Below are 57,671 nucleotides of genomic sequence, written 5' to 3' on the forward strand. Positions count from 1 at the left end.
AACGGCACAAAATACGGTGTAAAAATCAAAGCGCAGGTGCCGTCCGTCAATATGATCAAGACGAACATCAGTGTGGAAATTGCACCGATTGTCGGTACGAAAAACCAGGCAGATGACCTGATTGCATACATAAAAGAAAATGCCGGGGACAATGCGCAGGGAATCTGGGAAACAAATATTTTCGGAAAGACGATTGAACAGATTGTAGATGATGGCATTTATGAAAAAACACACAACATGACACCGGAAAGCATGGAAAAGATTTCTTCTACATTGGAAAAAGTCATGAATGAAAATTCGGGACTGGTCTGCCTGATTGTATAAATCAGGCTGTATGCAAAAATGCTTTATAATGTAAAAAAACTGTGGTATACTAATGAAAGAGTGTTGTATCACGGCATTATCTGATATGCCGTGGTATAACACTTCTGTATTGAAAAAACGAATTCAAGAAATATATGCTGCAATGCGGCGGAATGGAGAACAACATGAAAAAAGTAGAAGATTATGTACGCAGTATTCCGGATTTCCCGGAAAAGGGAATTATTTTCAGAGATATTACAAGCGTGATTCAGGATCCGGAAGGATTAAAGCTTGCAATTGACGGCATACAGAATTTATTAAAAGACGTAGATTTTGATGTGGTAGTCGGACCGGAATCCAGAGGTTTTATCTTTGGTGTGCCAATTGCTTACAATAATCATACGGGCTTTGTACCGGTCAGAAAAAAGGGAAAGCTTCCGTGCGAAACCATTTCAGAAGAATATGCCCTTGAATACGGTACGGCAACAATTGAAATACATAAGGATGCCATTCAGCCGGGTCAGAAGGTTGTTATTGTCGATGATTTAATTGCAACCGGCGGAACGACAGAAGCTGCCATTCATATGATTGAGCGTCTGGGCGGTGAGGTTGTAAAGGTTGTATTTCTTATGGAGCTGGAAGGCTTAAAGGGCAGAGAACGTCTAAAAGATTACGATGTGGATGCAGTGATTAAGTATCCGGGTAAATAAAGAACGGACTGTACGGCAGAAAGGAGAGAGCATATGGCAACACCACATAATCAGGCAGAAAAGGGACAGATTGCAAAGACGGTGCTGATGCCGGGAGATCCGTTGCGTGCAAAGTATATTGCAGAGAATTTTCTCACAGAGGTACAGCAGTTTAACGAAGTGCGCAATATGTATGGCTATACCGGAAAGTATCAAGGCAGGGAAGTTTCTGTCATGGGAAGCGGTATGGGAATGCCGTCCATGGGCATTTACAGCTATGAATTGTATACAAAATACGATGTAGAACGGATTATCCGTATCGGTTCTGCCGGGGCGCTCTCCGATGATATTGCATTGATGGATATTGTTGCGGCAATCGGTACCTGTACGGATTCTAATTATGCTTCCCAGTATGGGCTGCCGGGTACATTTGCACCGACAGCGGATTTTGGTCTGTTAAAGATTACAGACCGCATTGCACAAGAAAAAAATCTTTCCTTAAAGGTTGGAAATATTGTGTCTTCGGACATTTTTTATAATGAAGACAACAGTGTCAATGACCGTTGGAAGAAGATGAACGTACTGGCAGTGGACATGGAGGCAGCGGCACTGTATATGAATGCGGCAAGATGCGGTAAAAAAGCACTCTGCCTGCTGACAATCAGTGACCATTTGTACCGTCATGAAAGCCTGACGGCAATGCAGCGGCAGAATTCATTTCAGGAGATGATGACACTGGCGCTGGATACGGCAGCAGCATGTGAAGCATAAAACGAAAAGCGGAGGAAAGAAAGACAGAGTATGACATTTTTAAACAGTGCGCCGTTCTGGCTGATTGTATGTTTTCTCGTGATTGCGGTTTATGTTTCCGCGGACGGTAAAAGAAAACACCGGGCAAAGGTTTTAAAGCAGCTTAAAAGCAGCTTTGGGAAACCGTCTGGGCGCAGATACGGGGAAGATGAATATGAGCGCCTGACACATTATTACAGAGAGTGTGCAGAGCAGTCCGGGGAAGGCATTGACGATATTACATGGAATGACCTGAATATGGACGACATTTTTAAGCAGATGAATATTGCCAATTCTTCGGCAGGACAAGAGTATCTGTACAGGCTTTTGCGGACACCGGCGGAAAGTCCGGACAGGCTTCGTGAAATTGACAGTCTGGCAGAGTATTTTGCAGCACATGAGAAAGAGCGGATTGCATTACAGCAGGAATTTGTAAAGCTTGGCTTTGTGAAATATTTATCACTTAGCGACTATATCGGCCTGATGGTTGGCATGGAACCCGGTGGCAACAGTGTGCATATTGCGGCGCTCATTGCGTTGGCGGCAGCTTTTGTGGTCTGCTTTGCGGTAAATCCGGTTATCGGAATCGGACTGATTGTGGCGGCGGTTACATTTTCGATTCTGACATATTATAAAATGAAGGCAAAGGTTGAACATTACTTTGTCTGCATTGCGCAGATTGTACGCATGACAGCGGCGGCACAGGCGATTGCACAGCAAAAAAACGCAGGGCTGGAAGAATATAACAAAAAGCTGGAGGAACTCTGCAAAAAATTCCAGTCGGTCACAAAAAATGCGTGGCTGCTGGAATCCGGTAATGTCAACGGCTCGCTGTCTGAAATGGCAATGGAGTATATGCGTATGCTTACCCATGTGGATTTAATGAAATTTAACAGCATGGTACGCCATATCGGAAACTGTCAGGCAGAGGTCTATGAACTGTTTGATACGTTAGGACTGCTGGAAGCCTGCATTTCGGTGGCATCATACAGACAGATGCTTCCGTACTGGTCGAAGCCGCAGCTTTTAACCGGCAGCAGAAGAAAGCTTGTGATTGAGGAAGGGTATCACCCATTAATTGAAAAGCCGGTTGCCAATTCCATGCATACAGAAAAAAATGTACTGCTGACAGGCTCCAACGCTTCCGGTAAATCCACATTTTTACGGACGATAGCCGTCAATGCGGTGCTGTCACAGACCATTTTTACGAGTGTGTCAAAAAATTATCAGGCACCGTATTTCAGAATCTATTCTTCAATGTCTTTAAAGGACGATTTAGGCGGCAAAAACAGCTACTATATTGTGGAGATTAAAGCACTTAAAAGGATTCTTACCGCCGCAGAGCAGACGGGCTGCCCGGTGCTTTGCTTTGTCGATGAGGTGCTGCGCGGAACCAATACGGTAGAGCGTATCGCGGCATCTTCTGAGATTTTAAAATATTTAAAGGATAAGAATGTATTGTGTTTTGCGGCAACGCATGATATTGAACTGACCGCGATTTTAAGCGGCTGTTATGATAATTATCATTTTCAGGAAGAAGTCACGGACAGCGATGTTTCCTTTAATTTTAAGCTGTTTAAAGGACCGGCGACGACAAGAAACGCGATTAAGCTGCTTAAAATGATAGGTTATGATGCATCTATTATCAAAGGTGCAGAGTGTCAGGCAGGTTATTTTATAGAAAATGGTGTCTGGAAAATTTAAGTACCGTTATTTGTTTGCATCAAATGGGTTGAGAATACAATAAAAATATGATAAAATATAATATCAGTTTGGATAGGGAGGTACAGGTATGACAGGATTAGCAGGTGAAGTTATTTACGAAGCAGTGAAGTTTATTATTATGCTGTTATTGCTGGCAGGCGGTGTAGTTATCGGAGGAAAGCTCCGTACACGTTCAGACGCAAAAAAAGAGGCAAAAAACAAGGAAATCTAGGAGGATAAAGAAGTGCAGTACAGAGGTGTTAACGAGTTAAGAAGAATGTTTCTTGACTTTTTCGAGAGCAAGGGTCATTTAAAGATGAAAAGCTTTTCACTTGTTCCACACAATGACAACAGTTTATTGATTATTAATTCCGGTATGGCGCCGTTAAAGCCATATTTCACAGGACAGGAGATTCCACCGAGAAGAAGGGTGACAACCTGTCAGAAGTGTATCAGAACCGGAGATATCGAAAACGTAGGAAAGACAGCAAGACATGGTACATTCTTTGAAATGCTCGGTAACTTTTCTTTTGGTGATTATTTTAAGAGAGAGGCAATTCACTGGTCATGGGAATTTTTAACAGAAGTTGTAGGACTGGATAAGGATAGACTGTATCCGTCTATTTATTTAGATGACGATGAAGCCTTTGATATCTGGAATAAAGAAATCGGTATTGCACCGGAACGTATTTTCCGTTTTGGCAAGGAAGACAATTTCTGGGAACACGGCGCAGGACCTTGCGGACCATGTTCGGAAATTTATTATGACCGCGGAGAAAAGTACGGTTGCGGCAAGCCGGGCTGTACGGTAGGCTGTGACTGCGACCGTTACATGGAAGTATGGAATAACGTATTTTCACAGTTTAACAATGACGGCAAGGGCAATTATTCAGAACTGGAACAGAAAAATATCGATACCGGTATGGGTCTTGAAAGACTTGCGGTTGTTGTTCAGGATGTTGATTCTATTTTCGATGTGGACACTTTACAGGCACTGCGCAACAAGGTCTGTGAAATGGCCGGTGTGAAGTATCACGAAGATGAAAAGCAGGACGTATCAATCCGTGTTATCACAGACCATATCCGTTCAGTTACATTTATGGTAAGCGACGGAATTATGCCGTCTAACGAAGGCAGAGGTTATGTGCTTAGAAGACTGTTAAGACGTGCCGCAAGACACGGAAGACTGCTTGGCATTGAAGGCAAGTTCTTATCAAAGCTTTGTGAAACGGTTATTGAAGGTTCTAAGGACGGATATCCTGAATTGGATGAAAAGAGAGATTTCATTATTAAAGTTATCGCAGAAGAAGAAGATAAGTTTAATAAGACCATTGACCAGGGCTTAAGCATTCTTGCTGATATGGAACAGGAACTTGAAAAGAGCGGTAAAAAGGTACTCGGCGGCGCAGATGCATTTAAGCTGTATGACACATACGGTTTCCCAATGGATTTAACAAAGGAAATCCTTGAAGAAAAGAATATTACAATTGATGAAGAAGGCTTTACGGTAGCGATGAATGAACAGCGGGAAAAGGCACGTAAGGCAAGAAAGACCACAAATTACATGGGTGCGGATGCAACCGTTTATGATGAAATCGACCCGGCAGTTACAAGTAAGTTTACAGGTTATGATAAGCTGGTGAATGAATCGGAGATTACCGTACTGACAACGGAATCAGAGATTACAGAAGCACTTTCAGAAGGCGATAAAGGAACCGTTATCGTAGATGAATCCGTGTTTTATGCAACCATGGGTGGTCAGGAAGGTGACTGCGGTGTGATTACAGGACCGGAAGGTGAATTTACCGTAGAAACAACCATTAAGTTAAAGGGCGGCAAGATTGGACATGTCGGTGTGATGACAAAGGGCATGTTAAAGAAAGGCGATAAAGTAACACTTTCTGTAAATGCCGCAAAGAGAGCCGATTCATGCAAGAATCACAGTGCAACACATCTGCTTCAGGGAGCATTAAAGGAGGTACTCGGAAGCCACGTACAGCAGTCCGGTTCTTATGTAGACCCTGACAGATTAAGATTTGACTTTGCACATTTCCAGAGCATGACAGCCGAGGAACTTGAAAAGGTTGAAAAGATTGTCAATGAAAAGATTGCAGAAGCCATTCCTGTTGTGACACAGGTCATGACGATTGATGAAGCCAAAAAGACAGGCGCAACCGCACTGTTTGGTGAAAAGTACGGCGAAACGGTACGTGTTGTCTGCATGGGCGAATTTTCAAAAGAGTTCTGCGGTGGTACACATGTAGCCAATACATCAAACATCGGACTGTTTAAGATTATTTCAGAATCCGGTGTTGCTGCAGGTACAAGAAGAATCGAAGCACTCACAGGCAACGGTGTATTAAAGTATTACGCACAGCTTGAAGAAACCTTAAAAGAAGCCGCAAAAGCAGCTAAGGCAGAACCGGTACAGCTTGTTAAGAAGATTCATTCCATGAATGATGAAATCAAGACATTAATGAGCGAGAACGAAAAGTTAAAGGCAGAGCTTGCAAACAACGCTTTAGGGGATGTAACAAAAGACATTACCGAAGTAAAGGGCGTGAAGTTCCTTGCAACAAAGGTTGACAATGTTGATATGAATGAACTCAGAAATCTTGGTGATAAATTAAAGTCACAGATTGGTTCAGGCGTTGTACTGATTGTCAGTGCACAGGGCGCAGATAAGGTCAATATGATTGCCATGGCAACCGATGATGTAATCGGAAAGGGCGCTCATGCCGGTAATCTGATTAAAGCGGTTGCTTCCTGCGTAGGCGGTGGCGGCGGCGGCCGTCCGAATATGGCACAGGCAGGTGGTAAGAATCCGGCGGGCATTGACGAACTGCTTGCAAAGGCGCCGCAGGTTCTGGAACAGCAGTTATAAAAATATCTGCAAAAATTTACCGTAAAAGGTTGACGAATAGAAAATCTATGGTATAATATTTTTTGTGCAATTAATTAATACCCTATTTATGTATTGTTGTGCACAATTTGCAACAGAAGGGTGGTTAGGAAAAGATATGTCAAATGTCATCGTTAAAGAAAACGAGTCTTTAGATAGCGCATTACGCAGATTCAAGAGAAACTGTGCAAAGGCTGGCATTCAGCAGGAAATTCGTAAAAGAGAACATTACGAAAAGCCAAGCGTTAGACGTAAGAAGAAGTCTGAAGCTGCTAGAAAACGTAAGTTCAACTAATTAGAGTTTAATTAATTTATCAGCCGGTGTGGGAGCAATCCTGCACCGGCTTTTTCGTGGTGCGCCTAGTGATGCACATTTCGTTTAAATAAAAGGCATAAAGTTTTGGTTGTAACATACAATATATAAATGGATTGAAAGGTGTCTTTAGCGGACGTATGCGCAGAAAAGAAACTATTGTGGAGGCATTGGACGTAACCAAAGATGCGGCACTCGGTATGCCGGTGGTTACGGCAGTCGGCAATTGTGAAGTTTATGTGGAAAATTTCAAATCCATTGCAGAATATGACTGTAATACCGTAAAACTTTTAACAAAAAAAGGATTTTTATCCATTAAAGGGGAACGGCTGGAAATTCTTTATTATGATGAAGAAGAAATCGCCGTCAGGGGCAGGATTATCAGCATTGAAGTATAAAAGAGGGGCATGCCGGTGATATGTGGAAACAGCAAAAAATAATGTCTGCATACATAACAGTGACAGTAATGACAGATTCCATAGAGCGGTTTTTAAATATGTGCCGTCATAAAAATATCGGTTTTTGGAAAATTTCGGAAACGGAGCAGGGATTTACCGCGAATATTACGAGAGAGGATTTTTTTCAGCTAAAGGACATCTGCCGGAAGACAAAGACAACGGTGCGGATTAGCAAACGGCACGGAATCCGTTTTTTACTGTTCCGGTACCGTAGGCATTCTTCTTTTTTTATCGGCATTGCCGCGGCATGTATTATTTTATACAGCTGCAGCCTGTATGTCTGGAATATTTCATTTACGGGTAATTACAGATATACCCACAGCAGTCTTTGCAAATATCTTGCGGGACAGGGTGTTTATTCAGGGATGCAGATACGGTCAGTGGATTGTGACAGTATTGAAACGGCACTTAGAAATGATTATCCCGATATTACGTGGGTATCGGCTGAAATCAGCGGCACACGGCTGATCGTCCATATTAAGGAAAATGACGGAATCAAAGAAGATATACAGACAGACAGCACACCAAGAGATATCGTGGCAACCTGTTCCGGTGTGGTGACATCGATGATTACACGGGCAGGAACACCCAAGGTCAAACCGGGAGATGAAGTTGAAAAAGGGCAGATTCTGGTGTCAGGTATTGTTAATGTATACAATGATGCCAAAGAAGTTGTGAATCAGCGGCCGGTAAGTGCCGATGCGGATATTTTTGTACGTGTGGACATTCCTTATGAGGAACATCTGCCGTATCTGTATGAATATAAGGAATACACCGGCAGAAAAAAGACAAGGTGGCTGTTTGGCATTGCAGACAGGGAGATTGAAGCAGGTGTTTCATGGTCTTCGCTGAAGCAGGCGGACATTGTGACGGACAGCAGAGTATTAAAGCTTACGGACAGTTTTTATCTGCCGCTTCGTACCGGCAGAAAGCAGTACCTGGAATATGATATAAAAGAAAGCCGCTATACGCAGGAGGAAGCCGAAGATGTACTAAATCAGAAATTGAAAATATATTTACTTGATTTGATTGAAAATAAAGTGCAAATCCTGCATAATGGTGTTACAATAAATGACAGCGGGACAGACTATGTAATGGCAGGCACGATTACGGCGGATATGCCGGCAGTCGGTTATGCGGTGGTTACAATGCCTGAAATTGAAGGAAATGAGGAAACGAAAGCAGTACAATGAGTGTGAAAGAATCGTTGATTGAATTACCGGCACAGTACAGCAGTGCCGTATTTGGACAGTTAGATGAATATGCTAAAAAGATTGAAAGAACATTAAAAGTAACAATTATTGCACGGGATTCCGATGTAAAGGTAATCGGTGCAGAAGGTGCCGTAAAAAAGGCGGCAGGTGTGTTAAACAATCTGATAGAACTGGCTAGAAGGGGCAATCAGATTACAGAGCAGAATGTGGATTATGCACTGTCTTTGGCTTTTGAAGAAAAAGAAGATGCCATTTTGGAAATTGATACGGACATTATCTGCCGGACGATTACAGGTAAGCCGATTAAGCCGAAAACCCTCGGACAAAAGACATATGTTGATGAAATCCGTGATAAAATGATTGTATTCGGCTTAGGACCTGCGGGAACGGGAAAGACCTATCTTGCAATGGCGATGGCAATTACAGCATTTAAAAATAATGAAGTCGGACGGATTATTCTGACCCGTCCGGCAATTGAAGCAGGAGAAAAGCTGGGCTTTCTTCCGGGCGATTTACAGAGCAAGGTAGACCCGTATCTGCGGCCGTTATACGATGCGCTGTATCAGATTATGGGTGCGGAGAGTTTTACCGCTAATATGGAAAAAGGACTGATTGAAGTTGCGCCGCTTGCTTATATGAGAGGACGTACCTTGGACAATGCCTATATCATTCTTGATGAAGCACAGAATACAACACCGGCGCAGATGAAAATGTTCCTGACACGTATCGGATTTGGTTCAAAGGTCGTGATTACCGGCGATTTAACACAGAAGGATTTGCCAAAGGATACAACATCGGGACTTGATGTGGCAATGAAGGTTTTGTCAAAAGTTGATGAAATCGGCATGGTCAAGCTGACCAGCCAGGACGTTGTTCGTCATCCGCTTGTACAAAAGATTGTCAAAGCGTATGAGGAGTATGAAAGCCGTATGGCAAAAAAACAGACCCGCAGCAAGCAGGCACGCACACGGAATGGAGAGAAAAATGACAATAAACATTGAATATGAAACCGAAAAAAAACTGGATTTAGACTATGAAACTATTATCAGACAGGTTGTTGAAAAGGCGATGGATTATGAAAAGTGTCCATATGAAGCGGAAGTGAATGTAACACTCACGGACAATGCTGCAATTCATGAAATCAACCGCGAATACCGCGAAATCGACCGCGCAACGGATGTGTTATCATTTCCGATGATTGAATATGAAACGCCGGCGGATTTTGATGCGCTGGAAGATGTTATGGATCAGTTTCCGGAGGATTATTTTAACCCGGATACGGGAGAACTGATGCTGGGTGACATTGTCATTTCAGTAGAAAAAGTTGAAGAACAGGCAGAAAAATACGGTCATTCCAAGGAACGCGAACTGGCATTCTTAACAGCACACAGCATGATGCATCTGTTCGGCTATGACCATATGGAAGAAGACGAAGCAAAGGTTATGGAAGCCAAACAGCGTGAAGTGCTGGAACTTTTAGGTATTACAAGATAATTTACAGTAATTTACGGAAACTGTCCGGTTATGGACGGAAGCAGGCAGTTTAAAATGATATTAAAAGCCGTCCGGGAAATGAGGATTTATGAAAAAGAAAAAAAGTATTATTATTGTGGTTGTCTGTGTGCTTGCAGCAGCAGGAATTGCGGCGGGTATTTATGGGATGACACGTAAAAAAGGCAGTCCGGAAGCGGTAAATGACAGTACGGCTCAGACTGTTCAGGAACAGACCACACAGGAAGTGAAAAATCCACATGCGGGACAGGCGCAGAGTGTGATCAGCGGAAAGTGGGAAAGCAGCGAACTGGCACAGCAGAAGGCTGTGGCAGTGATGTACAGTAATATCAAGCAGGCGATGCCGCAGTCGAATATCAGCAAAGCAGATATTGTGTTTGAGTCACTTGTGGAAGGCGGCATTACAAGATTGTGCTGTTTTTTTGAAAATCAGACGGAGCTGGAAAAGATCGGACCTGTCAGAAGCTGCCGTACCTATTATCTGTTATTTGCAAAAGAATTTGAAGCCAACTATGTACATTTCGGCTATTCGGAATATGCGGCGGATTATCTGGCACAGCCGTCCTTTTACGCATTAGACGGCATGGCATACTGTTCTTTTTACAGAACCGCTGACCGTGTAGCACCGCACAATGCTTATACTTCATGGAATGGTATTATGGACAGTGTGGCAAAGAAAGGGTATGATACAGTTTATCCGCAGAATTTTGTAAAACCGTTTAGTTTTAATGAAGAGGATGACAAACAGATACAGATTGCAGGCGGTGAAACGTGTAATACCTTTTATCCGGGGTATCCGTACAATAAGCCGTGGTTTGAATATGATGAAAGCACCGGGGAATATTTAAGGTTCCAGTTTGATGATGCACAGATTGATGCGGAAACCGGAGAGCAGCTTTCTTATAAAAACATTCTTGTCAAATATGTTGAACCGGACTATTATGAAAACGGAACACCGAATTATAAGGTGGACGGAACAGGCGCGGGACTGTTTATTACCAACGGAAAAGCCGTGCAGGTGACGTGGAAAAAGGATTCCGAAACCAGCGGCCCGACAAAATATTATTATGAAGACGGAACAGAAATTGTGTTAAATCAGGGAAAGACCTATATCTGTCAGGTTGAAACGACACAGAATATTACGGTTGAGTAAGGCTGGATAACTGAATACAATGCGGTTTGTGAGCTTGAAAAAAGACAGGAGAGAAAAATGGATTGCAGTAGTGATGAAATGAATCAGAAGCTGGTAGAAGAAGCATATGCGGCAATGAAGCATGCGTATGCGCCATATTCCCACTTCCGCGTGGGTGCGGCACTGCTCACCAAAGAAGGAAAAATTTTTACGGGCTGTAATATTGAAAATGCTTCGTACGGTGCAACCAACTGTGCGGAGCGTACGGCAGTTTTTAAAGCGGTATCGGAAGGGTATACGCAGATTGAGCGGATTGCCATCGTATCATCGTCCCATCAGAAAACGCCGCCATGCGGCATCTGCAGACAGGTACTGGCAGAGTTTATGACGGAAAATGCACAGATTCTGCTGGCAGATAAAGACGGCATTGAAAGTTATACGATAAAAGATTTGCTGCCGGAGAGCTTTAAGCTCTAAATGAATTCCAATCCGGGCAGAATGTTCTATCTGGAAAGCAGAAAACCATTGCTTTTTAAAGCAGCGGCAACATCATCTAAAATTTCATCAGAATAAGCCAGTACGGTGTGGTAATGTACACCAGAGGTAATATCGCAGAGCGGCACAGCGTTACCGCTCTGCATTTTTTCTTTAAATTTTACAATATCATTTCTGGAATAAATCTCAAGCGGCGCGGAAATTTTACCGTATACAGGGTGTTCGATGATAATATCCTGTATTTTGCCGCCTGCATCAATAATGGTCTGCATTTCACGTTCAAAATCCTCCGTGGCATGGCAGACCTTAAAAACACGAGTTGAAGAAACCGGTGCGGAAAGCAGATACCCCTTGTTCGTTGAAAGAATATCAACATTTGCCGCTCTTAACAGGGCAATGTCATTGACAATGACCTGACGGCTTACGTGCAGTAAGCGTGAAAGCCGTGTGCCGGAGAGCGGTGATTCTGTATTTTTAAGAAGTTCAACAAGTTTTCCTCTGCGTTCTTCGCCGTTCATAATAATCCCCATTCCGCAGACATTTCTCTGCAATTTTTCACCCGACGTCAGGTTTTCTGCCCTCGCTAAAAAACAGAGAACCATAGTTATTTGACTTCGTCAGAATTTTATTTTATTTCCTCGGACAAAGATTTGCAATACTTTATTTAGAAAATGTGTGCAGAAATGATTCTTATTAATAAGCACAGATAACGCCGCAGCCGTTTTTTTATGCCGGAATTGCCGGCAGGATGAGGTGTAAAATCATCGGAGCTTTCATGAATTATGACGGAACGTCCGATAATATCAGTAATGGGAAAATAAAAAAGGCTTTTTAATTTGAAACTTTTCAGGTTTTACAATCGTATTATGAGTGACGGGAGGTATAAGATACACGGGTGTCTGAAGAGAGAATGGGAGAAACAAAAGAAAGACTGGAGCAGATATTCCGGGATTATTATCAGCTGATATACAGAGTAGCATTTTCACAGGTGAAAAACCATGCAGATGCAGAGGACATTACACAGGAAGTATTTTTAAAGATTATCCGGCATGATATGCGTTATCAGAGCATGGAGCATGAGCGGGCATGGATTGTGCGTGTGACAATCAATCTGTGCAGGGATTTGTTAAAAAGTAAATGGCACAAAACGAGTGTCAGCATGGAAGAGGTCAGCGAAGCGCAGAGAGGAAGCTGTGAGAATTTTACGGAAATACAGGATGATATGATGTGGGCGGTATTACAGCTGCCGGAAAAATACAGAAACTGCCTGTATTTGTTTTATTATGAAGATTATTCGATTAAAGAAATTGCACAGAGTCTGGAAATGCCCGAAAATACGGTGAAGACCAATTTAAAACGCGGCAGGCAGGCGCTGAAAGAATTTTTGGAAAAGTAGACAGGATTTGACAGAAATTTTAGAACGGAGGAACAAATGGAAGTCAGTAGGATTGGCAGCCGGTTTTATGAAAATGCGGCACAAAGTGGAAAGAAAGTAAAAGGAAAGCAGCAGGATGGCTTTGCTTATGAATTGCAGAAAAGTTATGATGAAAAATACCGCAGTGAAGACACGGATGAAACGGGTATGACAGCCGCAGACGGAGCGCAGGCATCAGGAATTGCAGAGTTTGGCAGCATGGGTGGACTGCGGGCAAAGGAAGTGGTGGCAGAAGGCGTTTTATCCAAAGCGGTGTCAGCCTGTGAAGTGAAAAATCTTACGGCAGAAGATGCGGATTATGTTGAAAAACATCTGGCAGAAGGGTATGTGTTAAAGGCAAAGCAGTCGGATGATGGCAAAGAAGTATATGTCGAACAGAAGTTTGATGATGGGACAGTAAAGGCATATTCTGTTGATTTGGATAAAATTGACGAAGAAACCGGCAATCTCATAGAACAGGCGGCAAAAGCCTGCGTACAAAAGAATGGCAAAGAGCAGCAGACAGACAAAGACTGGCATGAGGCGCTTGAAGAATTTGCAGCATACGTAAAGAACAGAATCAAAAACGGTCCGCCTAAATTTGCAACAGGGGCAACGCAGATGAGCGTGGAGGAATGGGACAAGCTTGTAAAAAATTTAGACGATACGATTGATGATGTGAAAAAAGAACAGGAACAGGAGCTTAAGAAGCGGCTTGAAAAAGAAGAACAAAAGGAACTGGATAACGAGCAGAAAGAACATGAGGAGGATATAAAAAAATGGGAATTGGAATCAATATAGCAGGAACGGGAATCGGACTGACACAGACGATTATGAACCGGAAAAACAAGCAGGCAGGACAGTATGATGATGTGAGTGGACGAGTAACTCACTGCACTCTGCACTGGTTTGACGATACGCAGGGAAATGAGGCTGTGATGTCCACATCACTGGCAGGCGGCGGAAGCCTGACAGTTTACAAACCGGCGGATTTTAATCCAAAAGACCCGAAATATCTTGTGAAAACGTGGGATAGTGATGGCAATGTAACAGAGGAAGAAGTTTCATTAAACAAGGTAGACCCGTCCAATGCCACGTATGTTCAAATGGCGGCATATTCAGCTTATGCGGCAAAACAAAAGCTTGTACAGAATGCAGACGGACTGTTTTTGGCTGCAACGGAAAAGCTTTGTTTCGGCATGGATAATCTTCATGATAAAATGGATTTTACACAGATTGTAAAGAGTACGGCACAGGAACAGATGGAGGCAAAGAACTGGCATGGTTATATGCAGATGAATTCGCTGGCGGATTTCTTGGAAAAAACACACGACAAAGTGAAAAATCAGCCGGACAGCCAGACAGAAGATGTTACAACGACAGAGCGTACAAAGGAAACAGCCGTACATACGCCGTTTGATAAATTTGACGGAAAAAAGCATGCGCCGTATTATGAGCTGGCAGATGAAAGCGGTATTATCGAATATAAAGGCACGGTTTTTATCTGTGATGATGAACACGGCGCGTTATGTCTCGGCGATATGAGTGATGAAAGCAATGTCCTTAGTATTCCGCTTGCGGGGGGCGGCACGTTAAAGGTCAACCGCGATAACAAAGCGGAGCTGGCAAGAGCCATCGGGATGTTTAAGCCGGAAGATGTCCGCAGAATCATGGCTGCCCTTGCACAGGACAATAAAGTACAGGAAATGGAAAATGAAATCGAGGATGAAAAAAACAGCATCGGAACGGGACAGGAGAACCTGAGAAAGCAGGAGTAAAAGAGTGTTGTCTTTAAGACTTGGATATGTTAAAATCAAAAAGTAATACGGTATATTTGTATTAAGGCATTGATTGATGATTGCAAAATCAAAAGGGGACGACATATGAAGGATACTGCAAGAACGGTATTGACAGAAGCCGGGATTAATGTAGATACGGCGTTAAAACGTTTTTTGGACGATGAAGAAATGTATTTTGAATTTTTAAATTCATTTGTAGAAGATACATTGATGAGCCGGTTAAAACAGGCGGTGCAAAACGGCAGTGTAGATGATGCATTTGAGGCGGCACACGCGCTGAAAGGCTTATGCGCCAATTTAAGCATTGATTCCATGAGCAAAATGATTGTTCCCATGGTGGAGATTTTAAGAGGCAGAAGCATGGAGGGCATACCGGAAGATTTTAAGGGACTGTCACAGACCTATGAAAACGTCTGCGCGGCAATCACAAAAGTATGTACAGTGCAGTAATACGGCAGAATATAATGAATTGCAAAAATAAACAGACAATAAAGGGAAGACTGGTCAAAGACCGCCTTCCCTTGTATTTGTGTAAAGATAATGGAGATGAATGAATGAAAGTAATGTTTGTTTCACTCGGCTGTGATAAAAATCTGGTTGACACGGAAAATATGCTTGGAATCTTAAATGACAGAGGATTTACCTTTACAGATGATGAAATGGAAGCGGAAGTCATTGCGGTCAATACCTGTTGTTTTATCCACGATGCAAAGCAGGAAAGTATTAACACGATTCTGGAAATGGCAGAACACAAAAAAGACGGCAAGTGTAAAATTCTGATTGTTACAGGCTGTCTTGCACACCGCTATCAGGACGAAATCACAAAAGAAATCCCGGAAGTCGATGCATTTATCGGAACATCTTCCTATGATAAAATTGCAGATGTTATTGAAGCCGTTTTAGACGGAAGAACGTATAATTCGATTGAAGATACTGACAGACTGCCGCTTGTACGCTCTAAGAGAGTGGTGACGACCGGCGGGTATTATGAATATTTAAAGATTGCGGAAGGGTGCGACAAGCACTGTACCTACTGCATTATTCCAAAAATCCGCGGAAATTACAGAAGCTACCCAATGGATTATCTGGTGGAGCAGGCAGAAGCCCTTGTGGCAAACGGCGCAAAGGAACTGATTCTGGTAGCACAGGAAACGACCGTTTACGGTACGGATATATATGGAAAAAAGGCACTGCCGGAGCTGCTTCATAAGCTGGGACAGATTGAAGATTTAAAATGGATACGCATTTTATACTGCTATCCGGAAGAAATCAATGACGAACTGATTCAGGCAATTAAAAATGAGCCGAAGGTCTGTCACTATCTGGATATGCCGATTCAGCATGCCAGCGATGCCATTTTAAAGCGCATGGGCAGAAGAACAAGCAGACAGGAATTAATTGACATTATCACAAAGCTTCGTAAGGAAATTCCGGATATTGCCCTTCGTACAACGTTGATTACGGGCTTTCCGGGAGAAACGAAGCAAGACCATGAGCAGATGATGGAATTTGTGGACAGCATGGAATTTGACCGTCTGGGCGTCTTTACATATTCACCGGAAGAAGGCACACCGGCAGCAGAAATGGATAATCAGATTGATGAAGAAGTCAAAGAACAGTGGCGCGATGAAGTCATGGAGTTACAGCAGGAGGTTTCACTGGATAAATCAGCGGATATGGTCGGAAAGACGATTGAAGTCATGATTGAAGGAAAAATTTCCGATGATGAAGCGTATGTCGGACGTTCTTATAAGGATGCGCCGAATGTTGACGGGTTTGTTTTTGTCAACACCACGGTAAATTTGATGTCCGGTGCGATTGTCCGCGTTGAAATTACAGGTGCAATGGAGTATGATTTGATAGGAAGCCTTGTTGAGGACTAGAAATGCGGCATTAAAATGCCTGCGGAATGGAGTATGGTATGAAAATGAATTTACCGAATAAACTGACGATTTTAAGAACGGTGATGATTCCGTTTTTTATTCTGTTTTTGTATACAGACTGGTTTCACGGTTATGATAAAATTATTGCGGCAGTGATTTTTATTGCGGCAAGTCTTACGGATATGCTGGACGGAAAGATTGCAAGAAAGTACAATCTTGTAACGAATTTCGGAAAGTTTATGGATCCGCTGGCAGATAAGCTGCTGGTGTGTTCGGCGCTCATTGCGCTGGTGGATTTGAATAAAATCGCCGCGTGGGTTGTTATTATCATCATCGCAAGAGAATTTATTATCAGCGGATTCCGTCTGGTGGCATCGGATAACGGGGTCGTGATTGCCGCAAGCTACTGGGGCAAATTTAAGACAACATTCCAGATGCTTATGATTATTTATCTTGTGGTCGATTTGCAGTTTGCTTATGCAAATGTTGTCGGCATGGTGCTGGTTTATGTGGCACTGGCGCTGACGGTGATTTCACTGGTAGACTATATTGCAAAGAATTATAAGGTATTTTTAGAAGGGTCGTCAAAATAATGGAACAGTCAGAAACAGCAGAAAAGCTGGTAAAACTTTTAAAAAAGAAAAACTTGACGGTGACAACGGCGGAGTCCTGTACCGGCGGCATGATTGCATCGGCAATCGTCAGTGTTGCCGGTGCCTCTGCCTGTTTTAAAGAAGGCTATATTACTTATTCCAACGAAGCCAAAAAGAAGCTTCTGGGAGTCCGTGAGGATACCTTGAAGCAGTATACGGTTGTCAGCGCACAGGTAGCGCAGGAAATGGCGGCAGGAGCTGCGGCAGCGGCACAGAGCAGTCTGGCAGTTTCGGTTACGGGAGTTGCGGGACCCGACCCGGATGAAGGCAATCCGGTGGGGCTGGTTTATATCGGCATTGCATTTGAAGGAAGTGTATATGCGGCACGTTTTCAATTTACGGGCAGCCGTGAAGAAATCCGAAGACAGGCAGCCTGCGAGGCACTGGCACTGGCACTTGGGGTCGTTTCAGAATAAATGTACAGGAATCTGTAATATAGTTTCAAAATAAAAATAAAATAAAAACTTTACATACTGGGATAGATTGTGATAAAATGTGATTATGCAAATATTCCAGTATTTTTTATGCAATACACGAATATTTGTTCGTTTTTTGCTTGACAGCCTGAGTGAAATAGTGTATATTAATCACAACGAACAGATGTTCAATTACGGCAGGACAGGAAATTATCAGAAGGAAGGAAGAATGCAAACAACCTGTTCCGTAGAGTTTGCGCTGTAGAAGTTCTACAGCAGGTATGAATTTATGGCAAGTGATGAGAAGTTAAAAGCGCTGGATGCAGCGATATCTAATATTGAGAAGCAGTTTGGTAAAGGTTCTATTATGAAGCTGGGCGAATCGAATGTGAATCTGAATGTAGAATCCATTCCGACAGGTTCTTTAAGCCTTGATATTGCTTTGGGACTGGGGGGCGTTCCGAGAGGCAGAGTTGTTGAGATTTACGGACCGGAATCAAGTGGTAAGACAACGGTAGCATTACATATGGTAGCCGAAGTTCAGAAGCGCGGCGGTATTGCGGGCTTTATTGATGCTGAACACGCTCTGGACCCGGTTTATGCAAAGAATATCGGTGTCGACATTGACAATTTATATATTTCACAGCCGGATAGCGGTGAGCAGGCACTTGAGATTACCGAAACGATGGTGCGTTCCGGTGCGGTAGATATTATTATCGTGGACTCCGTTGCGGCACTCGTTCCGAAAGCGGAAATTGACGGCGATATGGGAGATTCCCATGTCGGTCTTCAGGCGCGTCTGATGTCACAGGCATTAAGAAAGCTGACACCGGTTGTCAGCAAGAATAACTGCGTGGTTATCTTTATCAATCAGCTGCGTGAAAAAGTAGGTGTTATGTTCGGTAATCCGGAAACAACAACCGGCGGTCGTGCGTTAAAGTTCTACGCTTCTGTCAGAATGGATGTCAGAAGAATTGAAACTTTAAAGCAGGGTGGTGAAGTGATTGGTAACCGTACAAGAGTCAAGGTTGTAAAGAATAAGGTTGCACCGCCGTTTAAGGAAGCAGAATTTGATATTATGTTCGGCAAGGGTATTTCCGCTGTCGGGGATATTCTCGATCTGGCAGCGAATGTCGGCATTGTACAAAAGAGCGGTGCGTGGTTTGCTTACAATGAGAATAAGATCGGACAGGGACGTGAGAACGCAAAGCAGTTCCTGACAGAACATCCGGATATGCTGGCAGAGATTGACGAAAAGGTACGTGCCCACTACGGCATCGGTGAAGAAAAAGAAGACAGTGAAGCCGAACCCGTAGATAAGAAGGAAAAAGCTGCAAAGACAGCAAAGCAGTCAGAACCGGAAGTCTAAATACAGGATAGGTTATGGAACAGATTGTAACAAAGATAGAAGAGCTTTCGGGAAGGCGCAGGCTGGTCTATATCAATGGGGAACAGGCATTTGCGCTTTACAGTACGGAAGTACGCAGGTACGGCATTGCAGAGGGAAAAGCGCTTGCGCAGGAAGACCTTGAACAGCTCCGCACAGAGCTTCTGGATAAAAGGGCTGTCAAGCGTGCAATGTATCTGCTACAGGCAAAGGACTATACAGAAAAAGAACTGACGGAAAAACTGCAAAGGGACTTTTATCCACAGGAATCTGTTGAGGGCGCGCTTGCCTATGTCAGGCATTTCGGATATCTGAGTGACGAGCGGTTTGCACAGATGTATGTTCAGTTTAAGGGTCAGAAAAAAAGCAGAAAACAGATTGAGTTGTTTTTGCAGAAAAAAGGAATTTCAAGAGAACTGATTGATCAGGCATGTGAGGAGTATTACGGACAGAACGAAGATCCCGAACTGGAGCAGATTCTTGTTCAGATGCGTAGGAAAGCGGCAGGAAAGCTGCCGCTTTCCTATGAAGAAAAGATGAAACTGATGGGCAGTTTTTACAGAAAAGGCTTTCAGTCTGACAGTATCAAAAAGGCACTTGATATTGTGGTTAGTGAGTGCGAACATGACTAGTTTTTCTTGACAAGGAATTGAAATAAGTATAATATTATTATATTGTATGTTTGTACAATGAAAACTTAATAAGGAGGTGCTCCTGTGTCGTCAGTTATTATCACGATGATTGCTACATTAGTGATTGTTGCACCTATTACATGGCTTGTGTCATCTTCCGTACAGAAGAAGATTCACAATACAACCATTGGCAATGCCAATGACAAGGCCAGAGAGATAATAGATGAAGCTTTAAAGACAGCTGAGACCAAAAAGAAAGAGTCGCTTTTAGAGATTAAGGAGGAGTCGTTAAAGACCCGTAATGAACTCGAAAAAGAAACGAAAGAAAGACGTGCTGAAATACAGCGTTATGAAAGACGTGTCCTTTCTAAAGAAGAAACTCTTGATAAAAAGATTGAAGCCGTTGAGAAGCGTGACATGAGCATTACCAAGAAAGAAGAAGAACTTGGTAAGATGAAGCAGAAGGTTGATGAACTTGAGCAGAAGAGACAGCAGGAACTAGAAAGAATCTCAGGACTTACCTCCGAACAGGCAAAAGAATATCTATTAAAGACTGTTGAAGATGAAGTGAAACATGATACTGCCGTAATGGTTAAGACATTAGAGAGCAGAGCGAAGGAGGAAGCAGATAAGAAAGCGAAGGAGTATGTTGTATCAGCAATTCAGAGATGTGCTGCTGACCATGTAGCAGAAACGACGATTTCAGTTGTCCAGCTTCCAAATGATGAAATGAAAGGCCGCATTATTGGTAGAGAGGGACGTAATATCCGTACTCTTGAAACATTAACAGGTGTAGAACTGATTATTGATGATACACCGGAGGCCGTTGTTTTATCAGGGTTTGATCCAATCAGACGAGAAGTTGCAAGAATTGCACTTGAAAAGCTGATTCTTGACGGACGTATTCATCCGGCAAGAATTGAAGAAATGGTTGAGAAAGCCCAGAAAGAAGTAGAAGTATTAATTAAAGAAGAAGGTGAAGCAGCAACCCTTGAGGTTGGCGTTCATGGCATTCATCCGGAGTTGGTAAGATTACTTGGACGGATGCGTTTTAGAACAAGCTATGGTCAGAATGCGTTAAAGCATTCAATTGAAGTTGCACAGCTTTCAGGACTGTTAGCTGGTGAGGTTGGCGTGGATATTAAGCTGGCAAAGCGCGCAGGCTTATTACATGACATCGGTAAATCAGTTGACCATGAAATGGAAGGCTCACATATTCAGATTGGTGTGGATTTATGTAAGAAGTACAAGGAATCCCCAATCGTAATTAATGCAGTAGAAGCACATCATGGTGACGTTGAGCCGGAAAGCTTAATTGCTTGTATTGTACAGGCTGCTGATACAATTTCAGCCGCAAGACCTGGTGCAAGACGAGAAACGTTAGAAACTTATACAAACAGACTTAAACAATTAGAAGATATTACCAATTCCTTCAAGGGAGTTGAAAAATCATTTGCCATTCAGGCGGGTAGAGAGATTCGTGTTATGGTTGTTCCTGAAGTCGTTAGCGACTCAGATATGGTACTTATGGCGAGAGATATTTCGAAGCAGATTGAAACGCAGATGGAATATCCTGGACAGATTAAGGTTAGTGTAATCAGAGAGTCCAGAGCCGTTGGCTACGCAAAGTAATTACGATAAAGTTCATGAAACAGACCGTTGTCTTAACAATGCAGATTGTTAGGACACGGTCTTTTTTTTGTTGTTCAGGAAATTATGGATTTTTTAAGGTATGCTGCATTATAAAACGCAGTGTGTTTTACAAAAAAATTTACAAAAATTTCAAAAAAATAAACATTTTATGACAAAATATGGTATGATTTTACTAAGTTCCAGCCGGAACAAAAAATATAAAGGGGCGAATATGTATGATGAAATCAATAGGCGCAAAAATTAGTTATGTGTTGCTGCTGGTATTTCTGGTTTGTTGTGTTGGAATTATCATTGTAAATTCCAAGATTAACGGTATGGGAACAATTACAAATGAAATCAGTCAGAAATACCTTACAAGTATTGAAGAAGTGGATGCTATTTCTAAGAATGTAGTCAGTCTTCAGTCACAGATGCTGGAATATCTGATTGACGATGACACGCAGAAATCCACAACGATGAGTAATATCACCAAAACCCAGGGTGCAGTTGTGACTTCCCTGCAGAATTTAAAGGGAAATGCAACAACTGACCGAGCGGGAGAAACGGTAAACAAGCTGGAGCAGTCGTATAATACGTACAATACCCAGTACAATGATGTTTTAAAACAGATTCAAAATGGAAGCATTACAGACAAAACAGGGGTAAACAGTAAGTTAAGCAAACTCTACGGTAGTCTGGAAATATCCATTCACTCAGTGGAGGTGCAGAATACGGTCAATACAATCCGGGCACAGAAGGCGCTGAGTAATAATATGACAATCAGCAGGATTACATTTGTAACAGTCGGTGTGCTTCTGGTAGTATCACTGATTCTTGGTATTTTAACAGCAGGATATACCATTATCCGTCCGGCAAAGATTGCAACCGGGGAGCTTAAAGGTATTATTGCGGGAATTGAAGCACAGGATGGCGATTTGACAGCAAGAGTTTCACAGAAATCATCGGATGAAGTCGGACAGCTGGTTGCAGGAGTCAATCAGTTTATCGATGTGCTTCACGGCATTATTGCAGAAATGAAAAATGATGCGGTTGAAATGAAAAACAGTGTCAATGCGGTTTATGGACAGATTTCAACTGCGGATGGAAACATTATGGATGTATCGGCGACTATGGAACAGCTGACAGCCGGTATGGCAGAAATGGCAACGGCCGCAGAACACATCAGTGAGCAGGCAGACTTTATCAGTGATAGTATGGAAAAGATTGCACATCAGGCAGGTGATGGTTCTGCAATTGCAAAAGATATTAAGGGTAAAGCGGTTAAATTAAAAGAAGAGGGAATTGCAAGTAAAGAAAATACAAGTAAAATGGCAGATGAAATCAGAAATTCTGTCAGGGATTCTTTGGATAGAAGCAAGGGCGTTGAAAAGATTAATGATCTGACAGATAATATTTTAAGTATTTCAAGCCAGACCAATCTTTTAGCGCTAAATGCTTCGATAGAGGCGGCACGTGCCGGAGAAGCCGGAAAAGGTTTTGCAGTCGTTGCAGATGAAATCAGAGTACTTGCGGATTCCAGCAGAAGTACGGCAAATGATATTCAGGCAATCAGCAACGAGGTGACCAATTCCGTTGCAGAGCTTGCCGACAATGCCAATAAGATGATTGATTTTATCGTAGAGGTTGTTATGCCGGATTATGATAAACTGGTCAATATTGGTGAACAGTACAATCAGGACGCAGGAAATTTTGATGATATTATGCGCGGATTTACAGATAAGGCAGTAGAATTAAAACAGGCAACGGAAGAAGTGGCAAAGTTAATCCGTGGAATGTCTTCTACAATTAATGAAAACTCCGACGGTATTGCAGCTGTTTCTAATAATACGGTTGGTCTGACAGAGGGTATCAGTCAGATTAAAGAAGAAATGTCACAGACTGAATCTGTGTCAGAACGGCTGGAAAATACGGTAGGACGTTTTACAAGAATATAATGGAGGCGGGAACAGTATGAGAAAGAAAGTCTTATTTATTGGAATGCTGGTGACATTGTTATTTGCATTTTCAGGCTGCGGTACAAAAAATGAAGGTGTTGTCACCCTGATTATGTCAGATGTGCAGGAAGGCGACCACCCGACGGCACAGGCGTGTGACAAATTTGCAGAGCTTGTTAAGAAAAGAACAAACGGAAAAGTTGTCATAGAAGTTTATCATGGTTCAACACTTGGTACGGAAGCGGAACAGATAGCACAGGCAACCGTGGGTGGAATTGATTTTGTCAGAGTATCATCACCGGTGGCAGCATATTATGATGATATCAAGGCGTTTCAGGCATTGTATCTGTACAGCAGTGAAGACGATATGTGGAAGGTGCTGGACGGAGAAATCGGAAATGAATTTTTAAAGGCGCAGCAGTTAAAGGACAACGGTCTGGAAGGTTTGTGCTGGGTATCCGGTGGTTCAAGAAATTTTTATAATAATGTAAGACCGATTACAAGTCCGGAGGATCTGGCAGGACTGACACTGCGTGTTAATACAGATTCGATGTTTGCGTTTTTGGAAAGCTGTGGTGCAAAGGGGATCAATGTATCTTATAATGATATTTATAACTCCATTGAAGCCGGAACGATTGACGGTGCGGAAAATAACTGGCCGTCCTATATTTCAACGGGACATTATAAAGTGGCACCATATATTACGGTTGATGAGCATACAAGAATCCCGGAAATGATTGTGGCATCAACGGAATCTATGAACAAGCTTACTTCCGAGCAGCAGCAGATTGTCAGAGAGTGCGCACAGGAAGCAGGACAGCTTCAGCGTAAATGGATGCAGGAATATGATGAAAAAGCAATTAAAGCTGCAGAGGATGCTGGCTGTACGATTACATATTTAACAAAGGAACAGTCCGCAAAATTCCAAAGCGTTGCAGAGCCAATCAATGAAAAGGTCAGCGCAAAATATATGACCATTATCAGAAAAATTAAGGCGGCGCAGTAAAATTTGCGGTAGTCTGAAAAACAGAAAGTAAAAGCTGTGTGATCCGGTAAAACGGAAGACACAGCTTTTTTATTTTATAAGGCACATTTGAAAGTTGTATTATAAAAAGTTGTAGTAAAATCTTTTTACAGAAGAAAGTAAATTAAATGGATAAGAACACTTCAGATAAAAAGGCAGATAAGAATGATACCATTAATAATATAAACCAAAATAAAGAAACAACTTAATAAAATAAGTTCAAAACAGAAAAAAGTTCAAATAAATAATAATAAGCTTGCTTTTTTGCCGGAAACATTGTATGATAATGCAAGCTACAGAAAAATAAGCAATGAACTAGGAGGATTTTATGCAGTACAGTGAAATGAGCAAAGAAGAATTATTAACCTTACAGGCTGAGTTAAACCAGCAGTATGCAGAAGCAAAAGCAAAGGGATTAAATCTTGATATGTCAAGAGGTAAGCCGTCTGCAACACAGCTGAATGTATCTTTGGGTCTGTTAGATGCAATTAACGCTTCTTCTGATTTAAAGGCAGAAAACGGAACAGACTGTAGAAATTATGGTGTATTAGACGGAATTCCGGAAGCTAAAAAGCTGATGGCAGATATGATGGGCACCACTCCTGAGCATATTATTGTTTATGGTAATGCAAGTCTGAATATTATGTACGATCAGGTATCAAGAGCTTACACACACGGTATTTTAGGAAACACACCTTGGGGCAGGCTTGACAAGGTGAAGTTCTTATGTCCGGTACCGGGATATGACAGACATTTTGCAATCACAGAACATTTTGGTATTGAAATGATTAACATTCCAATGTCAGAATCTGGTCCGGACATGGATATGGTAGAACAGTATGTAAACAACGATGAAACCGTAAAGGGTATCTGGTGTGTTCCAAAGTATTCAAATCCACAGGGCTTTACTTATTCAGACGAAACCGTAAAGCGTTTTGCAAACTTAAAGCCGGCAGCAAAGGACTTCAGAATTTTTTGGGATAACGCTTATGTGATTCATCATTTATACGATGACAAGCAGGATGAAATCTTAGACATCATTTCTGAATGTGAAAAAGCAGGAAATCCGGATATGGTATTTGAATTTGCATCCACTTCAAAGGTCAGCTTCCCGGGTTCAGGTATTGCGGCACTGGCTTCATCAGAAGCAAATCTTGCAGACATTAAGAAGTCACTGACAATCCAGACAATCGGATATGATAAGTTAAACCAGTTACGTCATGTAAGATATTTTAAGGATATCAACGGTTTAAAGGAACATATGAGAAAGCATGCAGAACAGATGCGTCCAAAGTTTGAAGCGGTACTGGAAGTGTTAAATACAGAACTTGGCGGACTGGGTATCGGTTCATGGTACGCACCAAGAGGCGGTTACTTCATTTCATTTGATGCAATGGAAGGCTGCGCGAAGGAAATCGTTGCAAAGTGTAAGGAAGCCGGTGTAAAGCTTACAAATGCCGGTGCAACATTCCCTTACGGAAAAGACCCAAAAGACAGCAATATCAGAATTGCACCGTCATTCCCAACACCGGAAGAGATGGCACAGGCAGCTGATTTATTTGTTCTTTGTGTAAAACTGGTAAGCGTAGAGAAGCTTCTTGCAAAATAATTACAGAAATTGATATAATAAAAGGGCGGTCGCACAAAGAAGGATTTGCATAAAAATGCAGATGCTTGGAAATGTGCGAAAGCCCTTTTATAGTTATATCATTTACAGCACAAATATATGCGGAGATGGAGGAAGAAAAATGGCACAGTTTGGATTTATTGGAATGGGAAATATGGGATATGCGATGTTAAACGGCGTACTTGGAGAATTTGCACCGGGACAGATTATATTTACGACACCGCACAAAGAAAAATGTGAAAAAATCAGCGCACAGACCGGTGTAAAATATGCCGAGAGCAATGCAGAATGTGCAAATAACGCAAAGTATATTATTTTAGCCGTTAAGCCGCAGATGTACGATGCAGTTTTAAAGAACATTGAAAATGTGATTACATCGGAGAAGGTCATTATCTCTATTGCGCCGGGAATTACGATTGACAGTATTAAGGGGAAATTAGGCGGCAGTGTGCGTGTTGTCAGAGCCATGCCGAATACACCGGCGCTGGTAGGTGAAGGAATGACAGGCATCAGCTATAATAAAGAAGAATTTACAATCGAAGAACGCGACACGATAGAACAGTTCTTCCAGTCCTTCGGTGAAGTAGTTACCGTGCCGGAGCATTTAATGAGTGCCGTTGTATGTGCAAGCGGCAGTTCACCGGCATATGCGTATATGTTTATCGAAGCGCTGGCAGACAGCGTTGTAAAATACGGTATCCCAAGACAGGACGCTTATAAGCTGGCGGCACAGACACTTTTAGGTTCAGCCAAAATGGTATTACAGACTGGAGAACATCCGGGCAAATTAAAAGATAACGTATGCTCACCGGCAGGAACAACAATTCAGGGTGTTGCAGCGCTGGAAGAATACGGATTTAGAAATGCTGTGATAAAAGCAACGGATAAGTGCTATGAGGCATGTACAAAAATAAAATAGATCAAAAATGGAGAATTGTATGGAACATATTGAAAGAGTTCAGAGAGAATTAAAATACAAAGGCACAATTTTATCCATGTATGCGGATACGATTAAAGTGCCAAACGGCAATACGGCGGTCTGGGATTTTATAGGACATCAGGGGGCAGCGGCAGTTGTGCCGGTCACAGATGACGGTAAAATTTTAATGGTAAGACAGTACCGCAATTCGGTAGACCGTTATACACTGGAAATTCCGGCGGGCGGATTAAACAGCAAGGACGAACCGACGATTGAAGCAGCTGCAAGAGAACTGGAAGAAGAAACAGGATATGCTTCAGAGCATTTAGAACCACTGATTTCAATTGTTACGGCAATTGCCTTCTGTGACGAGGTCATTGACATTTATCTGGCAACCGGTTTAAAAAAGACACAGCAGCATTTAGATGAAGATGAGTATATTGATGTCTATGCGTATACACCACAGGAACTTGCCGATATGATTTACAGCGGCAAGATTCAGGATTCTAAAACAGTTGCGGCGATTATGGCATATATCAACCGCAAGTAGCATATATTGTCCCATAAATGAAAAAGACAGGAACATTGATGGATATGGAATGTCTGTAAAATGGGGGATTGTGTGAAAACAAAAAGATTTTTGATGCAAAATTTTTTGCTGCGCCATCGGTTTGCGGTGACATTTTTTGCCGGTATCTGTATCGGAACCGGCTATGCGAATATAGCGTACCGTTATCAGGCTGCATTGCCGGAAATTTACAATCAGCATTATTTGTCGGCATATGCGGACATTACAATGAATTATTATGCACTATGGAAGTATATTATCCGGTATCGTTTCAGGGATTTACTGCTGATAGGCATGATGGGGCTGACGGCATTCAGAAAATATTTGATTGCATTTTATATTGCGTATCTGGGAATTTGTGCCGGAATGCTGGTTTCTACATCGGTGATGTATTACGGACTGGCAGGAATCGGACTGTATCTGGCGTCGGTTGTGCCGCAGTATATTCTGTATGGAACAGCGCTGTATTTTTTGTACCAAATGTTTTATGTTCATCATCTGACCGGAAAAAATGTACTTATGATTGCGGCAATTGCTGTGATTCTGGTAGGGGCAGGAACGTATACGGAAGCGTACTGTAATCCGTTGATTTTAAAAAAGCTGTATGGGTATCTTTACTGAGAACCCATACAGCTTTTGTTTTCTTTTATAGGAAAGACTGTTTGTGAAAATTTTATGCAAATTTTTATACAAGGTCTGCAATATCGTATAACAGACGTTCAGATTCTTCCCAGCCAAGGCAGGCATCGGTAATGGATTTACCGTAAACACCCTCGCCGACTTTCTGGTTGCCAGGCTCAATATAACTCTCAATCATGACACCTTTGACAAGCTGTTTCACATCGGCAGAGTGCTTGCAGCTGTGCAATACTTCTTTGACAATACGAATCTGTTCAAAATACATTTTAGAGGAGTTGCTGTGGTTGGCATCGACAACAACGGCAGGATTCTTCAAATCTTTGGTCTTATACATATTGGAAAGGCGCATTAAATCTTCGTAGTGATAGTTTGGAATACACTGACCATGCTTGTTGACCGCACCACGTAAAATGGTGTGAGCCAGTTCGTTGCCCGGTGTATTGACTTCCCAGCCGCGGTAAATAAAGGTCTGCTTTGCCTGTGCGGCAACAACAGAATTCAACATGACGGATAAATCACCGCTGGTCGGATTCTTCATACCGGCAGGAACATCCATTCCACTGACAGTCAGACGATGTTGCTGGTCCTCTACGGAACGTGCGCCGACTGCGACATAAGATAACACATCTGCTAAATACCAGTAATTTTCAGGGTAAAGCATTTCATCGGCAGGCATCAGCTCGGTCTGTTCCATGACGTTGATGTGCATTTTACGGATTGCAACCAGTCCGCCGAGTAAATCAGGCTTCTTTTCAGGGTCCGGCTGATGTAACATTCCCTTGTAACCGGTACCGGTTGTACGCGGTTTGTTTGTGTATACGCGCGGAATAATAATTACTTTATCTTTGATTTTTTCCTGTACCTTTTTTAAACGAAGCGTATAATCTAAAACAGCAGCTTCGTTGTCGGCGGAACATGGCCCGATAATTGCAAGAAATTTATCAGATTTTCCCGTAATAACATCGCGGATTTCGGCATCGCGCTGTGCCTTTAAACGGGCAATCCTTTCAGGCACCGGGAAATCTCTTTTAATTTCATTAGGTGCCGGAAGCTTTTTAACAAATTCAAAACTCATTGATTTTTCCTCATTTCTATTTCTTATATTTGTACTTCTGATGATGTCGGGGTCAAAAGCCCCAACAATGATGCCTGCGGATTGTTCCGTGCTACGCACTCCCACAATCCGCCCCAATATTCGCATATCGCGGGATTATTATCCCGCTTTTATGCTCATATCGGGGCGGGGCGCAAGGTCTTTCACCCACTTATGAGCAAGCTCATGTGGTTTCAGACCTTTTGCCCCTGGCATCTGCCGATTAAAGAATTATATTATATTTTATAAGAAATGTAAATATAGTTTGATTTTTAAAACGTTGATTCCACGTAAAAAAGTGTTATGATATAACTAGCGTAAGCAATGAGCCGTGCCAGCTAAAAGCGCAAAAGGAAGCAGACATTTACTTTTTCTGTGCGATTAACGAACGAATATCCTGCAAAGCAGGATGAGAAGCGCGTAAGCGCGAATTCGCGAGTGTACGGAGGGGAGAAAATGTATTAAAAAATTAAAATTAAAATATAGAAGGGACGGATTTACATGGCAGAGGTAAAAAGAGTAATCTGGATCGTGTTAGACAGTGTCGGTATCGGGGAGCTTCCCGATGCGGACAAATTTGGTGATGTCGGAAGCAATACGCTTTGCAATACGGCAAAAGCAGTCGGTGGTTTAAAAATTCCGAATATGGTTCAGTTAGGTATCGGAAATATTGCGGGCATTACAGGCATTGAAAAATGTGAACAGCCAAAGGGCTGTTACGGACGGCTGGCAGAGATTTCTAACGGAAAAGATACAACGATTGGACACTGGGAAATGACAGGAATTTATTCGCCGGATCCGTTTCCGGTTTATCCGGACGGCTTTCCGCAGGAAGTGATTGAGCCGTTTATAAAAGAAACCGGAGTTTCCGGAATTCTTGGAAATATTCCGGCATCGGGAACAGAGATTATTAAACAGCTGGGTGAGGAACATATCCGCACCGGAAAACCCATCATCTATACATCGGGCGATTCTGTTTTTCAGATTGCGGCACATGAAGATGTGATTCCGGTTGAGCGGCTGTATGAGCTGTGTCATACGGCAAGACGGATTCTTACCGGAAAACACGCGGTGGCAAGAGTCATTGCAAGACCGTTTACCGGTGAAAACGGCGTGTATACAAGAACGCCGAACCGCCGTGATTTTTCGTTAAAGCCCTCGACAGACAATATTTTATGCCGCGTGCAGGACAAAGGACTGTCTGTAATCGGTGTCGGCAAGATAGAAGACATTTTTGCGGGAGTGGGTATCGGTGAAGCAACGCACACCAAAGACAATCAGGACGGCATTGACGTTACCCTGCGGTATATGAAACAGGAAAATGAAGGCATTATTTATACAAATCTTGTTGAATTTGATTCGGCATGGGGACACAGAAACGATGTTAAAGGATACGCACGCGGACTGGAAGAATTTGATGCGCGTCTGCCGGAGATTTTTGCGGCAATGCGTAAAGACGACATGCTGATTATTACGGCAGACCACGGCTGTGACCCGACGACACCAAGCACAGACCATTCAAGAGAGTATGTGCCGCTTTTAATGTATGGGGAAGCGTTAAATAAAAATGTGGATTTAGGCACGGGAAAGACATATGCCAATATTGCACAGACAATTGCAGACATTTTCGGTACAGAACCAACAACAATCGGAGAAAGCTATGCAAAAAAAATTTTAAAAAATGAATCGGATAACCGTAAAAACGGATAAATCGGGTTCATAAAAAGGAGCAGGTTAGTGTGAAAAATAGCGCAGATGCGTTTATTTTTCACACAGCACTTTGTGCCGCAGGCGTCACAAAGTCGCTTTTTATCGCAGAGCCAAATAAGATTTGGCTCGCGATTCCTCCGGCATTAAAATGCCTGCGGAATGGAGATTAATATGAGAATGTATGATATTATCAAAACCAAGCGGGACGGCGGTGTGCTTTCCAAGGAGCAAATTGATTACTTTGTGAAAGAATACACAAATGGAATGATTCCTGATTATCAGGTGGCGGCGCTGTTAATGGCGGTTTATTTTCAGGGCATGAATGAAGCGGAAACGCTGGCACTGACACTGGCAATGGCAGAAAGCGGCGACTGTCTTTCGCTGTCTGCCATTCACGGTGTAACGGCGGATAAGCACAGCACCGGCGGTGTGGGCGACAAGACGACCCTGGTACTCGCACCGATGGCGGCAGTGCTGGGCGTTAAAATGGCAAAAATGAGCGGCAGAGGGCTTGGACACACCGGTGGAACGATTGACAAGCTGGAGAGTTTTCCAGGGTTTAGCACGGCGCTTTCTGAAGAAAAATTTATACAGAATGTCAACACAATCGGCATGGCGATTACAGGTCAGACCGGAAATTTAGCGCCTGCCGATAAAAAGCTGTATGCGTTAAGAGATGTAACCGATACCGTGGACAGTCTGCCGTTAATCGCAAGCAGTATCATGAGTAAAAAGATTGCGGCGGGAGCAGATACGATTGTGCTTGATGTAAAAGTGGGCAGCGGCGCATTTATGAAAACGGAAGAAGCTGCCCGAAAGCTTGCAAAGGAAATGGTGCGTATCGGACACGGTGCGGGCAGAAAGACCGCCGCAGTCATTTCGGAAATGGATGAACCGTTAGGGTTTGCCGTCGGAAATGCGTTAGAGGTGATAGAAGCCATTGATACGTTAAAGGGCAACGGACCCAAAGACCTTGAAGATTTGTGTGTGGCACTCGGTTCGTATATGCTCGTATCGGCAGGAAAAGCGGATTCTTTGGAAGAAGCCGCAGATAAGCTCAGAGGGACATTAAAGGACGGCTCTGCTTATGAAAAAATGATTGAATTTGTGACGGCACAGGGCGGCAGCAGGGAAGATGTGGAAAATCCACAACGTCTGCTTCATGCCACATATACCGATACGATTACTGCGCCAAAGACGGGCTATATTGCCCATATCCAGTCCGAGGAAGTCGGACTTGCCGCAATGACGGCAGGCGGCGGCAGGGAAACAAAGGATTCCGTGATTGATTTATCGGCAGGAATTGTGTTAAACAAAAAAGTCGGTGATTTTGTAAAAGAAAATGAGCCGCTAGCCAGGCTTTATGCCAATGATAAGGTTAAGCTTGAAGCGGCAAAGAAGCGGCTGGCAGGCGCATATTCATTTTCGGAAGAACCTGTACCGGCACGCCCGCTCATTCACGGTGTTATTACGGAAAAAGACATTTAATGAAAAAATACAGGATAAAATATCTGATAAAGTTTTAAGGGTATGTGACATCGGTTAAAAACAGACCGCAGGGCGGAAGTGTCGGACCGGCAAGCGGACGGCTTTTTCCTTCAATAATTGCGGGAATCTGTGCGGCGGGAATCTGCCCCAGTCCCACAGACAGCAGTGTACCCGATAAAATACGCACCATATTGTATAAAAAGCCGTTTCCACAGAAGGTAAAGCGTAAAAGCTCTATGCCGGAGGGCAGTGTGACCGTATCAACAGTGACAGAATCAATCCGGCGCACATGGGATTTACCGGGCGTTTTATCCGAGGTAAAGCTGGTAAAGTCGTGTGTGCCGCACAAGGCATCGGCGGCGGTGCGCATTTCAGGATAAGAAAGCGGCGGCAGGTCAGCATTTTTTAAACGGAACGGTGTGTCAGCAGGGCAGTATGCGTAGTTTTTGAAAAAAACGTCCGGTTTGCCTGAAAGCATTGTGTAATATGTATACGTTTTGCTGACGGCGCTTTTGCGGCTGTGAAATCCGGCGGAAACAGGGCGGATACTTGTTACACGGATATCGGACGGCAGGGTTTTGTTAAAGTCCGTTAAAAACTGTGTATCCTGTATATTTAAAGAAGCACGGCAGAAAAAATCCGCGTACTGGCGCAGTGCGTGGACACCGGCATCGGTGCGACCGCTTCCGGTAATGCGTATGCTTTCCTTAAAATATGCAGACAGGGCATTTTCTAAAATTCCCTGAACGGTATCGGGTTCATTTGCAAGGCGCTGCCAGCCGCGGTGGGCAGAACCGTCATATTGAATGGCTATCAGATAATGATTCATAACAGTAGTCCTTATTTGTCGTTATTTATAGGAATCCGGGGCTGTGAACGTGCAGGACACGGCATACAGCAGACATTCCTAAGTGTAGATTTTACTGAGATTGTAGCATAAAATGTAAACACTTACAATTTGTATTGTAATTTTGTAGGAAATATGGTAAGATATAGATAATTAAGGCAAATTGAGCCAATTTTTTTTAGAAAAGGAGAATTGTAATGGAAGTAAGACCAGGTGCAAATCCAGCAGACGTAAAGAATTACGACACAGACAGATTAAGACATGATTTCCTGATTCAGGATTTATTCGCAGTAGATGAGATTAAGACAATCTACAGCCAGATTGACAGAATTATTGTAGGTGCAGCAACACCGGCAAAGAAGACATTAGTATTAGAGGCAGGTGCTGAGCTTCGTGCAAAGTATTTCCTCGAAAGACGTGAAATGGGTATTATCAATATCGGTGGTAACGGTACAGTTACAGTTGACGGTACAGAATACAAGTTTAAGTACAAGGACGGTATGTATATCGGAATGGGTGCAAAAGAAATTTCATTTGCAAGTGATGATGCTTCAAATCCTGCAAAGTTCTATTTCAACAGTGCACCGGCACACAAGACTTATCCGACAGTATTTATCGACCCTGCAAAGGACATTCTTCCTGAAAATAAGAAGGAACTTGGATGTCTTGAAAGTGCAAATCACAGAACAATCAACAAGTACATTCTTCCGGGACAGGTTGAAAGCTGTCAGCTTGAAATGGGTATGACATGCCTTGAACCGGGCAGTGTATGGAATACAATGCCATGTCATACACATGACAGAAGAATGGAAGTTTATCTGTACTTTGAAGTACCGGATGACGCTGTTGTTTTCCATTATATGGGTGAACCGACAGAAACACGCCACATTGTTATGAGAAATGAAGAAGCAGTTATTTCACCGAGCTGGTCTATCCATTCAGCTTCTGCAACACATGCTTATACATTTATCTGGGGCATGGTTGGTGAAAATCAGGACTTCGATGACATGGATGATGTCGATATGAAGGACTTACGCTAATATCCGTATAATCTGCGGTATTGGGATTTACATAATTTACCGGAATGGTATCCGCAAGGGTTTCATTTATAAACAAACTAAGAAAAGGAGATTTTAAAATGTCAGTAAATTTTTCACTTGAAGGAAAAGTTGCTTTAGTTACAGGTGCTTCTTACGGTATCGGTTTCGCTATCGCTAGCGGTATGGCTAAGGCTGGTGCAACAATCGTTTTCAACGATATTAAGCAGGAATTAGTAGATAAGGGACTTGCAGCATATAAGGAAGCAGGTATCGATGCTCACGGATATGTTTGTGACGTTACAAGCGAAGAACAGGTTAATGCTATGGTAGCTCAGATTGCTAAGGATGTAGCTCCTATCGATATCCTTGTAAACAACGCTGGTATCATCAAGAGAATTCCAATGTGCGATATGACTGCTGAACAGTTCAGACAGGTTATCGACGTTGACTTAAATGCACCTTTCATCGTATCTAAGGCAGTTATCCCTTCAATGATCGAAAGAGGTCATGGTAAGATTATCAACATCTGCTCTATGATGTCAGAATTAGGCCGTGAAACAGTTTCAGCTTACGCTGCAGCTAAGGGTGGTTTAAAGATGCTTACAAGAAATATCTGTTCTGAATATGGTCAGTACAATATCCAGTGTAACGGTATCGGACCTGGTTATATTGAAACACCTCAGACAGCTCCGTTAAGAGAACGTCAGGCAGATGGTTCAAGACATCCATTCGATCAGTTCATCTGTGCTAAGACACCTGCTAACAGATGGTTAAAGCCGGAAGAATTAGCTGGTCCTGCTGTATTCTTAGCTTCAGAAGCTTCAGATGCAGTAAACGGACATATTCTTTACGTTGATGGTGGTATCTTAGCTTATATCGGTAAGCAGCCACAGTAAATTAAAAGAGCCGGTAAAATCCGCAGTGCGAATCCGCAATACGGATACATACCTATAAAAGAACGCAGGAATGATTTCCTGCGTTCTTTTTAATGTTGTGGGTGGCCAGGCGGGGATAAGCGCCTGAGCTGATTGAATATTTGTACCATTTATTCGATTTTTAGCATCCTGTATCCGATTCCAATATGTGTTTGAATATATTGGATATCATTTTGGGAAACCTCAAGTTTCTTTCGGAGTGTTGCCATAAAAACGCGCAGGGAAGCAATATCATTTTCAAGGCTGCTGCCCCAGATTTGCTGAGTAATATAGGTGTGTGTTAATACTTTTCCGACATTGCGGGAGAGCAGGCACAGGAGTTTGTATTCAATTGGCGTTAAATGAAGCTCCACACCATTTAGATAGGTGCAGCCGGCCGTATAATCTATTTTTAGCTGACCGTTTATAAAAACAGAGGATTCCTGATTTTCGTCGGATTGAATAATTGCAAGACGGCGCTGGGTAACGCGTATGCGTGCAAGAAGTTCTTCAACGGAAAAAGGTTTCGTAATATAATCATCAGCACCGGCATCAAGGGCTTCTATTTTATCAGCATCCTCACTTCTGGCGCTGATGACAATAATGGGCATATTGGACCATGTCCGGATGTTTTTGATTACATCAACACCTTCCATATCGGGAAGACCAAGATCAAGCAGTACAATATCCGGATTATGGGACGAAGCTTCTAAAATGGCCGAATTTCCGTTTTCGGCGGTCAGATATTTATAGTCGTGTGTTTTTAATGCGGTTACAATCAGATTGCGTACAGGACGGTCATCTTCAACAACCAGAATTAATAATTTATTCATTTAATGTCACCTCGCTTAGTGGTAGTGTAAAAGTAAAAATACAGCCATGTGGTACATTGTCAGTAAGATTAAGTTTTCCATTATGTGCTTCAATAATAGAATGGCAAAGCGCAAGTCCAAGACCAAGACTGCGATGACTGTCAGCAATTGTGTTTTTTCCGGTATAAAACATTTCAAAGATATGCGGTTTTATTGGATCGGGAATACCCGGACCGTTATCCGTTACGCTGATTTGTGCTTCTGCGCTTTTTTTGACGGCATGGATATAAATTGTTGAACCTGCAGGTGTATATTTTACAGCATTGTCAATCAAATTAACAAGAACCTGAATAATAAGGCGCACATCCATACGGGCAAGAATTAATTCATTACAGTCGGCAATGATTTTATGATTGTCGTGTTTCCGGTTAATATGCCGCAGTGATTCTGCAATAACTTCATCTACAAGCTGGTCGGTAAATTTAAATTTTAACCGTCCGTCATTTAATCTTGTAATAGATAACAGGTTTTCTACTACACCAATCAGCCATTCAGAATCGTCATAGATATCCGTGTAAATCTGATGTTTAGTTGACGTATCGAGGCAGGTATCATTGTTTAGCAGCATATCGGCATTGCCATAGATGGAACACAGCGGGGTACGCAGATCATGGGAAATTGCCCGTAAAAGATCGGCACGAAGCTGTTCGTTTTTTGCTAAAATCGCATTTTTTTCTTTTTCTATTGCATTTTGCGAATTTTCCATGGCAAGAGCACATTCGTTAATAACGGAAAGCAGAATACTGTGCTCAAAGGAATCCAGGGAGTCTTTTTTTACGGGAATTCCAATGACACCATACACATTATTTCCGATACGGATTGCAAGATATAGACATTCTGCATCGTTAAAATGACGGGTTGTGGCACCGGCGCGTTTTTTATTCTCATACACCCATTTGGCAATTTCATATTCCTTTTCGGTTAAAATGTCTTCTGCGGGAGTCTCCTTTTTATTAAAAAAAAGCTGCCCCTTTGAGAGTGTGCCTTGCTCTGCGACGTAGGCTGTAATATTGCGGTTGAGCAGCCGGGCAAGCTGTGAGCAGGTAATACTAAGAATCTCTGTACTGCCGGTTGCTTTTTGCAGTAAGCGGTCGGTATCAAATAAAATTTGTGTCCGGAATGCAAGCTGCGCAGAGATCTTTGCATGCGTTTTTAATTTAGCTGCAAGTGTTCCGGTCAGTACAGAGGATATCAGCATAATCAAAAAAGTTACGGGATATCCAACGGCATAAGTCTGAAAAGACATACGTGGTTCGGTCAGGAAGAAACAAAATAGGACCACACTCAAACAAGAACTGCAAATACTGCAAAGATATCCGTTTGTTACAATAGAAGTGAGCAGTACGCCAAGGATGTATATTGTAACAATATTTGTATCTGTAAATTTCAGCTTTTGAAACAGCAATCCGATGAGTGTACAGATGGCAAATATGGATATTGTTAAAAAGCAGTCTTTTAAGGATGGTTTGTTGGTATACAGTAAAGGCTGCTTTTTAGGATAAATTTCTGATTTAACAGCATCCGGAATAATATGAATATCAATGTCAGGAGCTGCTTTAATCAACTGCTCTGTGAGTGCGGCCCTGCTGAAAAAATGGCTTCGTTTTGCATTGCTCTGTCCAATAACGATTTTTGTAACATTAGATAGATGTGCGTATTCTGCAATTTGAACAGGAATATTTTCACCATGCGTTGTTACAATTTCTGCACCGAGTTTTTCAGCAAAATGAATATGTTCTTCAAGCCTTTTTTTATCAGATGTATCCGATAATATTCTGTTTTGAACATAAAGCGCGGTAAAACGTGCATGCAGGGCAGCAGCCATTGCTGCTGCGGTATGCACAATTTTTTTATTGGAAGGAGAGGAAGACAGACAGACTAATATGTGTTCTTCTGTCCGGTCTGAACCATTTGTGTATGTCTTATCCATTTATTTCACCACCATTGTCCGATTTGATTTATTATACCATGATATAGAATGATAATCTTCGATTTTTTAAAATTTTATGCTTCAGAAGTTGTTTTACCAATCTTCATGATCATTACCATTTGTGTTATCATCTTCCATGGCATCATCTTTTTGAAGTTTATCGCGTAAGCTGTTAATAAAGCGGTCGATTTTGGACATAATCCAAAAGCCGACGATAATAAAGATAAAAAGTAAACTGAAAGCAAGAAATATATCTGTCATTAGAACCATCTCCTTACCTATTAAATATGAAAACATTTTTGAATTGCTTTATATTCACCAAGAACTAATAAAGTAATATTATTGGTAAACAAAGTGTTTGTTGAGACAGACATATTAATTTTTCCGTTGCTTTTAACAGCCATAATATTGATATTATATTTTTTACGGATATCCAGTTCACCGACTGTTTTGCCAATCCAGCCGGAAGGAACTTCAACTTCAATAATAGCGTGGGAAGCATCCACCTCCATATAGTCCAGAATGTGATCATCGGTATATCGGATGGATGCCCATTTTGCTACCTGTTTTTCAGGATAAATGACTTTATCTGCACCATTGCGTAAAAGAAATTTTTCCTGGACATCACGTTCGGCACGGGAAATGACTAATTTCCCACCAAGCTCTTTTAACAGTGATGTAGTTTCAAGCGAATTCTGGAAGCTTCCACTGATAGTAACAAAGCAGATATCAAAATTTCCAATGCCAAGTGATTTTAAAAAATCAGGGTTGGTACTGTCGCCAATCTGTGCATTAGTAACAAATGGAAGAATGTCATTGACTCTTTCTTCATCCGTGTCAATAGCCATAATATCATGACCAAGCTGGCTGAGCTGAATTGCAATGTGTCTGCCGAAACGTCCGAGTCCGATAAGTAAAATGTTTTTCATAATAATCCTCATTTCTAAGCGACTTTGTTGTGAAGTTGCGATGAGAAATTCGCGCAGGCGATTTCTCATCTGCAATCATGGCTATTTGTTTTCGCTCAGAAACAAATAGCCGTGTGAAAAATAAGCGCATCAGCGTTATTTTTCATAATGATCCTCATTGTATTATCCAATAGTTATTTTTTCTAAAGGCATTTTTGCATTGTTTCTGTTTTTATTAGACAGAATTGCGTAAATTAATGTTAGTCCGCCGACACGCCCGAGATACATAAGAAGAATCAATATAAAACGGGACAGAATGTGCAGCTTTGGAGTAATGCCCAATGTCAGTCCAACGGTACAGACCGCAGATACAGCCTCATATAAACAGCTTGAAAGAGGAAGACCTTCGTAAATACTGATTGCAATGCCACCGGTGAAAAAAAGTATAAAGTACATCATCGTAATGGTTGCTGCATTTTTTATAGCCTGACAGTCAAAGCGGCGTCCAAAGGCACAGACATCTTCTTGGTTGCGGAAAGTTGCCAAAGCATTTAATAACAGAACCGCAAAGGTGGTTGTCTTTATACCTCCGGCAGTAGAGCTTGGAGAACCGCCGATAAACATAAGCAGAATCATAACAGCCTGTGAAGAATCCGTCATGGATGAAATATCGGCTGTATTAAATCCGGCGGTTCTGGGAGTTACGGATTGGAAAAGAGAGAGTATCAGCCTCTTTCCAAACGGTAATTCTTTAAAATTACAAAGAAAGAAAAGTACAGCCGGAAGGATAATTAAAAGAGCTGTTGTTGTAAGGATGATTTTGCTTTGCATGCGGTATCTTTTTATATGAAATTTATGTGTATAGATATCGTCCCAGGTAAAGAAACCGATACCTCCTGCAATAATTAAGAACATAATGATAATATTAATGATATAATTATTGCTGTAACCTGTAAGAGATGGATAAAGGCAGTCTTTGCTTCCCAGAATATCAAATCCCGCGTTACAAAAAGCGGATATGGAATGAAATACAGACATCCAGAGACCATTTATCCCAAAATCATGAATAAATACGGGCATCATAAGCAAGGCACCTAGAAATTCAATGATAAAAGTTCCTTTTAAAATAAATTTTGTCAAACGGACAATGCCGCCGATTGTCGGTGCTGAAATGGCATTTTGCATGGTGCTGCGCTGCATAAGGGATATTTTTCTGCCGGAAAGCATAAAAACGAATGCGGCAACCGTTACAACACCAAGTCCGCCGGTCTGTATGAGTATTAAAATAATCAGCTGCCCTACAAAGGACCAGTAGCTGCCGGTGTCCTGTACAACAAGGCCGGTTACGCATACAGCGGATGTGGATGTAAACAGAGCCTCGTTAAAAGGTGTGATTGTCCCCGTGGCAGATGAAATGGGCAGCATTAAAAGCAATGCACCGACAAAAATAATTCCGGCAAAGCCAAGAATAATAAATTGAAAAGATGTAAGGTGTTTTTTTCTATGTAATGTTTCTAACATATATAACAGCTCCTTGTTGAGTTAAATGGTTTTGCAATGATTATTATATAGAATACAGTTTAAAGATGGTGTAAGGGTATTTATCAGAACATTAAGATTGTATAAAGAAAACCTCCGCCGCATCAAATCCATATTCGATGCGGCGGAGGTCTGAAATATAATGAGTATGTTATTTAGTATTCCGTATCCGTGTCATTTCCGGATATTGTATTACCTTCATCGTCTGATGCTGATTCATCTTCTGACAGAATATCTTCCTCATTTTCCTGTTCTTTTTCATATTCTTCCGGAGAAAGAATATGAATCAGTTCGTAGAGCGTGTAGTCATCAACCGTTCCCAGCTTAGTCATGCCGCGGCGGTAGTAAGGCTCAATGGAATCGTAGGTTTCATCGGTGCATACAATAATAACCTTATCAAACGTTTCCATAGGGTCATAGTAAGTGCGGCTTGCGCCCCAGCCAAGAAATGAACCTACGGAAATTCCGTCAATGATATTCAGACGATTTTCCAGAAGCCGTGCGATACGGGCAACTTCGATAATTTCCGAATCGCTGTCACCGATAAAATATACTAAATCACAGTCGGAATGCTCCTGTACATAACCGGTAATTGCGGTACTGGTTTCGTAATTGTTGCGGCTTGTATAATAGTAGTAAAAAACGATGTTGCACAACAGCCAGATGATTGCAATCAAAGCCATGGCAGAAGTAAAAATCAGCGGATTCGGGTGGGCTTTAAGCCATGCCACCAGACCGCCGATGCCGATACCGACAACCAGAAATCCGGATACCACAGGAATTAAGTGGTATCTGAATTCAAAGGTTTCAGAGCCGTAAGTCGTATCGGTTAAAATCAATACGGCAAGATTGACGGCAATAATACAGCATACCATGCCGGCAACCGTCTGTACCGGGGAATCTGTCTGACCGTTTTTTAACAAGCCGGACAGCGGGCGGACTGTCTTTATCGTTGCAATCAGAATAATGACAAACAGCAAAAAAGCCGCCATATGTGACAGATAATGGATACCAAAGGCTGATGTTACGACAATTTTCTGATTTGGCAGTGCGCCGAACAGCTCTGCAATGCCGACAATACATTTTGCAAAATTATTGACAAAATTTTCTGCCGTGGTAAGCACCATTTCGTTTGTAAAAATGTCAGCACCGTAAATTTTTGCACTGGCATAGCCCAGTCCGTAAATGACAAGACTTGCGGAAAGCAGAAGCGTGTTTTTGCTCAAAAAGTTTTTGAAACTGCCACTGCAGATGACGGTAAACAATTCATATAAAATGATTGGAAACAGACCGCAAATTAACAGGTACAGACCGCAGGAGAGTGCAGTCAGATACACAGCAGCAAAATAAGTAATCAAAATATGAAGATATCTGCGGACCGGTATCCCAAGCCTGATTTTTAAAAGAATGTCAATCAGCATAATCGGAATCAGCACTTTAATGATGTAATAGGCGGCACCCGTAAACATCATCGGCATATATCCGAGCGGTTCCAAAGAATACGGTGTCAGCAGAAGTACATAAACAATCATGCGTACCAGCTTCGGCAGCTGTAACATTTTAAAAATATCCCTGAAAATGTAAATGTAGAGCAAAACACCCAGACAGTCAGCAATGCCGTAGGCTAAAAAAATGTTGTGGGTAATCCCGTAAAAAATACTCGCGGGAATAATCACGGAATCGAGTCCAAGTGTAGACTGGTAATCCCAGTGTTTTAAAAAAATGCTTTTCTGATTCCAGATTTCCATTGCCTGCGCCATGGCGGCGGAGGAATCAAAGCCTGCTTCATATTTTAAATGGGTCAGGTTAAAAACAAAAATTAACAGCAGCTGTGCAATGACAAAAATTTCAAAAAAAACAATCCACGGACCGGAGTCTTTGATTTTAGCAATCCATGTTTTCATAAAGTTCCTCATGATAAGTGTACCAGTGTTCCGCCCTTGACTTCTACGATTTGTGTGTTGTTAATGCACAGCCATGCAGAAGCAGCGGACGGATTGTATACAAAGCTGTTGTCTGCGGCAAACTGCAGACGGTCAAAGACTTTGTTGTAATCGACGATTTCAATATTGGTAGCATACCAGATGTCATCGTGGCCGCCCATCATTTCCGCAAATTCTTCCATGATTTCCCAGTTGTTGTTACGGGTAAATTCAAAACTGTGTCCCCATACATACATCATATAGAGATACTGTTTCTTTTTTAACGAAAGAAATGCCTTGCCGAATTCTACCAGATGATGGTTGTGGTGGCAGGTCGGAAGCCACTGCATATAATTTTCAGGCATGCCAAAACCGGTTTCATCGCCTAAAAGAATCGGGCCTTCAGCTTCTTTAGCACCTTTTTGTGCTGCATAGACAGCTGCATATTTATCGGCGGCAACACGACCGTATTCCATGCCGAGGCTGTTTGCAATACGGCAGACCTTTTCATTGCTTGAACCGTTCGGATAAGCCATGCCGCGGATAGGATAGCCCATCGTTTTTTCAAGCTCCATGCGGTTATTTAAAATTTCGTAGACAATTTCATTGTCAGGGCATCTTGCGATTGTCGGGTGGGTGCAGGTATGAACCGCAACCTCATGTCCGGCATATAAATCCTTCCATTCGTCTTTCGGGATACGGATATCCGGCTGGTCAATGCCGGTGTTTAAGTTAAAGGTACCACGCAGACCGTTTTTGTTAAAAATCTCAACAAGACGTCTGTCCTCTAGTTTGCCGTCATCATAGCTGAATGTAAGTACTTTGTGCTTTCCGCCCGGAAATGCTTTATAAATCTTATTCATCGTAACATTATCACCTTTCTTTAAAAACTGTAAACTTCATACAGTATAGCGCAAAACCTGTTATTTGTCGATAAAACAAAACGATTTTATCACCTGATTGAGAAAATATAAGTAATCGGTGCGGCGGATACAGGCATCGGCATAGACAGGTGTAGAAAATAAAAGCGCATCATTGACGTAGACACAGACAGAACCGACAATATCACCGGTAAAGACAGGGGCGGCAATGCTGTCCGGTGTATTAATAACAACGTTGACAAGGTCTTCTTTACGCAGCAGCAGACGGCAGGTATCGTGAATGGAAACCGGCAGTTCCTTTTCCAGCCCGTCAGTAACGGTGATGCTTTTTAGAGGAAAGTTTTTACCAATAATTTCTTCATGATTAAAATGTTCTTTCCCCCAGTTTAACAGCGTGCGGCAGTCCTGCCACTTGTAGGTTTTTGAAGGCGGCCAGCCGCAGGCAAGCAGTGCTGCAATAAAGGTTTTGCCGTCATACCGGCAGGCACAGACATAGCAGTAGCCGGCATTGCCGGTAAATCCGGTTTTTCCGGAGAGCACGCCGTCATACATATTTAAAAAGGCATTGGCATTGGAAACACTGTAAGAACCAAACTGATGTTCCTTTGCCTGGGTAATCGCCAGGAACTCTTCATTCTGTATACAGTAGGACATGATAACGGCAAGTTCTTTTGCCGTTGTGGCATGTTCCCCGGTTTCATCAGAGGCATCCAGCCCGTTTGGTGTAATAAAATGAGTCTGTGTACAGCCTAGAGATACGGCTTTTTCATTCATCAGCCCTGTAAACACGGCAACGAGGATTTTGCTTTGCTCGGTTGTGATATTTTGCAGAAAAGAAGTGTCAAATCCGGAAGGAAATGACACAAAGGAGAGGTCTTTTCCGGAAAGTACGTCATACGTATCGGGATAAATGCCGGACTGAACCTGATAAATATAGTAACAGGCAGTATTTTCTGCAATAATAACTGCCGAATCATTGTGGGATTTTAACATCAGCGAATAGAGCAGATCATTTAAGGTAAACGTTTCGCCTTTCTTTGCATTTAACTGGACATCGGGCATGGAAGCGGCATAGGCGCTTGTGGTGCAGGTCATTTCCTTTAAACCGTATTCTAAGGCAATGACACAGCTCATAATCTTTGTGGTGCTTGCCATGGGGGCAGGGGTGTCTTCATTCTTTCCATATAAAACACGTCCCGAATCGCCGTCTAACAATACGGCATATTTTGCATGCAGCTGCAAATCGTCTTCGGCGGCAGAAACACGGATATGGGACGGCAGGAGTGCCGTAATGGAATATGTAAGGGTTGTCAGAAAAAGCACGAGGCAGAGCCATTTTTTCATAGTGCGCTAAAACCTATCTTTTTTAATTAGATTTATGATAAGAATGTGCGAAAAATGCCACCAAAGAAAAGTGGCAAATGCCACAAAAAATAAGTGACAAATGCCACAAAAAATAAGTGGCATATCACAAAAGCTGTCCACATATATTGGGATAAACCAAAAAGAAACAGGCGGAGCGTCTGTAGAATGGAGGGAAAATGACGGACAGAATAAAAGAAATTGAAAATTTACTGCCGGACAGGCTGAAAAACAGTCTGTTTTCAGGGATGTTTGGTTTCCGGGTTACCTATGACGGACTGGAAGAAATCCGTCTGCGGTGTGCACAGCCGCCAGAAATCCGGTTTAAGGGAAAGGATTACCGGACAGACAAAGTAATTATAGCGCCTCAGGATATCCGGCAGTGTCTGGAATATATGAGCCATTATTCCCTCTATGCGTTTCAGGAGGAAATCAGGCAGGGGTATCTGACCGTGCGGGGCGGACACCGGATTGGTGTACTAGGGCATGCCGTGCTGGAAAACGGTATCGTCACCGGACAGACGTCCCTGTCATTTTTAAATATCCGGGTGGCGCATGAAAAAATCGGCTGTGCAGATACGGTTATGGATTTTGTATGCAAAGACGGAGTCCTGAAACATACGCTGATTATTTCGCCGCCCTGCTGCGGCAAGACTACACTTTTGCGGGACATTGTAAGACAGCTTTCACAGGGCAGTGTGATTCCTGCAAAAAAGGTGTGCGTTGTCGATGAACGTTCTGAAATTGCCGCCTGTGTGGACGGGATTCCGCAGAATCATCTGGGAGAGCGTACCGATGTCATCGACTGCTGCCCGAAGGCAGAAGGGATGCTGATGGTAATCCGGGCGATGTCGCCGGATATTGTGGCAGTCGATGAGATTGGCGGAAAAAAAGACATAGAAGCCATTGAGTCAGTAATACACTGCGGCTGTATCGTGATTGGTACGGTGCATGGGGCAGATGTTAAAGAACTGTATCAGAAACCGGAACTGGGTGCGCTGCTAAAACGCGGGGTATTTGGCAGATTGATTGTATTATCCGGCAAAAATGGTGCGGGAACAGTACAGGAATGTCTGGAATTATAAAGGAGGAGTGAGCGATGATAAAGTTATGCGGTGCAGTGTGCATTGTAGCTGGTACAACCTGTTACGGACTGTTTTATGCGTTTCAGAAAAAAAGCAGACTGTGGCGGTTAAAGCAGTTTAAGGAATCCCTGCTTTGCCTTAGCGGACAGCTGCGTGTGGCGAGAATGACCATGCCGCAGGCACTGGCACAAATCGGGCAGAAAAGCCGTTATGATTACCTTTCACAGTTTTACATCTTTGTATCGGAAAATCTGGAACAGCATACATACAGCGGATTCTGGGAAACGTGGACAGCCGGTATTGACAGCTATGTCCGCGATATTTATCTGACAGAAAGTGACAGTGAAATTTTAAAAAATATCGGAAGTATTCCGCTTCATCTGGACATTCAGATGCAGCTTGCCTTTTTGGAAGAAAATATTTTGGAACTGGAGAATCTGATTGAAGAAACACAAAAAGATATCCGCGCCCGGTGCCGCATTTATCAGAGTGCCGGAGTTATAGCAGGACTTGTGATTGTATTAATTTTGATTTAAAGCATCAGACCGATAAGGGGGTGGTTATTTGGAGGTCAGCCTGATCTTTAAAATTGCGGCGGTCGGAATTCTGGTTTCTGTCATCAGTCAGATTTTAAAGCACAGTGGAAGAGAAGAACAGGCGTTCTTAACAAGTCTTGCGGGGCTTCTGCTGGTGTTGTACTGGATTGTGCCGTATATCAGCGATTTATTTGAAGCCATGAAAAAAATGTTTGAATTATAGGCGGGAGAGGCATGGAAGGAATCAAAGTGATTATGGCGGCGTTAGCAGGGGTGTTTCTGGCGGCGGTTTTAAAAAGCGTAAAAAGTGAAATGACGATGCTTGTCGCCGCCGGCGTATCGGTATTGATCCTGTTTTATATTCTGTCGGGACTTTCGGTAATCGTAGAGCAGTTAAAAATGCTACAGGGGTACATCGGAATCAGCGGAAAATATATCGGAATCCTCGTTAAAATGATAGGCATTTCCTATATGACACAGCTTGCTGCAGACATCTGCCGTGACAACGGCCAGACCGCAGTGGCGGGGCAACTGGAGGTGTTTTGCAAGATCACGATTGCCGCACTGGGTATGCCGGTGGTGCTTACATTATTTGAGGTTGTGACAAAATGTATTGGGTAATAAAAGTATCGTATCGGAAAAGAAATGCGACGGGGGAAAAACGTTTTTTTGGGATCAGGGTATTGGGGGTGATGGCAGCGGTGTGTGTCAGCCTTGCGGCGGCAGGCATGAGGGCAGAACCGGTATGTGCCGCGACCGGTACGCAGATGGTATTGGAAGCGGCGGCAGATACGGCGCAGGAAGCCGGTTACGGCGATTACGATTATTCTGCCATTGACAGGGCAGTACGGCAAAACAGTGGTTACAGCATTTCTTTTCAGGAAATTATCAATCAGATAACGGGAGAGGACGGTGTCACCGGACAGGGAATTTTTCCGGTACTGAATAAAACATTTTTACAGGTCATAACAGGCAGTAAAACCGCAGTCGTACAGATTATCATACTGGCACTGTTTTCGGCAGCAATCCGCTGTTTCGGTCCGTCTGCATGCAAAGAGCAGATATCCGACACGGCACAGATGATTCTGTCCATATCGCTGACGGCGGTGCTGATTGCTTCGTTTTATACGGCATGCACCATCAGCACCGATACGCTGGAGGGCTGTATCAGCGTATATAAAGCGGTTGTTCCGGTATTTTTTTCAGCGGTTGCCTTTGCATCCGGCAATGTGACGGCGGCAGTTTATTATGAAATTGTATTAATGCTCATTACCACCGTGAATCTGCTGTTTAAAAGCGTGTTAATCAAGGTGGACCAGATTTATATGCTGATTTCCATGGCAGATGCCGTTGCAAAAGAAGAACGTTTTACGAAAGCGGCGGAACTCTGTGTGCAGGTCATGAAATGGTCGGGCAGGACGGCATTGGTTGTTTTTACAGGGCTTGGAGGCTTAAAGGGAATGCTCGTACCGGTATCGGAAACCTATAAAAAGAAAATGCTTTACCGTGCCGTGCAGACACTTCCCGGTGTGGGCAGTTCAATAGAAACGGTTACGCAGACTGTCTGGGGGGCAGCTAAAATTATTAAAAACGGTATCGGTATGGCGGCGGTCATTGCTGTGTTGATTGTCTGTGCAGTTCCTGTTTTAAAGCTGGTACTGATGGCAGTGCTGTTTAAAGTGACAGCGGCAGTAATTGAACCGGTGGCGGATAAAAGGGTGGTAAAGGCAGTCAATGCACTGGGAACGGCAGTCGGAATGCTTCTGATGACGGTACTGGCAGCAGTCAGTTTATTTTTACTGATGCTGGCAATGATTGTGATGATGACGGGATTACAGTAAGAAGGGAAGTGGACAATGGAAGCTGTACTATCGTGGGTAAAACAAATTTTTATTTTGAGTATTTTATCAACGGTTGTCACACATTTGATGCCGTCAGCAAAATATACGAAGTACGCATCGTATATCTGCGGACTGCTGATTGTCATGGTGTGTATACAGCCGCTTGCGGCAGTTTTTCACGGAGGCATTTCACCGGATAAAATTTATGAGTCTGTCATGACCTATAATCAGAGTAACCGGCTAAAGCAGGAACTGACGTACCGGGAAGGGGATTCTGCACAGTCTGTCATGGAAGCCTATGAAAAAGAAACGGCAAAAACCGTGGAAGAATATGTACTGGAAAACGGTTATTACCCTGCAAAAACAACCGTTACGGTGGAGAAAGACAAAGACAGCAAAGATTATGGGAAGATATGCGCTGTATCAGTGGTTTTATCGGAGAAAAAAGAACAGCAGATTTCAGTTGAACAGATTGTTATCGGGGAAAGCACAGAAGAAAAAAAACAGGAAATATCGCAGGATTACAGTACACTGCGAAATGAACTGGCACAGCTTTTACATATTACAATTTCATGTGTGGAGGTAAAACAGAAGTCCCGGTGAAAACAGGAGGTGAAAAGATTTCATGGCACCGATAAAATGGAACAGAATTTTTGAAAAAATTCAGAATAAATCCGGTAAAGAGAAAATAACAATAGTAGTACTTACAGGGATTTTACTGCTTGTAATTTCACTTCCGACCGGTTCAAAGTCCGGACAGACAGAAACGAATGAAAATACACAGACCCGGCAGACCGGATTGTCAGAAAGCGCAAAAAGCTACGAAACGGTGTTGGAAGAAAAACTGGAAAAAGCATTAAAAAAAGTAGAGGGGGTCGGAGAAGTCAGTGTAGTCATCACATTAAAAAATACATCAGAAAAAATTATTGCGGCGGATTCGGATTACAGTGAAAGCGTGATCCAGGAAAGCGACAGTGCCGGGGGCGTGCGAAGTACTACACAGCAAAGCGGAAGCACAAGCAATATTTATTACGATACGCAGGAGGGCAGTGAGCCGTATGTCACCAAAGAAAATATGCCGGAGGTGGAGGGCATTGTCATTGTTGCAAAGGGAGGTGGTGACGGAAATGTATGCGCTGATATTACAGCCGCGGCAGAAGCACTGCTTGGAGTACCCGCACATAAAATTAAAGTTTTGAAAATGAATTAAAAATCTGGAGGTTGTTTTGAAAAGGATTAAAAAGAATCAGCTGATTATTACGGCACTGGCAATTATGATAGCTGCGGCAGGCTACATAAATTACACCGGCAATTTATCGGATATTATCACGGTAAATGACACGGTAAGCACACAGGACCCGACGTCCAATCCGGTCGATGAGGTATCCGGCGACATTTTAAGCAACGATGCCGAACCGGATGAGCAGAGTCTTCAGGAACCGGGCAGTGTGGTACTCACTTCGGGTAACGGTGTGTCTTCAAGTGTGGTTTCGGAAGCAAAGTTAAACCGCGAACAGATCCGTGCAAAAAATAAAGAAACCTTACTGGAAGTTATTAATAATGCCGCACTGACCGAGAGTGCAAAGGCAGAGGCGGTGGCGCAGCTTTCAGCAATTACGGATAATTCGGAAAAAGAAATTGCGGCGGAGCTGCTGCTTGAAGCCAAAGGCTTTTCCGATGCGGCAGTGTCCATTTTAGACGGAAACGTGGATGTTGTCATCAATCAGACACAGCTGACCGATACGCAGAAAGCACAGATTGAAGATATCGTAAAAAGAAAAACAGGAGTGGCGGCAGACAAGATTACAATAAATGTTTGCAATAATCAGAAAAATTGATTATAATATCTAATAAGTACATTTCGATAATTAGGAGGTTTATCTATGACGAAAGAGTTTGAAGATAGAGGAAACACTTATACAATCCGCGAGAACGTAAGCAATATCGGTGAAGTAAGAGTTGCGGATGAGGTTGTGGCAATTATCGCAGGACTTGCTGCAACAGAGATTGAAGGTGTGAAATCTATGGCAGGCAATATTACAAATGAACTGGTAAGCAAGCTGGGTATGAAGAACCTTTCCAAGGGTGTAAAGGTCAATGTCAGTGAGGAAAACGTTTCTGTTGATTTAGCACTCAATATCAGATACGGTTATGAGATTCCGGTTGTATCCAAAAAGGTACAGGAAAAGGTAAAATCTGCAATTGAAACCATGACAGGGCTTGAAGTCAGTGTCGTCAATATTAAGATTGCAGGCGTAGATGTTGAGGCACAGTAAACAGGTGCCGGCGCAGCATGAAAGTGGAAGAATCCGTAAGATATTTTTTTGACATATCGGACGGGTTTTCCATTTTTATGTGCGGATTTCAGACAGATTTTAGGCGATTGTCCGCAGACAGGGCAATGGAAAAGTGTTTACTTGGAATCAATTCTTGTTTGGTTTCAAGATATTTTTTTGTAAAGCTGTTTTACAGCAGAAAGGACAACAATGACAAGATCGGTAATCAGGGAACATATTTTTAAGCTGCTGTTTCGTGTGGAATTTCATGATGCACACGAACTGGACGGACAGATTCGTCTGTATATGAACGAACTTGGAACAATCAGCGAGGCTGACTGCAAATATATTACAGAGAAAACACAGACGATTGCAGCACTGCTTCCTGAAATAGATGAAAAAATTAACAGTGTATCGGAAGGCTGGCCGGTAAACAGACTGGGTAAGGCAGAACTTGCCATTATGCGTCTTGCCGTTTATGAAATGCTGTATGATGAGGATATTCCGGTAAATGTGGCGATTAACGAAGCCGTGGAACTGGCAAAAAATTACGGCGGGGATAATGCACCGTCTTTTGTAAACGGTGTGCTTGCAAAGCTTGCAAAATAGAAAAAAGGCAGCGTCTGCGGAAAGGAGAAAAATATGCCGGGCGTGTATACGGTAACACAGATGAATTCTTACATTAAGAATATGTTCCGGCAGGATTTTGTGCTGAGCAGGATTTCTGTGAAAGGTGAGGTTTCAAACTGTAAGTATCACACTTCCGGGCATATTTACTTTTCCTTAAAGGACGGGCAGGGCATGATGTCTGCAATTATGTTTGCGGGCAGTGCCAAAAACTTAGAGTTCCGGTTAGAGAACGGCATGCAGGTGATTGTAAGCGGCAGAATTGACGTTTACGAGCGGGACGGAAAATACCAGCTGTATGCCAATGCCATTGAAGTGGACGGACAGGGCGATTTATATAAACAATTTGAAGCGTTAAAGAAAAGCTATGAAGAAATGGGATATTTCAGCCCGGAATATAAACGTCCTATTCCTTCATTTTCACGAAGAATCGGTATTGTAACGGCGGCAACAGGGGCGGCGGTGCATGATATTATGAATATTTCATACCGCAGAAATCCGTATGTGGCGCTGTATCTGTACCCGGCACTGGTGCAGGGAGAGCAGGCGGCAGAAAGCATTGCGGAAGGTATCCGTACACTCGATGAAAAGAATCTGGATGTATTGATTGTCGGCAGAGGCGGCGGTTCCATGGAAGACTTGTGGGCATTTAACGAAGAGCCGGTGATTGAAGCAGTTTTTGCGGCAAAGACACCGGTGATTTCCGCGGTTGGACATGAAACTGATTTTACCATTACCGATTTTGTGGCGGACTTACGCGCACCGACGCCATCTGCGGCAGCAGAGCTGGCAGTCTGTGATATTTCTGCAATAGAAGCGCAGATTGCAGCATATGAAAAGGCATTGTATACGGCGGCAGTGCGTAAGATTTCAGACAGTAAAAATGTACTGGAAAACTACAGGCTCCGGCTGGCTGTTTTTAACCCGGTGAGCAGGATTGAGGATGGACGGCAGTATACCATGCAGGCAGAAGAACGGCTGGAGAAGGCACTGTATCAGGTGCTTGCGGCAAAGCGGCATCAGATGGAACTGCTTGCAGCACGCTTAAACGGTGTTTCCCCGCTTGCAAAGCTGGGACAGGGATATGCGTATGTATCCGCAGAGGACGGAACGAGAATCAGAAGCACCGCGGATGTGGCGGAAAAGTCCCTGATGAAAATTTATTTAAAAGACGGATATGTAAAGGCACAGGCATTGGAGGTTACGCATGGCAAAGGCACAGACGCTTGAACAGTCATTTGAAAAGCTCGAACAGATTATAGGAAATCTTGAAAACGGGGATGTTTCGTTAGAGGATTCTTTCAAATTATATAATGAAGGCATGAAATTGATTCAGAACTGCAATCAGCAGCTGGACAAGGTGGAAAAAAAGATTGTGGTACTCAATCAAAAAGAGGGTGACGAAGATGAATTTTAATGAGGAATTAAAGCAGCGTGTAGAGCAGATTAATGCCCTGCTTGCGGCAAAGCTCCCGGCAGAAGAAGGGATGCAGCAGCGCGTGGCGGAGGCGATGAATTACAGTGTCAATGCGGGCGGAAAAAGACTGCGCCCGATGCTTCTTTTGGAGGTGTACAGACTGCTTGGCGGAACGGATGAAAAAATTACAGAACCGTTTATGGCAGCGCTGGAATGTATTCATACGTATTCACTGGTGCATGATGATTTACCGGCAATGGACAATGACGATTACCGCCGCGGCAAATTAACAACCCATAAAAAATTCGGGGAAGACTTTGGTGTGCTGGCGGGAGACGGATTGCTTAATTACGCGTATGAACTGTTGTTTAACGGCATTTCAGAAGTGACGGAACCAGACGATTTAATCGGATGTGTAAAGGCGGCAAAGGTGATTGCATACAAGGCAGGCATTTACGGCATGGTCGGCGGCCAGTCACTGGATGTGTGGCTGACGGACAAGCCGATGAATGAAGCACAGCTTGAATTCATCTTTAATCTAAAGACCGGAGCGCTCATTGAAGCAGCATTTATGGCGGGAGCAATTCTTGCCGGGGCAGATGACCGGACGGTTGAAAAAATGGAAAAAGCCGGCAATCTGATCGGCGTGGCATTCCAGATTCAGGATGATATTTTAGATGTCACAAGCACGCAGGAAGTCCTCGGAAAACCGGTATTAAGTGATGAAAAAAATCATAAAACGACATATGTCACATTATACGGAATGGAAAAAGCCGAAAAAGATGTGATAGAGATGTCAAATGAAGCACTGCGTCTGATTGAAGAAACCGGGGAAAATGAATTTTTAGATGAACTTGTGCGCAGACTGATTCACAGAGAAAAATAAGCTGTTTGGTGACAGCGGAGGTTCGTATGATACTTGAAAAGATTAACAAGCCCAATGATATTAAGGCACTTGACCCGATTGAATATAACCAGCTGGCAGATGAAATCCGGCAGTTTCTGATTGAAAATATCAGTAAAACGGGCGGACATCTGGCATCCAATCTGGGTGTTGTTGAATTGACGATGGCACTGCATCTGGTATTTAATCTTCCACAGGATAAATTAATCTGGGACGTGGGACATCAGGCATATACCCATAAAATTTTAACGGGCAGAAAAAATCAGTTTGACCAGCTGCGTAAATTCGGCGGCATGAGCGGATTTCCAAAGCGCAATGAAAGTCATTACGATGCATTTGATACGGGACACAGTTCGACTTCAATTTCAGCGGGACTGGGATATGTCAGCGCCCGCGATATCAAAAAAGAGCATTACAGCGTGATTTCTGTTATCGGTGACGGCGCTTTGACCGGCGGCATGGCATATGAAGCGTTAAATAACGCATCACAGGTAAAGGGAAACTTTATTATTGTGTTAAATGATAACAATATGTCAATTTCCAAAAATGTCGGCGGGGTATCCAAAATGCTTGGTGAAATCCGTGCTTCCAACTCCTATTATGATTTAAAGGAAGGGGTTACCAACACATTGTATAAGATGCCTATGGGCAGTGTGATTGTGGACAAGATTAAAAAGACAAAAAGCAATATTAAGCAGCTTATTGTTCCCAATCAGATGTTTGAAGGCATGGGCATTACCTATTTAGGTCCGGTAGATGGTCATGATATTGAAAAACTGATAAAAATTTTTAAGGTGGCTAAGCGGATTGACCATGCCGTGCTGGTACATGTGGTGACCCAGAAAGGCCACGGATACAGACCAGCGGAGCGTAATCCGAGCAAATATCACGGTATTGCACCGTTTGATATTAAGACCGGAAATGTGTTAAAAAACGAGAATGGCAAAAGTTATTCGGAAGTTTTTTCAGAGGCGGTCTGTAAGCTGGCAAAGAAGGATGCAAAGATTGCGGCAATTACGGCGGCGATGCCGGACGGAACGGGTCTTGCCAAGTTTTCACGGTGGTATCCGGAACGCTTTTTTGATGTAGGCATTGCGGAGGCACATGCCGTTACATTTTCGGCAGGACTGGCAGCAGGCGGTTTAAAGCCGGTATTTGCCGTGTATTCATCTTTTCTGCAGCGTGCCTATGACCAGATATTACACGATGTCTGTATCCAGCAGTTACACGTGGTCTTTGCAATTGACCGCGCAGGACTGGTAGGCAGTGATGGAGAAACCCATCAGGGAATATTTGACTTGTCGTATCTGTCAAATATTCCGAATATGACAGTGTTTGCACCGAAAAACGCGTGGGAGCTGGAAGTGGGACTTGAATTCGGACTGGAAGAATATAATGGTCCGTTTGCGCTCAGATATCCGCGTGGAACAGCGGTGACGGCATTTGAAGAATTTAAGCAGCCGATTGTATATGGTGAAGCAGAAGTGATGTATTATGAAAAAGATATTGCCCTGCTTGCGGTCGGCAGCATGGTGGAAACAGCAGACATTGTACGGAAAAATTTAAAAGCACAGGGGTACTCTGTCACGCTGATTAATGCACGTTTTGTAAAGCCGATTGACGAATCGGCGGTATTTAAATGCGGCAGGGAACACAATCTGATTGTAACCATGGAAGAAAATGTGATTTCCGGCGGGTTCGGTGAGAGTGTCTGTCAGCTGGTTTCAGATTTACAGTTACCGGTGCGGGTGTTAAACATTTCACTGCCTGATGATTACATTGAGCATGGCAGCGTTGATATTTTACGCTGTGAAGCCGGAATTGATGCGGAAACCGTAACGGAACGCATTATTTCATTTTATGAAAATATCGTACTTTAGAATGGAGCAGATATGGCAAAAGAACGTTTGGATGTACTGCTGGTATCGCGGGGACTGGCAGAGTCAAGAGAAAAAGCAAAAGCAATTATTATGTCAGGAAATGTCTATGTAGACGGTCAGAAAGAAGACAAGGCAGGCTCGAATTTTCCTGCGGAAGCCGTGATAGAGGTCCGAGGCAATACATTAAAATACGTAAGCCGCGGTGGCTTAAAATTAGAAAAAGCAATGGAAAATTTCGATGTGACACTGGCGGGGAAAATCTGCATGGACGTCGGTTCTTCCACGGGCGGATTTACGGACTGTATGTTACAGAACGGTGCAGTCAAAGTCTATGCGGTTGATGTGGGACACGGACAGCTTGCATGGAAACTGCGCAATGATGAACGTGTGGTCTGCATGGAAAAGACAAATATCCGCTATGTGACACCGGAAGACGTTGCAGATAAAATCAATTTTTCAAGCATTGACGTATCCTTTATTTCACTGACTAAGGTTTTAGGACCGGTTAAGGAACTTTTGTCCGATGACGGACAAATTGTCTGTCTGATTAAGCCACAGTTTGAAGCAGGCAGGGAAAAAGTCGGCAAGCATGGTGTGGTACGTGACAGTGCAGTGCATCTGGAAGTGATTGAAAAAGTGATTGATTTTGCAATATCAATTGGATTTGAAGTGCTCAATCTCGAATTTTCACCGGTAAAAGGACCGGAGGGGAATATTGAATATCTGCTGCATCTGCAGAAACATACAGAGGGCAGTTATCCGGACGTTCCGTTTGAAGCGGCACAGGTTGTAGAAAAAGCACATGCGGCACTCGATTAAGAAACACTGGAGGCGCAGATACGCTGATGAAGAAGTTTTATATTATTACAAATAAGGCTAAAGATGCAGATTACAGTTTTACAAAAGAAATTGAACAGTATCTGCAAAAAAACGGTGCGGTCTGTCTAAGCAGCAATCAGGAGCAGACCGGCGGCGATACGGATTACCGCTATACCGATGCAAGGCAGATTCCGACAGATACAGAGTGTATTATTGTACTTGGCGGGGACGGAACGCTGATTCAGGCAGCAAGAGATGTCAATAAAACCAATATTCCGCTGCTTGGCGTGAATATCGGGACACTCGGGTATCTGACCGATGCCGACAGAAGCACCGTATATGAAGCACTGAACTGCTGTATGCAGGATACTTATGAAATTGATACGCGCATGATGCTTTCAGGAACAATTTACCGCGACGGTGAACCGGTTTTTGAAAATACGGCATTAAACGATATTGTAATCAGCCGGTGCGGGACACTGCGTGTCATAGATTTTGATGTACACGTAAACGGCGAATATTTAAATTCCTACAGTGCAGACGGTGTAATTGTATCCACGGCAACAGGTTCCACAGCATACAGTCTGTCAGCGGGTGGTCCGATTATCCAGCCGAATGCACAGATGATGATGATTACACCGATTTGTCCGCATACATTAAACCAGCGCAGCATTATATTCGGCGCGGAAGATGAAATTGTGATTGAAATGAGTGACAATAAGCGCCTTGCAGAAGAGCGGATTGCTACATTTGACGGGGAAATATCCCGCAAAGTAATAACCGGGGACAGGATTGTGGTACGCAGGTCAGAGAAGGTATCGCAGTTTATCAAGACCAACAAATTAAGTTTTTTACAGCGTATCCGCAATAAAATGTAAAAAATGTATTTTGCGGCGGGAGGATGGAATAAGTATGAAGTCGGAAAGACAAAATAAGATTATTGAATTAATCACCAAAAACAGTATCGGAACACAGGAGGAACTTGCAGAAGCACTGAAACAGGCCGGTTTCAGCGTGACGCAGGCGACAGTTTCCAGGGATATCCGGGAACTGAATCTTACGAAGACGTCCATAGACGGCAAAAATCAGAAGTATGTTGTCTTTCAGGCAGACAGACAGCATATGAACGACAAATTTATCCGGGTCTTAAAGGAAGGGTTTGTCGGTGCTGATATGGCACAGAATATTCTTGTTATCAAAACGGTTGCCGGAATGGCAATGGCAGTCTGTGCGGCACTTGATGCAATGCAGTGGCATGAAATTGTCGGTACGATTGCAGGGGACGACACGATTATGTGTGCGGTGCGTACGGTTGATGATACCGTAAAATTAATGGAAAAATTGAAAAAAATAGTTCACTCCTGATAAAATATTTGTTATACTAAAGAAAGCAAAACAGTAGGATACAATCCGCAGGGAGTGACATATGTTAGCAAATTTACATGTAAAAAATCTGGCTTTGATTGAGGAAGCAGATATTAATTTTAAGGACGGATTAAACATTCTGACCGGTGAAACCGGTGCCGGTAAATCCATTATTTTAGGGTCTGTCAATCTGGCACTGGGCGGAAAAGCAGTGTCGGATCTGATTCGCAGCGGTGCGGACTATGCACTGACGGAGCTGTCTTTTGACATTGAAAGCGAAGCGGTAAAAGAAAAGCTTACGGCATTCGGTGTCGAGGAATTAGAGGAAGGACAGCTCATTATTTCCAGAAAAATTA

At 42.9% G+C, this 57,671-nt stretch carries 62 protein-coding genes (2 of these 62 cut by a window edge); 51 read left to right on the forward strand and 11 right to left on the reverse strand.

Annotated elements, in window-relative coordinates; translation table 11 throughout:
• The 13 genes from spoIVA to LI288_RS02790 form a co-directional block, all read left to right on the forward strand.
• A protein-coding gene (gene spoIVA / locus LI288_RS02730; protein ID WP_022432239.1) for a stage IV sporulation protein A crosses the window boundary here: on the forward strand, positions 1–324 show its end. 1,158 nt of this gene lie to the left of the window's left edge; the window shows 324 of its 1,482 coding nt (coding positions 1,159–1,482); its start codon lies off the left edge, out of view; the stop codon is at positions 322–324.
• A 164-nt stretch (positions 325–488) separates the two neighbouring features.
• The gene (locus LI288_RS02735; RefSeq protein ID WP_022432238.1) at positions 489–1,013 is read left to right on the forward strand and encodes an adenine phosphoribosyltransferase; all 525 of its coding nucleotides are present in this window, start codon (positions 489–491) and stop codon (positions 1,011–1,013) included.
• A gap of 33 nt (positions 1,014–1,046) precedes the next feature.
• Entirely contained in the window at positions 1,047–1,763 is a 717-nt protein-coding gene (deoD, locus tag LI288_RS02740) for a purine-nucleoside phosphorylase (RefSeq protein ID WP_022432237.1), read from the forward strand.
• A gap of 30 nt (positions 1,764–1,793) precedes the next feature.
• Positions 1,794–3,485, forward strand: coding sequence for a MutS-related protein (locus LI288_RS02745; RefSeq protein WP_227089355.1), 1,692 nt, complete (start codon positions 1,794–1,796; stop codon positions 3,483–3,485).
• A gap of 88 nt (positions 3,486–3,573) precedes the next feature.
• Entirely contained in the window at positions 3,574–3,717 is a 144-nt protein-coding gene (locus tag LI288_RS02750; protein WP_022432235.1) for a hypothetical protein, read from the forward strand.
• Between the two features lie 45 nt (positions 3,718–3,762).
• On the forward strand, positions 3,763–6,369 hold the full coding sequence (gene alaS / locus LI288_RS02755; protein ID WP_227089434.1) for an alanine--tRNA ligase: 2,607 nt from the start codon (positions 3,763–3,765) through the stop codon (positions 6,367–6,369).
• Positions 6,370–6,505: 136 nt separating this feature from the next.
• Positions 6,506–6,682 (forward strand): 30S ribosomal protein S21, encoded by a 177-nt coding sequence (rpsU, locus tag LI288_RS02760; RefSeq protein WP_005539624.1) that lies wholly within the window; start codon positions 6,506–6,508, stop codon positions 6,680–6,682.
• A 158-nt stretch (positions 6,683–6,840) separates the two neighbouring features.
• The gene (locus tag LI288_RS02765; RefSeq protein WP_022432233.1) at positions 6,841–7,098 is read left to right on the forward strand and encodes a YabP/YqfC family sporulation protein; all 258 of its coding nucleotides are present in this window, start codon (positions 6,841–6,843) and stop codon (positions 7,096–7,098) included.
• A gap of 41 nt (positions 7,099–7,139) precedes the next feature.
• Entirely contained in the window at positions 7,140–8,351 is a 1,212-nt protein-coding gene (locus tag LI288_RS02770) for a sporulation protein YqfD (RefSeq protein ID WP_227089356.1), read from the forward strand.
• Positions 8,348–9,373, forward strand: a complete 1,026-nt coding sequence (locus LI288_RS02775; RefSeq protein WP_022432231.1) for a PhoH family protein — start codon at positions 8,348–8,350, stop codon at positions 9,371–9,373. The genes LI288_RS02770 and LI288_RS02775 overlap by 4 nt, the downstream gene beginning before the upstream one ends.
• A complete protein-coding gene (ybeY, locus tag LI288_RS02780; protein ID WP_022432230.1) occupies positions 9,357–9,866 on the forward strand; it encodes an rRNA maturation RNase YbeY in 510 nt (169 codons plus the stop codon). The genes LI288_RS02775 and ybeY overlap by 17 nt, the downstream gene beginning before the upstream one ends.
• 88 nt (positions 9,867–9,954) lie before the next feature.
• Positions 9,955–11,037 carry a DUF3048 domain-containing protein gene (locus tag LI288_RS02785; protein WP_227089357.1) on the forward strand — a complete coding sequence of 361 codons (1,083 nt, stop codon included), beginning with the start codon at positions 9,955–9,957 and terminating at the stop codon, positions 11,035–11,037.
• 57 nt (positions 11,038–11,094) lie between these two features.
• The gene (locus LI288_RS02790; RefSeq protein WP_227089358.1) at positions 11,095–11,493 is read left to right on the forward strand and encodes a cytidine deaminase; all 399 of its coding nucleotides are present in this window, start codon (positions 11,095–11,097) and stop codon (positions 11,491–11,493) included.
• Between the two features lie 26 nt (positions 11,494–11,519).
• Here the strand turns inward: LI288_RS02790 and LI288_RS02795 are convergent, their stop codons facing one another.
• Positions 11,520–12,029: a transcription repressor NadR gene (locus LI288_RS02795; RefSeq protein WP_227089359.1), complete on the reverse strand. Its 510-nt coding sequence runs from the start codon at positions 12,027–12,029 to the stop codon at positions 11,520–11,522.
• A gap of 392 nt (positions 12,030–12,421) precedes the next feature.
• Here LI288_RS02795 and LI288_RS02800 point away from each other — a divergent pair, with 392 nt between their 5' ends.
• From LI288_RS02800 to LI288_RS02875, 16 genes are all read left to right on the forward strand, one after another.
• Positions 12,422–12,907 (forward strand): RNA polymerase sigma factor, encoded by a 486-nt coding sequence (locus LI288_RS02800; protein WP_227089360.1) that lies wholly within the window; start codon positions 12,422–12,424, stop codon positions 12,905–12,907.
• Positions 12,908–12,943: 36 nt separating this feature from the next.
• Complete coding sequence (locus LI288_RS02805) at positions 12,944–13,726, forward strand: hypothetical protein (RefSeq protein WP_227089361.1); 783 nt, start codon at positions 12,944–12,946, stop codon at positions 13,724–13,726.
• Entirely contained in the window at positions 13,705–14,703 is a 999-nt protein-coding gene (locus LI288_RS02810) for a hypothetical protein (RefSeq protein WP_227089362.1), read from the forward strand. Before LI288_RS02805 ends, LI288_RS02810 begins: the two co-directional genes overlap by 22 nt.
• 105 nt (positions 14,704–14,808) lie before the next feature.
• Complete coding sequence (locus LI288_RS02815) at positions 14,809–15,174, forward strand: Hpt domain-containing protein (RefSeq protein ID WP_227089363.1); 366 nt, start codon at positions 14,809–14,811, stop codon at positions 15,172–15,174.
• A 104-nt stretch (positions 15,175–15,278) separates the two neighbouring features.
• Positions 15,279–16,607, forward strand: coding sequence for a 30S ribosomal protein S12 methylthiotransferase RimO (gene rimO / locus LI288_RS02820; protein ID WP_227089364.1), 1,329 nt, complete (start codon positions 15,279–15,281; stop codon positions 16,605–16,607).
• A gap of 44 nt (positions 16,608–16,651) precedes the next feature.
• Positions 16,652–17,200, forward strand: coding sequence for a CDP-diacylglycerol--glycerol-3-phosphate 3-phosphatidyltransferase (pgsA, locus tag LI288_RS02825; protein ID WP_227089435.1), 549 nt, complete (start codon positions 16,652–16,654; stop codon positions 17,198–17,200).
• Positions 17,200–17,676, forward strand: a complete 477-nt coding sequence (locus tag LI288_RS02830; protein ID WP_022432220.1) for a CinA family protein — start codon at positions 17,200–17,202, stop codon at positions 17,674–17,676. The genes pgsA and LI288_RS02830 overlap by 1 nt, the downstream gene beginning before the upstream one ends.
• 289 nt (positions 17,677–17,965) lie before the next feature.
• Positions 17,966–19,045 (forward strand): recombinase RecA, encoded by a 1,080-nt coding sequence (recA, locus tag LI288_RS02835; protein ID WP_022432219.1) that lies wholly within the window; start codon positions 17,966–17,968, stop codon positions 19,043–19,045.
• A gap of 14 nt (positions 19,046–19,059) precedes the next feature.
• Positions 19,060–19,695 carry a regulatory protein RecX gene (locus LI288_RS02840; RefSeq protein ID WP_227089365.1) on the forward strand — a complete coding sequence of 212 codons (636 nt, stop codon included), beginning with the start codon at positions 19,060–19,062 and terminating at the stop codon, positions 19,693–19,695.
• A gap of 105 nt (positions 19,696–19,800) precedes the next feature.
• The gene (gene rny, locus LI288_RS02845; RefSeq protein WP_227089436.1) at positions 19,801–21,327 is read left to right on the forward strand and encodes a ribonuclease Y; all 1,527 of its coding nucleotides are present in this window, start codon (positions 19,801–19,803) and stop codon (positions 21,325–21,327) included.
• A 236-nt stretch (positions 21,328–21,563) separates the two neighbouring features.
• Positions 21,564–23,282, forward strand: coding sequence for a methyl-accepting chemotaxis protein (locus LI288_RS02850; protein ID WP_227089366.1), 1,719 nt, complete (start codon positions 21,564–21,566; stop codon positions 23,280–23,282).
• A gap of 16 nt (positions 23,283–23,298) precedes the next feature.
• A complete protein-coding gene (locus LI288_RS02855) occupies positions 23,299–24,288 on the forward strand; it encodes a TRAP transporter substrate-binding protein (protein WP_227089367.1) in 990 nt (329 codons plus the stop codon).
• Between the two features lie 346 nt (positions 24,289–24,634).
• Positions 24,635–25,915: an aminotransferase class I/II-fold pyridoxal phosphate-dependent enzyme gene (locus LI288_RS02860; protein ID WP_227089368.1), complete on the forward strand. Its 1,281-nt coding sequence runs from the start codon at positions 24,635–24,637 to the stop codon at positions 25,913–25,915.
• 139 nt (positions 25,916–26,054) lie between these two features.
• Positions 26,055–26,852 (forward strand): pyrroline-5-carboxylate reductase, encoded by a 798-nt coding sequence (gene proC / locus LI288_RS02865; protein WP_022432213.1) that lies wholly within the window; start codon positions 26,055–26,057, stop codon positions 26,850–26,852.
• 19 nt (positions 26,853–26,871) lie between these two features.
• Positions 26,872–27,402 (forward strand): NUDIX domain-containing protein, encoded by a 531-nt coding sequence (locus tag LI288_RS02870; protein WP_227089369.1) that lies wholly within the window; start codon positions 26,872–26,874, stop codon positions 27,400–27,402.
• Between the two features lie 72 nt (positions 27,403–27,474).
• Entirely contained in the window at positions 27,475–28,041 is a 567-nt protein-coding gene (locus tag LI288_RS02875; protein ID WP_227089370.1) for a hypothetical protein, read from the forward strand.
• Between the two features lie 64 nt (positions 28,042–28,105).
• Here LI288_RS02875 and LI288_RS02880 read toward each other — a convergent pair whose 3' ends face one another.
• Positions 28,106–29,134 carry a 3-deoxy-7-phosphoheptulonate synthase gene (locus LI288_RS02880; protein ID WP_022432210.1) on the reverse strand — a complete coding sequence of 343 codons (1,029 nt, stop codon included), beginning with the start codon at positions 29,132–29,134 and terminating at the stop codon, positions 28,106–28,108.
• A gap of 519 nt (positions 29,135–29,653) precedes the next feature.
• On the opposite strand from LI288_RS02880, the gene LI288_RS02885 reads away from it, so the two are divergent.
• On the forward strand, positions 29,654–30,862 hold the full coding sequence (locus tag LI288_RS02885; protein WP_227089371.1) for a phosphopentomutase: 1,209 nt from the start codon (positions 29,654–29,656) through the stop codon (positions 30,860–30,862).
• Between the two features lie 171 nt (positions 30,863–31,033).
• A complete protein-coding gene (locus LI288_RS02890; protein ID WP_022432208.1) occupies positions 31,034–32,350 on the forward strand; it encodes a pyrimidine-nucleoside phosphorylase in 1,317 nt (438 codons plus the stop codon).
• A gap of 34 nt (positions 32,351–32,384) precedes the next feature.
• Here the strand turns inward: LI288_RS02890 and truA are convergent, their stop codons facing one another.
• The gene (gene truA / locus LI288_RS02895) at positions 32,385–33,179 is read right to left on the reverse strand and encodes a tRNA pseudouridine(38-40) synthase TruA (protein ID WP_227089372.1); all 795 of its coding nucleotides are present in this window, start codon (positions 33,177–33,179) and stop codon (positions 32,385–32,387) included.
• A 215-nt stretch (positions 33,180–33,394) separates the two neighbouring features.
• Between truA and kduI the strand changes: the two genes are divergently transcribed.
• Together kduI and LI288_RS02905 are read left to right on the forward strand one after the other, a co-directional pair.
• Positions 33,395–34,237, forward strand: coding sequence for a 5-dehydro-4-deoxy-D-glucuronate isomerase (kduI, locus tag LI288_RS02900; RefSeq protein WP_022432206.1), 843 nt, complete (start codon positions 33,395–33,397; stop codon positions 34,235–34,237).
• 98 nt (positions 34,238–34,335) lie between these two features.
• Entirely contained in the window at positions 34,336–35,133 is a 798-nt protein-coding gene (locus LI288_RS02905; protein ID WP_227089373.1) for a gluconate 5-dehydrogenase, read from the forward strand.
• A gap of 149 nt (positions 35,134–35,282) precedes the next feature.
• On the opposite strand, the gene LI288_RS02910 is transcribed toward LI288_RS02905, so the two are convergent.
• The 8 genes from LI288_RS02910 to LI288_RS02945 form a co-directional block, all read right to left on the reverse strand.
• A complete protein-coding gene (locus tag LI288_RS02910; protein ID WP_022432204.1) occupies positions 35,283–35,984 on the reverse strand; it encodes a response regulator in 702 nt (233 codons plus the stop codon).
• On the reverse strand, positions 35,977–37,953 hold the full coding sequence (locus LI288_RS02915) for a DUF4118 domain-containing protein (protein ID WP_227089374.1): 1,977 nt from the start codon (positions 37,951–37,953) through the stop codon (positions 35,977–35,979). The genes LI288_RS02910 and LI288_RS02915 overlap by 8 nt, the downstream gene beginning before the upstream one ends.
• A gap of 93 nt (positions 37,954–38,046) precedes the next feature.
• Positions 38,047–38,214, reverse strand: a complete 168-nt coding sequence (locus LI288_RS02920; RefSeq protein WP_227089375.1) for a hypothetical protein — start codon at positions 38,212–38,214, stop codon at positions 38,047–38,049.
• A gap of 20 nt (positions 38,215–38,234) precedes the next feature.
• On the reverse strand, positions 38,235–38,882 hold the full coding sequence (locus LI288_RS02925; protein WP_227089376.1) for a potassium channel family protein: 648 nt from the start codon (positions 38,880–38,882) through the stop codon (positions 38,235–38,237).
• A gap of 162 nt (positions 38,883–39,044) precedes the next feature.
• Entirely contained in the window at positions 39,045–40,382 is a 1,338-nt protein-coding gene (locus tag LI288_RS02930) for a TrkH family potassium uptake protein (RefSeq protein WP_227089377.1), read from the reverse strand.
• Positions 40,383–40,555: 173 nt separating this feature from the next.
• Positions 40,556–42,304, reverse strand: coding sequence for a hypothetical protein (locus tag LI288_RS02935; protein WP_227089378.1), 1,749 nt, complete (start codon positions 42,302–42,304; stop codon positions 40,556–40,558).
• Positions 42,305–42,312: 8 nt separating this feature from the next.
• Positions 42,313–43,185: a polysaccharide deacetylase family protein gene (locus LI288_RS02940; RefSeq protein ID WP_227089379.1), complete on the reverse strand. Its 873-nt coding sequence runs from the start codon at positions 43,183–43,185 to the stop codon at positions 42,313–42,315.
• A gap of 60 nt (positions 43,186–43,245) precedes the next feature.
• Positions 43,246–44,547 carry a D-alanyl-D-alanine carboxypeptidase family protein gene (locus LI288_RS02945; protein ID WP_227089380.1) on the reverse strand — a complete coding sequence of 434 codons (1,302 nt, stop codon included), beginning with the start codon at positions 44,545–44,547 and terminating at the stop codon, positions 43,246–43,248.
• Between the two features lie 197 nt (positions 44,548–44,744).
• On the opposite strand from LI288_RS02945, the gene spoIIIAA reads away from it, so the two are divergent.
• The 18 genes from spoIIIAA to recN form a co-directional block, all read left to right on the forward strand.
• A complete protein-coding gene (spoIIIAA, locus tag LI288_RS02950; RefSeq protein WP_022432196.1) occupies positions 44,745–45,650 on the forward strand; it encodes a stage III sporulation protein AA in 906 nt (301 codons plus the stop codon).
• A 14-nt stretch (positions 45,651–45,664) separates the two neighbouring features.
• Entirely contained in the window at positions 45,665–46,186 is a 522-nt protein-coding gene (locus LI288_RS02955) for a stage III sporulation protein AB (RefSeq protein WP_227089381.1), read from the forward strand.
• A 28-nt stretch (positions 46,187–46,214) separates the two neighbouring features.
• Positions 46,215–46,409 (forward strand): stage III sporulation protein AC, encoded by a 195-nt coding sequence (gene spoIIIAC, locus LI288_RS02960; RefSeq protein WP_227089382.1) that lies wholly within the window; start codon positions 46,215–46,217, stop codon positions 46,407–46,409.
• An 11-nt stretch (positions 46,410–46,420) separates the two neighbouring features.
• The gene (locus tag LI288_RS02965) at positions 46,421–46,807 is read left to right on the forward strand and encodes a SpoIIIAC/SpoIIIAD family protein (RefSeq protein WP_022432193.1); all 387 of its coding nucleotides are present in this window, start codon (positions 46,421–46,423) and stop codon (positions 46,805–46,807) included.
• Entirely contained in the window at positions 46,795–48,027 is a 1,233-nt protein-coding gene (locus tag LI288_RS02970; RefSeq protein ID WP_227089383.1) for a stage III sporulation protein AE, read from the forward strand. The genes LI288_RS02965 and LI288_RS02970 overlap by 13 nt, the downstream gene beginning before the upstream one ends.
• A gap of 15 nt (positions 48,028–48,042) precedes the next feature.
• The gene (locus tag LI288_RS02975) at positions 48,043–48,630 is read left to right on the forward strand and encodes a stage III sporulation protein AF (protein ID WP_022432191.1); all 588 of its coding nucleotides are present in this window, start codon (positions 48,043–48,045) and stop codon (positions 48,628–48,630) included.
• Between the two features lie 22 nt (positions 48,631–48,652).
• The gene (locus LI288_RS02980) at positions 48,653–49,237 is read left to right on the forward strand and encodes a stage III sporulation protein AG (protein WP_227089384.1); all 585 of its coding nucleotides are present in this window, start codon (positions 48,653–48,655) and stop codon (positions 49,235–49,237) included.
• A 16-nt stretch (positions 49,238–49,253) separates the two neighbouring features.
• Positions 49,254–49,865, forward strand: a complete 612-nt coding sequence (locus tag LI288_RS02985; protein ID WP_227089385.1) for a SpoIIIAH-like family protein — start codon at positions 49,254–49,256, stop codon at positions 49,863–49,865.
• Positions 49,866–49,910: 45 nt separating this feature from the next.
• Positions 49,911–50,303, forward strand: coding sequence for an Asp23/Gls24 family envelope stress response protein (locus tag LI288_RS02990; RefSeq protein ID WP_022432188.1), 393 nt, complete (start codon positions 49,911–49,913; stop codon positions 50,301–50,303).
• A gap of 210 nt (positions 50,304–50,513) precedes the next feature.
• Positions 50,514–50,912: a transcription antitermination factor NusB gene (nusB, locus tag LI288_RS02995; RefSeq protein WP_227089386.1), complete on the forward strand. Its 399-nt coding sequence runs from the start codon at positions 50,514–50,516 to the stop codon at positions 50,910–50,912.
• Between the two features lie 33 nt (positions 50,913–50,945).
• Positions 50,946–52,160 (forward strand): exodeoxyribonuclease VII large subunit, encoded by a 1,215-nt coding sequence (gene xseA, locus LI288_RS03000; RefSeq protein ID WP_227089387.1) that lies wholly within the window; start codon positions 50,946–50,948, stop codon positions 52,158–52,160.
• Complete coding sequence (gene xseB / locus LI288_RS03005) at positions 52,138–52,347, forward strand: exodeoxyribonuclease VII small subunit (RefSeq protein ID WP_022432185.1); 210 nt, start codon at positions 52,138–52,140, stop codon at positions 52,345–52,347. Before xseA ends, xseB begins: the two co-directional genes overlap by 23 nt.
• Positions 52,337–53,233 (forward strand): polyprenyl synthetase family protein, encoded by an 897-nt coding sequence (locus tag LI288_RS03010; protein WP_227089388.1) that lies wholly within the window; start codon positions 52,337–52,339, stop codon positions 53,231–53,233. Before xseB ends, LI288_RS03010 begins: the two co-directional genes overlap by 11 nt.
• A 26-nt stretch (positions 53,234–53,259) precedes the next feature.
• Complete coding sequence (gene dxs, locus LI288_RS03015; RefSeq protein ID WP_022432183.1) at positions 53,260–55,131, forward strand: 1-deoxy-D-xylulose-5-phosphate synthase; 1,872 nt, start codon at positions 53,260–53,262, stop codon at positions 55,129–55,131.
• A gap of 12 nt (positions 55,132–55,143) precedes the next feature.
• The gene (locus LI288_RS03020; protein WP_022432182.1) at positions 55,144–55,950 is read left to right on the forward strand and encodes a TlyA family RNA methyltransferase; all 807 of its coding nucleotides are present in this window, start codon (positions 55,144–55,146) and stop codon (positions 55,948–55,950) included.
• Positions 55,951–55,976: 26 nt separating this feature from the next.
• Entirely contained in the window at positions 55,977–56,828 is an 852-nt protein-coding gene (locus LI288_RS03025; protein WP_022432181.1) for an NAD(+)/NADH kinase, read from the forward strand.
• Between the two features lie 34 nt (positions 56,829–56,862).
• A complete protein-coding gene (argR, locus tag LI288_RS03030) occupies positions 56,863–57,315 on the forward strand; it encodes an arginine repressor (protein ID WP_022432180.1) in 453 nt (150 codons plus the stop codon).
• Positions 57,316–57,376: 61 nt separating this feature from the next.
• A protein-coding gene (recN, locus tag LI288_RS03035) for a DNA repair protein RecN (protein WP_227089389.1) crosses the window boundary here: on the forward strand, positions 57,377–57,671 show its beginning. Its footprint extends 1,388 nt past the window's final position; the window shows 295 of its 1,683 coding nt (coding positions 1–295); it begins with the start codon at positions 57,377–57,379; its stop codon lies beyond the right edge, outside the window.

Origin of the sequence: Lachnospira pectinoschiza (assembly GCF_020564355.1) — a bacterium.
Taxonomy (GTDB): Bacteria; Bacillota; Clostridia; order Lachnospirales; family Lachnospiraceae; genus Lachnospira; species Lachnospira intestinalis.

What these genes read in the sequence shown, in the direction of transcription:
- LI288_RS02750 (WP_022432235.1), top strand. Translation starts at nt 3,574, where the DNA reads ATGACAGGATTAGCAGGTGAAGTTATTTACGAAGCAGTGAAGTTTATT.
- ybeY (WP_022432230.1), top strand. Translation starts at nt 9,357, where the DNA reads ATGACAATAAACATTGAATATGAAACCGAAAAAAAACTGGATTTAGAC.
- nusB (WP_227089386.1), top strand. Translation starts at nt 50,514, where the DNA reads ATGACAAGATCGGTAATCAGGGAACATATTTTTAAGCTGCTGTTTCGT.
- proC (WP_022432213.1), top strand. Translation starts at nt 26,055, where the DNA reads ATGGCACAGTTTGGATTTATTGGAATGGGAAATATGGGATATGCGATG.
- LI288_RS03025 (WP_022432181.1), top strand. Translation starts at nt 55,977, where the DNA reads ATGAAGAAGTTTTATATTATTACAAATAAGGCTAAAGATGCAGATTAC.
- LI288_RS02955 (WP_227089381.1), top strand. Translation starts at nt 45,665, where the DNA reads ATGATAAAGTTATGCGGTGCAGTGTGCATTGTAGCTGGTACAACCTGT.
- LI288_RS02850 (WP_227089366.1), top strand. Translation starts at nt 21,564, where the DNA reads ATGATGAAATCAATAGGCGCAAAAATTAGTTATGTGTTGCTGCTGGTA.
- LI288_RS02970 (WP_227089383.1), top strand. Translation starts at nt 46,795, where the DNA reads ATGTATTGGGTAATAAAAGTATCGTATCGGAAAAGAAATGCGACGGGG.
- spoIIIAA (WP_022432196.1), top strand. Translation starts at nt 44,745, where the DNA reads ATGACGGACAGAATAAAAGAAATTGAAAATTTACTGCCGGACAGGCTG.
- xseB (WP_022432185.1), top strand. Translation starts at nt 52,138, where the DNA reads ATGGCAAAGGCACAGACGCTTGAACAGTCATTTGAAAAGCTCGAACAG.
- LI288_RS02920 (WP_227089375.1), bottom strand. Translation starts at nt 38,214, where the DNA reads ATGACAGATATATTTCTTGCTTTCAGTTTACTTTTTATCTTTATTATC.
- deoD (WP_022432237.1), top strand. Translation starts at nt 1,047, where the DNA reads ATGGCAACACCACATAATCAGGCAGAAAAGGGACAGATTGCAAAGACG.
- xseA (WP_227089387.1), top strand. Translation starts at nt 50,946, where the DNA reads ATGCCGGGCGTGTATACGGTAACACAGATGAATTCTTACATTAAGAAT.
- LI288_RS02965 (WP_022432193.1), top strand. Translation starts at nt 46,421, where the DNA reads ATGGAAGGAATCAAAGTGATTATGGCGGCGTTAGCAGGGGTGTTTCTG.
- LI288_RS02935 (WP_227089378.1), bottom strand. Translation starts at nt 42,304, where the DNA reads ATGAAAACATGGATTGCTAAAATCAAAGACTCCGGTCCGTGGATTGTT.
- LI288_RS02830 (WP_022432220.1), top strand. Translation starts at nt 17,200, where the DNA reads ATGGAACAGTCAGAAACAGCAGAAAAGCTGGTAAAACTTTTAAAAAAG.
- LI288_RS02915 (WP_227089374.1), bottom strand. Translation starts at nt 37,953, where the DNA reads ATGGATAAGACATACACAAATGGTTCAGACCGGACAGAAGAACACATA.
- LI288_RS02795 (WP_227089359.1), bottom strand. Translation starts at nt 12,029, where the DNA reads ATGAACGGCGAAGAACGCAGAGGAAAACTTGTTGAACTTCTTAAAAAT.
- LI288_RS03020 (WP_022432182.1), top strand. Translation starts at nt 55,144, where the DNA reads ATGGCAAAAGAACGTTTGGATGTACTGCTGGTATCGCGGGGACTGGCA.
- LI288_RS02815 (WP_227089363.1), top strand. Translation starts at nt 14,809, where the DNA reads ATGAAGGATACTGCAAGAACGGTATTGACAGAAGCCGGGATTAATGTA.
- LI288_RS02855 (WP_227089367.1), top strand. Translation starts at nt 23,299, where the DNA reads ATGAGAAAGAAAGTCTTATTTATTGGAATGCTGGTGACATTGTTATTT.
- LI288_RS02945 (WP_227089380.1), bottom strand. Translation starts at nt 44,547, where the DNA reads ATGAAAAAATGGCTCTGCCTCGTGCTTTTTCTGACAACCCTTACATAT.
- LI288_RS02980 (WP_227089384.1), top strand. Translation starts at nt 48,653, where the DNA reads ATGGCACCGATAAAATGGAACAGAATTTTTGAAAAAATTCAGAATAAA.
- LI288_RS02940 (WP_227089379.1), bottom strand. Translation starts at nt 43,185, where the DNA reads ATGAATAAGATTTATAAAGCATTTCCGGGCGGAAAGCACAAAGTACTT.
- truA (WP_227089372.1), bottom strand. Translation starts at nt 33,179, where the DNA reads ATGAATCATTATCTGATAGCCATTCAATATGACGGTTCTGCCCACCGC.
- LI288_RS02990 (WP_022432188.1), top strand. Translation starts at nt 49,911, where the DNA reads ATGACGAAAGAGTTTGAAGATAGAGGAAACACTTATACAATCCGCGAG.
- LI288_RS02890 (WP_022432208.1), top strand. Translation starts at nt 31,034, where the DNA reads ATGAGAATGTATGATATTATCAAAACCAAGCGGGACGGCGGTGTGCTT.
- LI288_RS02975 (WP_022432191.1), top strand. Translation starts at nt 48,043, where the DNA reads ATGGAAGCTGTACTATCGTGGGTAAAACAAATTTTTATTTTGAGTATT.
- LI288_RS02775 (WP_022432231.1), top strand. Translation starts at nt 8,348, where the DNA reads ATGAGTGTGAAAGAATCGTTGATTGAATTACCGGCACAGTACAGCAGT.
- LI288_RS02885 (WP_227089371.1), top strand. Translation starts at nt 29,654, where the DNA reads ATGGCAGAGGTAAAAAGAGTAATCTGGATCGTGTTAGACAGTGTCGGT.
- LI288_RS02800 (WP_227089360.1), top strand. Translation starts at nt 12,422, where the DNA reads ATGGGAGAAACAAAAGAAAGACTGGAGCAGATATTCCGGGATTATTAT.
- LI288_RS02870 (WP_227089369.1), top strand. Translation starts at nt 26,872, where the DNA reads ATGGAACATATTGAAAGAGTTCAGAGAGAATTAAAATACAAAGGCACA.
- LI288_RS02745 (WP_227089355.1), top strand. Translation starts at nt 1,794, where the DNA reads ATGACATTTTTAAACAGTGCGCCGTTCTGGCTGATTGTATGTTTTCTC.
- LI288_RS02860 (WP_227089368.1), top strand. Translation starts at nt 24,635, where the DNA reads ATGCAGTACAGTGAAATGAGCAAAGAAGAATTATTAACCTTACAGGCT.
- LI288_RS02810 (WP_227089362.1), top strand. Translation starts at nt 13,705, where the DNA reads ATGGGAATTGGAATCAATATAGCAGGAACGGGAATCGGACTGACACAG.
- LI288_RS02880 (WP_022432210.1), bottom strand. Translation starts at nt 29,134, where the DNA reads ATGAGTTTTGAATTTGTTAAAAAGCTTCCGGCACCTAATGAAATTAAA.
- LI288_RS02765 (WP_022432233.1), top strand. Translation starts at nt 6,841, where the DNA reads ATGCGCAGAAAAGAAACTATTGTGGAGGCATTGGACGTAACCAAAGAT.
- rpsU (WP_005539624.1), top strand. Translation starts at nt 6,506, where the DNA reads ATGTCAAATGTCATCGTTAAAGAAAACGAGTCTTTAGATAGCGCATTA.
- LI288_RS02910 (WP_022432204.1), bottom strand. Translation starts at nt 35,984, where the DNA reads ATGAATAAATTATTAATTCTGGTTGTTGAAGATGACCGTCCTGTACGC.
- rimO (WP_227089364.1), top strand. Translation starts at nt 15,279, where the DNA reads ATGAAAGTAATGTTTGTTTCACTCGGCTGTGATAAAAATCTGGTTGAC.
- rny (WP_227089436.1), top strand. Translation starts at nt 19,801, where the DNA reads ATGATTGCTACATTAGTGATTGTTGCACCTATTACATGGCTTGTGTCA.
- dxs (WP_022432183.1), top strand. Translation starts at nt 53,260, where the DNA reads ATGATACTTGAAAAGATTAACAAGCCCAATGATATTAAGGCACTTGAC.
- pgsA (WP_227089435.1), top strand. Translation starts at nt 16,652, where the DNA reads ATGAATTTACCGAATAAACTGACGATTTTAAGAACGGTGATGATTCCG.
- LI288_RS02770 (WP_227089356.1), top strand. Translation starts at nt 7,140, where the DNA reads ATGTCTGCATACATAACAGTGACAGTAATGACAGATTCCATAGAGCGG.
- kduI (WP_022432206.1), top strand. Translation starts at nt 33,395, where the DNA reads ATGGAAGTAAGACCAGGTGCAAATCCAGCAGACGTAAAGAATTACGAC.
- LI288_RS02735 (WP_022432238.1), top strand. Translation starts at nt 489, where the DNA reads ATGAAAAAAGTAGAAGATTATGTACGCAGTATTCCGGATTTCCCGGAA.
- LI288_RS02840 (WP_227089365.1), top strand. Translation starts at nt 19,060, where the DNA reads ATGGAACAGATTGTAACAAAGATAGAAGAGCTTTCGGGAAGGCGCAGG.
- LI288_RS02925 (WP_227089376.1), bottom strand. Translation starts at nt 38,882, where the DNA reads ATGAAAAACATTTTACTTATCGGACTCGGACGTTTCGGCAGACACATT.
- LI288_RS02785 (WP_227089357.1), top strand. Translation starts at nt 9,955, where the DNA reads ATGAAAAAGAAAAAAAGTATTATTATTGTGGTTGTCTGTGTGCTTGCA.
- LI288_RS02930 (WP_227089377.1), bottom strand. Translation starts at nt 40,382, where the DNA reads ATGTTAGAAACATTACATAGAAAAAAACACCTTACATCTTTTCAATTT.
- LI288_RS03010 (WP_227089388.1), top strand. Translation starts at nt 52,337, where the DNA reads ATGAATTTTAATGAGGAATTAAAGCAGCGTGTAGAGCAGATTAATGCC.
- alaS (WP_227089434.1), top strand. Translation starts at nt 3,763, where the DNA reads ATGTTTCTTGACTTTTTCGAGAGCAAGGGTCATTTAAAGATGAAAAGC.
- LI288_RS02790 (WP_227089358.1), top strand. Translation starts at nt 11,095, where the DNA reads ATGGATTGCAGTAGTGATGAAATGAATCAGAAGCTGGTAGAAGAAGCA.
- LI288_RS02805 (WP_227089361.1), top strand. Translation starts at nt 12,944, where the DNA reads ATGGAAGTCAGTAGGATTGGCAGCCGGTTTTATGAAAATGCGGCACAA.
- LI288_RS02905 (WP_227089373.1), top strand. Translation starts at nt 34,336, where the DNA reads ATGTCAGTAAATTTTTCACTTGAAGGAAAAGTTGCTTTAGTTACAGGT.
- recA (WP_022432219.1), top strand. Translation starts at nt 17,966, where the DNA reads ATGGCAAGTGATGAGAAGTTAAAAGCGCTGGATGCAGCGATATCTAAT.
- argR (WP_022432180.1), top strand. Translation starts at nt 56,863, where the DNA reads ATGAAGTCGGAAAGACAAAATAAGATTATTGAATTAATCACCAAAAAC.